Origin of the sequence: Endoryza foliicola (assembly GCF_050589245.1) — a bacterium.
GTDB lineage: Bacteria > Bacteroidota > Bacteroidia > Chitinophagales > Chitinophagaceae > Endoryza > Endoryza foliicola.
Genome location: NZ_JBOBEW010000002.1, coordinates 288,358 through 344,181, shown reverse-complemented (window position 1 = coordinate 344,181; position 55,824 = coordinate 288,358). Strand labels below are relative to the sequence as shown.

Below are 55,824 nucleotides of genomic sequence, written 5' to 3'. Positions count from 1 at the left end.
GATGTAATAAGCACCGATATTAAAAACTTTCACAGTTCCAAACGTTACGATCTCATTTTCTCAAACCCTCCTTTTTTCGAAAATGATTTGCACTCTCCTGATCTAAACTCCAATTTAGCAAAACATAGCACCGCATTAAGTTTGGATGAATTGTTTATTTCAGCAGACCGACTTATGCACCCCAAGGGCGCTTTTGCAATATTACTGCCATTTCATCGAAAAGACGAATTGCTGCAGCTTGCAGAGAAACGAGGATTTTATCCTCATGCCATTTTAGATGTAAAGCAAACTCCCAACCATTCCTATTTCAGAACAATGGTGTATTTTAAGAAAGAAAGAGCATCCATTGTAGAACATGAAATGCTGTCTATTCAAGAAGGTGCCACCTATAGTGCCGCCTTCAAAACATTGATGAAAGATGTTTATTTCAAGTCACTCGACTAATACTACATCCTACCGACCAAGAAAATACAAGGGGGTCGAGGTTTTGCAACACCGCGTACATTGGAGAGCCCTAAAACTTCAGTAGTCATTTGAAATACAGGCGGAGGGGTTGGTCCGGTTCCGAACACTGTTCCTTCTCGGTCTTTCAAAAGTTGAATAAGATCAGCGTCAATATCAGCTGAAGTATTGTAATAGTACAATTTAACTTTTAAACTATTGAGATTTTTGTTGCTACCATCATTGATTCGGTACCTTAATTCCACTTCCTTTCTTACTCCGTTCGTTGGTGTTATACCGAAAACACCGTTTCGAACGCAGGCAGCCAAATTGATCCTACCATTGGAAGCATCTACTTCTACCCCTTCCAATTTGCAGCCATTTCCCTCATCAAAAATACTATTGGCCGGCACGTTTCGGTTAAGGGATGCATTGTAAAGCGGCTTCGCAGTGGTATCGTCTTTTGATAAATCGTAGATTTGATCGTAATAATTGATTCCGCCGATTAATATGATCGCATTGCTAGTATCTCCATTAACCGCGGTGTAAGTAATTCGATAGCGCAAACCCGTTTCACTTTTGTTTACTCGTATCGCTCCCGTTAAATTATCAATGTCAATTCCTTCGGGAAAGCCTGTGTAGCTGCCTCCTGTGGGCGCACCAACCGGAGTAATGGTATAATCTACGCTTGGATTGATGTAAAATATAGAATCACCGTAGGTCAGTTTGTAGTTTCCATCTGAGCCACCGGTGTTGTCGTCTTTGGTACAGGACTGTATGCTCCAAATAGAGAGTAATAATAGTCCTATGGGAAATAGTTTCTTCATATCAAAACAGCTGCTTATCTTATAGTACGAGCAAACAAGGGTGTTGTAACCTCAAAACTTGCTTTTTTTTCAAAGAATAGCAAAAATCGGACTAAATAAACTGGAAATCTGAAACTTACAGGTAAAATTTTGTGATTACAACTATGTTTGTGACCTTTGTAAAGCTTGCATAAAACCATTGATTTTCAAATAGCTATATGAAAAAAATAGGCCTTATCAGAGAAGGGAAAATTCCGGCAGACAATAGAGTGGCATTAACCCCAGCTCAGTGTAAATGGATTCAAAAGAATCGGCCCGACATTGAAGTTATTGTGCAATCTTCTCCCGATAGATGTTTTTCCGATCGAGAATACAGCAGTGCAGGTGTTAAAGTGCAATCAGACGTTACAGAGTGTGATATTTTGCTTGGCATCAAAGAAGTTCCCATTGATCAATTGATTCCTAACAAAACCTATTTGTTTTTTTCTCACACTAAGAAAAAACAGGCTTTCAATAGAAAACTGCTTCAAACCATTCTCAAAAAGAATATCACCCTTATTGACTACGAATGTTTGGAACATGATGATGGGCAAAGAATCATTGGATTCGGCTTTTTTGCGGGAGTGGTAGGCGCTCATAATGGCATTATGGCCTATGGTAATAGAACCGGTTTGTATCAGTTGAACCGAGTGTACAAACAACGAAGTTTTCGCGAATTGATCCATACTTATTTCGGCTTGAAACTGCCTAATGTAAAGATCGCAGTTACAGGAAGTGGTCGCGTAGCGCACGGGGTATTGGAAGTAATGAACCTTATGGGAATACATGAAGTTGAACCGGACGATTATTTGAAAAGAAGGTTTGCATACCCTGTGTATACACAATTGAAAGGTGCTGATCTTTACCGGCACAAAGACACGGGCACCTACAGCAGATCGCATTTCCATGAACACCCGGAAGAATACAAATGCATTTTCGCGCCTTATACTGAACAAACCGATATTCTTATGAATGGAATTTATTGGGACAAATCGATGCCACGTTTGTTTGAAAAGGAAGCCATTCAAAAAGATGAATATTTGATTCGAACCATCGCTGATATTACCGATGATGCGGGAGGTTCTGTACCCATTAATTTGGGAGATCAAACCATCCAAGATCCGGTATATGGCGTAGACCGAACCAGTTTTGAAAAAACAGCCCCCTACCTTGAACATTCAATAGATGTGATGGCTGTTGGAAACCTACCAAACGAACTACCGAGAGATGCAAGCAGGTATTTTGGAGAACAACTATTAAAATTTGTACTGGAAGACATTGTTGGCGGAGGCTCCGAATTAATTACAAGGGCGACCATGACACACGAAGGAGCCTTAACAAAAGACTACGAGTATTTACAAGATTACGTGAACGAACAACCGCTTTAATGCATGAAGAAACTGATTCTCATACTGCTGTTGGCTGGAATATTTGTAATATTGGCACAAACTCCATCCAGTAATTATTTAAGTTGGTATGAGAAAGCAGAGAAAAATTACAATGCTGAAAATCCAACTGAAACCACCGATAGCATTGCGCTTGCTCACTATATAAAAATTATCGGTGTATTAAAAGGACAACACCTATCAGATTCAATTCTTTGGGACGCTAGCGTAAAAGCAGGTATTTTGTTACAAACGCAACGTAAAAATTCGGAAGCCATTCGGTATTTTGAAACGAGTATTGAAACCCAATATTCGTCAAAACTTCCCGACTCCATTTCCTTCCTACCGCTACTTTATACAGGAAATGCCTTTTATTTTGAACAAAGGTTCGATAGTGCTGTGTACTTTTTCGAGAAAGCAGAAACACTGCTTTCGAAGTATCCGGGAATCAAGGGAAGAGAAAGACTTTACAATGCACTAGGCGTGCTGAACTATGAAACAGGGAACTACAAACAGAGCAAGAATTATTTTGAAAAAGCTCTTCAAACCATAGAACAAGTGAAAGGTGCAGACCCGAGTCTTTCGATCAGTTATCGAAACAATATTGCCTTTTGCTTGAAAAAATTACAACAAAATAGAGAGGCTCTAGAAGTCTATCTCAGCTTGTTGAAATACAATTTTAATATTGAGGAACTGAATTTGAATATAGCATCTGTTTACACAAGTTTAAATGAATTTACCGAAGCAATAGCGTACCTAAAAAAAATAAAGACCCCTACTCCGGTTTCGTTAAACTTGTACGCTAAAGTTTACCTTTCGTTGCAAATGCCCGATAGCGCTGCCTCTTATTTAAATCAAGCGCTTTCGATGGAAAACTTTACAACAGGCACCAATCCCGGAACCACCTTTCGTTTGCTTGGAGACATGTATGCTCAAAAAGCACAATTCGAGCTCGCCTTGAAGAACTATCAAATATCCATCAATGCCCTCCACCCAAGTTTTAATGATTCGGATGCTAGTAAGAACCCAAAGGATTTCAAAGGAGTTATAACGACCATTGATTTGTATGAAAGCTTACTTGCTAAAGCCTTGCTGCTAGAAAAATGGCATAAGGCTAGCGGCTATCCTGTTTATGCAGAAATGTCAATTGCAAGCTTCCGTGCGCTTTATAGCCTTTCTAATTACATGAGTTCGGGCTATGAGACTGATGAAGCGAAACTCTTCTTGAATGAAAAAAAATACATATCGCATGACATCCCGATACAATTAGCATTCACATTGTATCAAAAAACGCATGAAAGAAAGTACTTGGAAGAACTGTTTTTTTTCGATGAAGAGAATAAAGCCAGTGTGCTTTCAGAAGAACTAAATTTATCGGCATTGAAAAACCAAGTAGGCATTCCCGATTCCTTGATTGCATTGGAAGGTAATGCTAAAAAGCTTTTGAATCAGCTAGGCGTTCAGCGTTCCCAAGCTACCGACAGTTCAGTAATAGCGGCCATCACAGCCCGAATCGCGGAAACCGAACTCGAAATTGAGAACATTCAAAAACAATACAAATCGAATTCCAACTATCAGCAATTAGCGAGTATTTCATCTATTACCGATCTCAGTAATGCTCGAGGAAAATTAACATCTAATGATTTAATTCTGAGTTATCACCTTTCCTCTAATTCTGTTATCTGTACGTTTATTAGTAAAGACAGCGTTAATGTATTCGAAATAAAGAATAAAGAGGTATTGGTCGCAAATCTTCAAACCTTAACAAAGCTTACTACAGAAGTAGGTAAACATAGTAGAGAGGAATACAACAGCATTATAGATAGATTATCGGAAACCTTGATTCTACCCTATTATTCACAACTATCTAAATATTCGAATTGGTATATTATTCCCGACGACGAATTGTCGTATCTACCATTTGAACTACTGTCCATTGGAGAAGGGAAAAAAGTAGTTACAGCCCATATTATTAGTTATAACAGCTCTTGTTCATTACTAACACATGGCGAGCAAAACAAGAACAAAGAGACCATACTGGCATTTGCGCCATTTGCGCATAGCAGCAAACCTGGCTTTGCGCAACTTTCAAAATCGGCGAGTGAATTGGACAATCTTAAAGGCACTATTTATTTGGATGGATTGGCAACAAAAGATCAATTTTTAAATCAGGCTAAAGAGTTTGGAGTATTGCATTTGGCAACGCATGCTTTATCAAATGAATCGGACCCGCAGCAGTCTTATATCGCATTTGCATCAAAGGATTCAAACAAAGTTTCTCTACTATATCTACCTGAAATCTATTCTTTAGACTTACGAGAAACAAATCTAACGATTTTAAGTGCCTGTGAAACCGGTACGGGGCAGTTGATCAAAGGTGAAGGATTGATCAGTTTCTCTAGAGCGTTTGCCTATGCAGGTTGTGAAAACACGATCGCCTCTCAATGGAAAGCTTCTGATGAAAGTACCGCTTATATTATGCAACGATTCCATCAATACTATGGCAAATCGCAAAATGCTGCAGAAGCATTAACCTTGGCCAAGCGAGATTATTTAAACGATAATAACATTGAAGTACGCTTTAAAACGCCCGATTTCTGGGCTAATCTTCGGCTGAATGGAGTAGTTGAAAAGCCAACATCCCTTTCGAAATGGTGGTGGTTACTGCTTTTGCCGACAATTGTTTTAATCATTAGATTACTTAAAAATAAAAAGAGCAGCGTTGCCTAGCAACGCCGCTCCGGTATTTCATGGAAATCTTAGTTTTTTAGGGTTATTGTTGGGAGTTTGGTATCCTCATTGGTTCTTACTACCACACCGGTAATCACAGTATCGCGGTAATTTCCGGCGGTAGCGTGAAACTTTACTTCATAAGTACCGGCCTTCAACCCTACCACTTTAAACTCACCTTCACGTTCCGGTTTTGCTGAAGCGCTATCAGTACCATTTGTCACTACTACCAAAGCTTGGGCTGCAGCCGGTAATACTCGTCCTTCTATTTCACCTGATTTTGCTTTTGAGAAGATTCGGATGTTACTACGGAGCTCAAAGCTGGTATTTTGACCAGAATTACTAGATTTAACCTGAATTGAATGACCCGCATCAAAATCAATCCAGAAATGGATTTGATCGTTTCCGATCAATTCAACATTGCTTGCATCTAGTTTTGCTTCTACTTGATTGTCGTTATCCTTCACTACCAAAGGCTTACTAACACCAGCAACAACTATTGAGTTGTTATTGCCAAGTGTTAATCGAACTTTCTGCAAAGTTACACCGGCTGGAATGGTACCAACCGCTACAATGGTATCAATACCATTTCGGAATTGCAGAATATCATACACCCCCGGCACTATTGCAACTGAATGCCATCCGCTAAGGCTGTCTATTCCATTGTCTTCGAATTTGAGTTCCACTTTCTGAATGTCTAATAGTACTTTGTCAAATACAACACTTGGATCATCAGTTAAGTGAATCGAGATCTTAGAACGTGTTGTTGTAGACACCGGATTGTTGTTGACTCCGGAACCGGCTTCTTTTGAGCAAGATTCCATATAAAATACAGTACCTAAAAGAAGGGCTAGAGCGAGGTTGGTTTTCATTTTTACGCTTTTCATGACTTGATTTTTTGTTTACCTACAATCCTTAGTAAACAATCAACCTTGCTTTGTAACTTTTAAAAACAAAAAAGTTCCAAAAATTTGGAACTCTTTTGATCTCAGTGACTTAACCAATTCACGAGTTAGGATTTGGATCGAGCAATTTTAATTTTTTGTATCAACCAGTTGCTTACTTTATTATGATATCCGTGTTCCGGATTGGCGTTGATAGCCTCCAACAGCTGTAATGATTTCTCGAATTCTTTGTTTTTCAAATAGCTTAATGCTAAGTAATATTCTGCTGCATCCTTCTCTACTGATGAACCTTTGGTGAGCGGTTCAAGCGATTCAATGGATGCATTTGTGTTGCCAAGATTCAGGAGCGATATACCTGCCATTAATTGATTTTCGGTAGTTTTATTTTCAATGGCTTGATATGCCGATAAATAACCCTTGTAGTCGCGGTTTGAGAATAAGGTCATCAATTTATCTTGTGCTTCTCCTCTTGTTACCACAGTTTTATATTCAAGATTCGCGTCCTGAAAAATGGAATTTTCGTTGATTGACGCATATTGATATCCCACTCCTGAAACAAGCAAAATCATGGCAGCAATAGAAACCCATTTCAAATAAGATTTACGTGACTGCATGGTTACCACCGGAGCTGCTGCCTTTTCTTTGGCCACTGCTTGTTGAATTTGGTATTTGAGGCCGGTTAATTTTACCGCTTGTTGTGTTGCCTTAATTCTACTCAATTCTTGCCGGGCAGCTTCATTGCTATTCAGCAACTCTTTAGCGGCCGCAATTTCAGCCGGCTCCAATTCACCGTCCAAATAGCGGGTCAACAATTCGGTTTGTGTATAATTATGACTCATATTGTAATACTGTTTTGAGTTGGTTTGCCAGATTCGGATTCTGATGTAATAATTGCTCAAGGTTTTTAAGACATTTATATTTTTTATTGCGGACTACTTGTTCTGAATCGTAGTCGGTGAGTTCTAGTATTTCTCTCATCGATAAGTTTTCATAGTAGTAAGCAAGTAAAATTTTCTTACAGTCGGGCCCTAGTTGTTCTACCACGTCAATGATTTGTTTTCTACTTTCCAACTGACTAATGGTTTCTTGTGCATCTGCTACTTCTTGATCTTGCCATTTTTCATACTTAAGTTCTCGAACTTTTGACCGATCCCTTTTCTTCATTTCATTGAACCAAAGGTTTCGGTTAATGGAGTAGAGAAAGGTTTTGATTGCGGCGTCTCCTCTGAACTTGTTTTCTCGAACGCTGGAGATGAATTGAAGCAGCACGTCTTGAAACAAGTCGTCTGCATCCTGTTCGTTTCCTCCATTTTCTTGAACATAGATTGCTAGAAACGAGGCATAATTGCGATAGAGAAAGCCTATTACAGCATCTACATCCCGATTTGTGCCCGTTTTGAGGATCTCTAGGATCTCAAAATCTTTAAAATGACCGTCCAAATGCATTCTTATACCTTTATTTGTAAACTTAAGTCCTAATTTTGTAACCCAAACTTCGGAATATTTTAAAAATTGTTGTTATGAGTGAGCAAAGGAATTATTTTGAGCTGTTTGATATTCCGGTGCAATTCAAACCCGATCGGTCGCTTCTTCAACGGACCTACCGGAAATTGAGCAGGCAATATCATCCGGATTATTTTGCCCAATCCTCGGAATCGGAGCAGGCCTACGCGCTGCAACAAACAGCATTGTTGAATAAAGCATGGACTATTTTTCAGGACGAAGACGCTACCATTCAATATGTACTTATCTTAAACGGAGTATTAGAACCTGAAGAAAAATACAGTTTATCGGCCGATTTTTTAATGGAAGTGATGGATTTGAACGAGCGGGTGATGGAATGGGAATTTGAGAAGACGGCCTCAGAAGGAGAAGCAATTTTGGCTGAAGTAAATCGACTAAAAAAGGAAAATTATGAAGAAGTGGCAAGCATTCTGGAAGAAACTGCTGCGGTTTCTCCGTCCAAAGAAGCGTTGTTGCGAGTAAAAGAGTACTACTATCGCAATAATTACCTGAAAAGACTGGAAAAGCAGTTAAAATCCTAGATTTTTCTTTCAAAATCCTTTTGTGGGTTTACACAAAGTTCGTAATATTGCACCCCGATCAATGAGCCCAGATGGCGGAACTGGTAGACGCGTCAGACTCAAAATCTGGTATCAGCAATGATGTGCAGGTTCGATTCCTGTTCTGGGCACTGATTACAAAACGAAAAGCCCGTCTGAACTACATTTCAGACGGGCTTTTTTCTTTCTACTGACACACACACTGCCAGACTCCTAATTATTTGTCAGTAGTTAATCTGCATACTTAATCAGTTTGTGAACTATAAAGCTTAAAACTGTGAGTGTTTTGATTCGAAAAAGCATTCGAAAAAATATTTTTGCAACATTATTGCATTAAAATTATCTATATAATTCTATATCAAATATTTATAATTAATTTTTATAACTTATGCATTAACTGTCCTTTGTTTTCTGATTGAAATTCCTTAGTCGGTACTTGATAATCAACAACTACTGATTAATATTGCAATAACAACTGAAGTATTTTGACAGATAATGTGAAATATTTTGCAATAATTTAAGTTGTTAGTGGACACTATTTTGAGGGTTAGTACGTCTTATTAGTAGAATGTATTTGTGAATTAGACCCAAGCAAAGCCATGGTATTACCTATCGACCTTTCTCGCGTATATGAATCCGAAAAAAGAGAAGTTTCGGAAGCAACCTCTTATTTCAAAAGTTGGTATGGGAAATTTATTTCCTTTATTTTCTCTGACACTCACAATAAAATTTATGACATGGTAACATTCATAAGTGTAGTGTCTCAAGGGCTCAATGATACCTTAAGAGAAGAGCTATTAAAAGTAGATGGTCAAATTAATCTTAGGAAAGACATCGAAGAAATACAAGACATCATCTTTCTTCTATCAAAATTGCACACATATTTGGAACAAGCTGTTCAGAAGAGTTCAGACGAAGAAATTGGTAAAAGATATGTTGAATGTGTGAAAGTAATCGAATCTGTTATTTCACAATTTTATTCGTCACTTACTATACTAAAGAAAAAGAATATCAAAGTTAGACGAGAACATCCTACAGATGAAGCTCTTTTAGCTGTAAGTATATCAACCAAAACCTTATCAGAAGTTGCACAGTGTTAATCAGAGAGATGTCTACTTAATAAATCCTACAAATTCGAATTTAGACGTTGACTCCCAGCATCTATTTATAGTACTTTCAAGTAATGAGTCCTTTCAAAATGAAGGGACTTTTATTGGCGTAATGATTTCATCAAGTGAAAAAACTATAGACGATCATTCTTTTCATTTGAGTGATGAAATGTTTGATCGCCCACTCGATCGAAAAAACTCTCATGTAAGATGTCATTTAGTTACTCTTTTTAGAGATAGGCATCTAGTAGGACAACAAAAAATGAATGTAATGAAACCATTTCATTTTAGGAGACTAATGACTTTTTTGGGGGAAATGATTTTCAATTATGACTTTAGACCTTTAAGTTGAGATATATCTCATGTTAAGTTAAGTTAAAAGCCCCCGTAGAAACAGGGGCCGTTTTCCAAAACTTACTGCTATGAGAATGTAGCTATATTTCAATCATGTCAACCGTCTTACCGGCTAGATCATGAGTGCAATCTTCACAATACTCGATCTTTCCATTTCGAACAAACAAATGACATCTTCCAGACCAACCACCCTTTGGTGCTTTGGTATTGATTACATCTGAATCATGCCAATTCGGATCAGCTTCTTTTCCCCATCGATTTAGTAACGAAGGTGAAAATGTAGGATTTTCAAAATCGCCATTGAACTGCCATTGGCCGCCCTGATAACCGTGTGCAGCATTTTCTTCATTAGTATAATAGATGTGAAAACTATCACATCCTGGGCAACGAAATCGATACACTCCGGGATGATCCTTAATTATTTTACTCATAAAATGAACTTTAAGACAGGTGAGCAATAGCTATTTTGTGATTTTATCAATGACTTCAAAGTCGGTTGGAGGCTCGGTACCGTCTTTTGATGGATGTGGATCATGTACAAGTTGGCCATTTTTATAAATGCAAGAATGAAGTACACCTCTTGGAGACATTCCATATCCCATATAATATGTATCGTTTAATTCTTGTCTCGCCTTAATCGCTTCTTGAGAAAAGTCGTTTTTTAGTTTATGATAGTAGTTATAACGAGAATCAGTTATAATTTCATAACCTTTTCCTCTTAGAAATTTGTCCATGACGTGAGACCAAAATCCATCATTTCTGTCGAAAAACACTTCTACATTTGGAACTTGGTTTATCTCAACCTCAAGAAGGCTGGCTATACAAGCAGCCCAGCAATTTCCATGTACAACTATATCTCCATTCGAGTTTCTAACCACAACTTTGGTTTGAGTAACTGGGATCATACAATGAACCTTAAAGATTTTTTAAATAGCCGACTGTAAAAACAGCCGGCCTAACCAAAAACAACTGCTTGCTTATCAGCTATTTTAAAATTACATTATACGAAAGGCGATCATCAATCAATACCCTTACAGTTCCGCGCGCGTAACCAATTACACTAATTGAAGTTGTTCCAACCTTTAGTGTTCCGGACTTTCTCAATACTCCTTTTGTATTGTACAACTTCCATGAATAAGGCTTATTGCTGATTACTCTTATTGAAGTTGTTGCAGTAGGAGAAACGGCTATCGTATCTTTCACGACAGGGGGCGTAACCACTGGTGGAACGGTTGGCGGAACTACTACCGGAGGAACCACAACAGGCGGTGTTATCACTGTGCTTGTATCAACATACAACTGACTTTGGGGCACATATTCGGGTTTCTGTGATGCAGAGGACCAAACTAAATTTGCTGATCCTGCTTGATCACTATTGAAAATCTCAATCTTAATAGGATACTTTACACCCGCAAGTAAACTCACAGGAGAAGAGGACCAATTATCATCTTTGTAAGGCTCGCTCCATTTATTGATCACTTGCTGACCATTGATCCAAAGTCTTACTCCGATTCCCGATCCAACTGTAAAAGTATAAGCCTCTGAATATTGTGGTTGGATAAATCCTTCCCAACGCATTGAATAAGAGTTGCCGGTGATTCTATAATCTACTTCGTCAAAAATAGTTTCACCTTGACCGACCGGCCACTCTGAGAAACTAAGATTGTTATCTATGCGCTGAAAAGCTATTGAGTTGAAGTTAGAACCATTGTAATAAGATCCTCTCAAACCTGTTCCATTGCCCCAAACACTTGGCGCAAAAGTAGGAATAGAGGTTGTGCCGCTCTTTGTAATCTTTGTTGCTAATGTAGCACCTGCAGGTTGAATGCGAATGGTTTCACCGGTTGCTGCTGAAGGATCCAGTCTAATTTCTCCTGTTATGTTACAGTGAACTAAATCTACAGAGTGCACTTCCGGTGCGTTGTTATCCAAAACAGCATAATTACGTCCCCCTTTTATTGTCGTATTTACTACAAGAATTGGCACTTCGCCCGGTAATGGACTATGAATAAATTCCAATGGGTGCGATATCAGACCTCCCCCATCCAAAACACTGTTTTCAATTCGAACTCTTGAAGAGTTTACTGATGCAGCTTTCACGGTGAAAACATTCGCATATAAGTTTACATTTCTATAGGTGTAACTATTGGCATATGCACCATGGAATATTCCAACGGTATTATTGGCAGCGTAAAAATCTTCAATGATGTGATTTCGTGTTGAGTTTTGCCAAATGCGAATACCGGCACCTTGGTTATTGAACGCTTCGTTGTTTTTAAACACCCAAACACCTTCGATTAAAGTAGCTTCCCAATTGAAGCCACCACCATCAGCAACGTCACCCAAAGCAGACGCCACTACTACATTGTTAGTCGCGACGTTTTGAAAGCCTCTTGAAAAAAGAAATCCAGAACTTGAAAAGGTCGGTGCATCTTCTGCATTTGGATTAAGAGCTCCAGGCACCCACGTATTTCCAAGAACAATATTATGATTCCAATATGCTCCATTGGTTTGCTCTCCTGGGTCCCACCAGAAAGCAATTTCTTTTGATTTGTAAGCGATATCGTCAATGAAAGAAACTCCATCAGAAACGTGCGGAACAAATTGATGAGAACCACCGTCACGAGCAATGCAACCTTCAACGATTGAACCAATACTTCCTTTCATACAATGGTGAAAATGCCATGAGTATCTTCCGGAAACAAACTCTTTGGCCGAACTTCCACCCCTATCTTTTCTCGGTCCCATGTATCGAGTGCCAACGTGCTTAATAATCTGAGGTTTTGTAGATCGAATAAATACGTGTGATTGGCCTGTAACAGTACCCTGAACATTAATTGATCTCGTAAGATTTAATATTTTGGCAGGCTTCAATACAACTGGATGAGGCCGAGACAAAGGAGAATTCAGCGTAATTTGATTACCATTCACGGCAGAAATTACTCTTTCCTCTGGGGCAAAATCATTGGCATTGGTTGGAGAAATTGAAACTTCATCCCCTACTTTCCAATTGCGAGCACTGTCAACAAAAATTACTGACTGGCCCACTAACAAATCTCCTTTAACATTGCACCATGAAGTTTTACTTTCTCCCTGAAAATCCAATTGTCCTGAGCCCATTACCCAAAGACCAATATCTGTTGGCAATACATCCATACCGCCGCCAACAAAGTTGTTTTCATTGATGCCAACAAACTCAATGTTTTTTGATCTGTTGGTAAGAATGCCGGTAACAACGATATTCTTTGATGTCTTGAAATTAATGTCCAATACAACTGAGTGTGCTATATTAATTGCAGCCGATCCATCGGGCACTAGTCCAGTATTCCAAATTGTGGGATCGCTAAAACTGCCGCTTTTAACAGTGGTAATTTCTGCTTGATAAACGGGTGGAGCGCAAGAAACAATTTCCGGATCCGGTCGTTTCTTCGGCAAAGCGTAACTTGCTACAATAAAGGCTGATGCTAATAAGGCTAAAAGAAGAAGAGTCTTTTTCATACACTTGTTTTAAAATTAATGATTTAGTTGTTCACTCTCACAGGTAGATTAATTAGGAATCAATATGTATGCGATTTCGGTTTGTTCGTATTCATCCATCAGCTCGTAAGCTTTCTTCTGGAACTCATCCCACTGATCAGGATAAATAGTTTGACAGGCTTCACTTGACGTTGAATTGTAGCCTCCCTTGTGAATATTTGGGGCGACAATTTTCACAATGCCCGACTGGCCATCTCTTGTTCCGGGTAACGTTTCGTCTTTCGTTGCCGGCCTAAATGCATCGTAAGGCACATACGGCTTTGGACGTGAAATTCCGTGCTTGCCCTTTTTGTAATAATGGACACCAAAAGCAAGTGTTCCAATGCCAGGTTTATATTTTGATGGATCAGTGTTTGCATTGAAACTTTTGTAATAATTAGGAGCTACCAAAAACATAGCATCGTCATATATGCCGCGATCGTTTTGACCATGCTTTCCCATCGTGTCCTCGTAATAGCCGCGAATACCAACTATAAACACTTTACCTCTAAACTCAATCCCTTGAATTTTCTCTATCAAATTGGCTTCAATAAGCTTCGGACGTGAGGCGGGTATAATATTTGACATAAGTAAAATTTTAAAATCCGTATAATTCAAAACACAAGTCTTGAGTGGTTACCGCTGACCAGACAGAAGAAACAAGTGTACTGTTATTTCCGTCATCAATAGGAGAACTTGCATCTACTACAATCCCAACGTTATTAGAAATATCTCCGCCACTGTACTCGATTGATAAAGCATAGTTGGTACCATTCACGGTTTGAAATTGATTGGCACCAGAAAAGTTAAAACTGTAGTTTTGATTGACTCCAGACGCTATAGTAGAAACATCAATTGCATCTGATGTGGCCAGAGCTGATCCTGTGGGTATTGCACTAGAACCAGAGGTCCCTGTAATTGCATATATTTTGGCGAAAATATTACCGGTGATTGTTCCAAATGCGCGCATGTTCACTACGCATCTAGTAATTTTTGCACCATTGCCAGTGAACGATTGGGCAATTCCTTGATTATCGCCGGAGCTTAGTCGAATATTCTGATCACCATTTGCAAGTGCAAAAGTGTCAATCAATGACTCTCCTGCAACCGATTGAATGGCAGCCCTTGAAAAGTTTCCATATAGTAGCCCGATCATCATGCAATTCTTCTGTATTCAACAAATGATTGAGGTTGAACTGTGATGGCACTTGAAGCGATTTCAGATGCAAATCGCGCCGTCACATTACCGTTGGCACTAGGTTGAATAATGCCTTCAATTGTCGCAATATTACCTGTTGTTAAGGCTGAAGCGTTTGAAGCCGCAGGCGTGTCATACGCCGTTAAGCCATCATTAAATGTTCTTGACGTAGCTGTCAGCGTGTAGTCTGATCTAAAATTCAAAAGAGTTGGTGTTGCCGGTCCCGTAATTGAAAACCTTGCCCCTGTTGTTGTAGCTGCTGAATTGTATCGGATGAAAAATCTAAACCAATACAAAAGACCTGACGTCACTGGAAACGCAAGACCCGTGATATCAGCGATCGTATTCGCAGTGGCATTATTATTGACTACTGTTCCTGTTATTCTTACGCGCTGAATCTGAAATGGATCTAATGTTGCCCCAAATATGTACCAGTTGTTCGCTGATTTCTTCACAAGTGTGACGGCTGAATACTGCCCTACTAATTGTGTTCCTCCATTATTTGAAAGCAGTGTGACTCCGGTATCCGGTGTAATAGTAACCGAACCGGTACCATCTTGCAGCACTGTTATTTCAGCACCAATAGGCAAGTTCACCGAAGCATCGGCCATTACTGTGAAGTTTTGAGCCGATGAACCGGTGAATTGAATGATTCCGTTTAAATCGGTAAGCTGACTTGACCCACTTACCGAAAGAGATCTTGTTATGTAGGGAGCTAACGCCTTCCTATTCATGAGCTATTAGATATTGTACAAGAATGAAACCTGATCTGTTGCAGCCAATTGGTAACCTGCAATAGAACCGTTCCAATAAAGTTTATCACCTGAAACCACTGCACCGAATGCACGAGCGGTCGCACCGCCGTCTCCAGAGAAGTAACAGGCTTTTGTCTTTACTCCATTTCCGACTTCCACAAACAACTCACTTACAACAACTCCAACAAAACTGCTACCTGCAGGTGTTGCAGCCATGGCCGTTGCACATGCTTCGTTACCATCTGCTGTAGTTACAGAGGCTGTCATGAATTTGTTTGCAGTGCTTGGAGCTGATCCTGCAATACTAGCAAATGCAGCAAATGTTAATGAAGTCGTTCCAAGTGTGATTGCGCCAGTTGTGGTCAATCTGAACAGTTTTCCATTATCCGTTCCCTCTTCAACCAAACAAGCTGCCATTGGAGTAACTTCGCTTGCCCCATCAGCATCAGTTGAACGAGTCATTGCGGCTGCTGAACCGTTGAAGACATAGAACCCATTCTGTGAACCAGTAGTCTGACCGTACAATAAAACACGATCACCATTGTTCATTGTAACACCACCAATCGTTGTACCGGGTGATGCAATGTTTATGTTTGTGCCTGAGGCTGTTCGAACAGAAGCTTTCCAGTCAAGGTTGTTAATCGATTGCTGAATCGAATTATCAACATACAATTTTGAAGCAGGCGCATTTGGACCACTAGGGGTAGATGGAAGTGACGCAATTTTATCCTCGGTTATGGTACCGGCTTTAATTACTTTACCGTCTATCATGTTATGTATATTTGAATATTAAATAATCTGTAGTTGAAAGCTGATATCCATTATTCAGCCATCTTAAGTGCTTGTTTGCGCCGGATGTTACAAAGTCGTAGTCAATACCAAAATAATGCTCAACACCATTGACATAGAGAAACGATTGAGTCGGAAAACTCACAATGTTGAACTCAGTCTGACCATTAGCAACAACACTCAACTGGACTGCATTTAACCCGCTAGCTGGTCCTTGTGGTCCGGGTACAGGCAACGATACTAGTACCGTTTTTACAGGATTATCAATAGAAGGATTGCCAACAAGATTTACCTTGTTAATCGTTGGAACTACATTAACTGATAATCTGATTGGAGCCATCTTAGTTAACTATTTTGTATTCTCCTTTTGCAAACACTCTTTTAGACGAACCGGCAGGTGTTTGATATGCTTTATAATAAAAACTACCAAGACCTATTGCGGCCAATGGTCCAAGAAGAAACTTAACTTGATTTGTTGTTGATTGAACGGTACCGGAAACATTAGCAATACTTACAATGTCCTTAGAAGTCTTAAAAACATTAATTTGAAAGACGCCACCGGTCACAGGCGTTGCATTTCCATTCACATCAAAAAACTCAAACAAAACTTCATCGTTGTTCTCACGATCAACAACAACATCAATCTCCGCAGCATCATTGAGGTTAAGCTTAACTACCATACTGAGAAAAAATTAAAATTGTGATTGTTAAAGCACTTCCTGCCAAATACCATTCTACTTGTTTTCTTCCACCATCTTTACCGAAAATCCATATCTCAATTCTATCCCAAATAGCTTTTGGAGGATTCGCCGTTGAAACATAAAAAGTACTTAGGCCTCTTCGCCAATTGAGCGGAATATCAAATGTGATTTGACGAATGAAAAATGAGAACAAACAAAAAGATATTGATCGGGCGGCATTGTATTCAAGTAGGTGGATAAGAATCCAAACCAAAATAGCGTATGCCGAAAAGTTAATTGCGTGCCGAATCTCTCGGTGAAGCACAGTTATTTTGTATGCATCGATGAAAGCATTGCACACGTTAAACCCGATCAATATCAATATGGATAGTTCCAAGTTCATTATTTCAGTTGCACTTTTTTGAACTTCGATGCATCAACACCGGCATTTGCTTTGGTATCATAGACTTTAATCCATGGAATAACCAATAAAGCCAAGAATAGAGCAATTAAAAATGATGTGAGCGATCTACTACCAGAAAGCTTTTTGCCAAGTTTGCCGCCACCATCTTCATTCTTGATCGCTAGATACAGGGCAACAAAAGCAAGAGGATTTAAAATAAATACCCAAATCCAAAATGAAGTTCCTTGTAACTTGATAGCTTCAATACCGGTAATTGCCGGAAAATCACCTAAGGGGCTACCTTCTGTAAAAAGAAAAAACAGGATTCCAATAATACAGATCAGTGTAAACCCACCAATCGCGCCGATAGCGTCAAAGTCTTTTTTTTGTGACATAAAACAGTTGATTTATTGATTAAAAAATTGTGTAAGTAAATCCAAAGCCACCGTTCGGACCCAATCTAATTCCACCCAAATTGTTATAACTAGGACCGTAACCCAAGTATGCTGATAAATGAAATTTCTTTCCAAGTTTTCGCTGCAGTTGCTTGTTCTTCTTACCAACCAAAGTCAATTGATTAGAAAGAAACTCGTTGCTTTGGGTAGTTATGCCTAGTGCTGATTTTAGGCGATCAATCTGAGCAATCAAACTCTGCTCAATTGAATCATTTCGAGCTTTTAACTCGCTTTCAAATTCAAGATGATCCGAAATCACAGCCTCTTGCTTGATCACTACCTCTTGCAATGAATCACAGGCTTCAATAATTAGAGTGGTGTCCTTGGCTTTTTTTGCAAACTCTAGTGCTAAAGCATAGCGTGTCGCTTTACGGCTTGATTCCTGAACCTTTTTCAAAGACAGGTTGTACAAACCTTGTATTGAGTCGCGCTCGGCTGTAATGCGCTTATTTTGCTTTTCAAGGCTATCAATCGCTCGCGTGTCAATCTTCGGAACGAAAGTTTTTACTTCCGGAGCCGTTGGACGTTTCCCACATACCCAGTTTAACAGCACAATCACTACAATCAAAACAACCAATACGATTGCCCATTGTCTTACAGTAAGTTTGCTTAGTATCATTTGTTTGGTTTTAAATCTTCAATCTTGTCAATGTTTCTCTGAATCCATTTCGCAGACGTACCCAAGAAGGAATAAATCAACCAGTGGCCTGCAAAACCAGAAACGAGGATAAATACATACTTACCCCATGAATCAAACCAGATTGGAAGCTTGATTTTATAGTGCTGAATGATTACTATTCCCAGTAGGGACAAAATCATAACCAATCCGGAAACTATTAGCGTATCCCAGTCCTGCTTTAAGAATATTCCAAACACTTGACGAAAGCCAAAGTCAGGAAACTTCTTTCTTATATCTCGTACAACAAACATGATGTACAAAAGCATCCCAATGATAAATAGCAAAGAGGCAAAAACCAGGTCAATAATTAAATTCATTTTTACTATTTGAATATGTGAAAGAAAATGTTCACTAACAGATTGAGTACTGTAATCAGAATACCAATAAACCACATTTGCTTCTTGCTTCTCTTCGCATCGATTGAGTCTTTAACATTCTGGTCATTCACGTACTTTTCTATGCTTTGTAGCCTTTCTTTTACTGTCTCCAATTCCTCTTTAGTATCTTTCTTATGTTGATCAAATGATTTATCCATTTGTTGAACTTTCTGATACAACATGATCAGAATATCACGATCTGTTAGGTTATTGATTTGAAGTCCTTCCATTAGCATAAACTTTTAAGGGTTCAATCCTAAATCGTTCTTCACTTTTGCAACAAAATCAACCGTTACAGCAGCCTGTTGTTGTTTTAATGCTGTTAGCCTTGTGGCTAGTTCAATCCAGTCCTGATTACCTGATTGAACTCCAGCTTGCATCTGCGGAGCCAACATCGTATCCATTTCAGTGTTGACAGTCTTGTAAGCACCTGATGGAAGATTGGTCATAATATTATACGACTGCCACAGCTTTTCCCATTCGATTTGGATTTGAACGTCGTCATTATCCTGTTTGCCGGTACACACAGAAATAATTCTATTTGCTGTTGACATTGATTCGCGCAAAGTCGTATCAAGTTGGTGACCTAATACCAACAAAAGATGTCTGCGTTTTAAAGTAACTGTGATCATTGTACTATCGAATTATGTATGTAAATTTTAAATTTATTAGATTGGAACCGGTGTTGGCGTTGTAATTAACCAGTACTCTGTCAGCCGAAATGTTTTGAGAGCAGTTACCACCAAACCCGTTTGTCGAATTAATTGCTAAACCTTGAGCGTCTCCAATACTCGTAAAGTCAGAAGCTATTGGTATTGTGACGTTGAAATCTGCTGCACCAGTAGACGTTGACGAAGCACTTACGGTACCTGTGACCTCGACCAAATTTCCAGTTCGCACATAATAAAAAACCCCACCCCCTGAACTGCTCACTGATGTGGTGTTTGTGCCTGTAAAAAATGTTGGTGTATATGTTCCAGATGTAGTTGTATTTGAGAATGCAACCCATGCCGTTCCGCTCCAATAATAAAAACCAGGAGCTGGAAAGGTGCCGTTTGTGGTTGATACATAAATATACATACCAGCCTCACCGGTTCCTAAGCTCAAAGCTGATGCTTGAGCGGCTGTCATTCTTGTTGGTAGTATCCCGCGAGTCGTATCTGAAAACTCTGCAATTGCTTTATTGTTTGGCGTAAGTGTACCGAAACCGTGATTCGCACCCGGTGCAGAAATAAAAGCCCTATTGTTCGCCAGAGCAACACTACCTGTGATGTTTGGCCTCCACACATATCCTTCAAGCGTTTTATTAGGTTGATCAACAAACACATTTATTCTTCCATCGACGACTGTATATTTTTGAACAGCACTAGTATTACCCATTGCTAAGACCCCACTATTCGACCAATGCTCTAGAGCCAAAAGATAGCCACTCGTTAATACACCCGCTGTTTGTGTGCCTCCTATCGACAAACCAGAAAAAGTGCCCCCAGATCCATTAGGAACAATGATAAAAGGTCCCGCCAAAGAAGTATGGTTAGATGTTCCGGCTGTTCCTGTCCATTGAGTGATACCAAAAGTGTTGACTTGACTTCCAAGCAATATTGAGGATGTGTTTTGTCCCAGAGTACCGATCACTCCAGTATTTGCAGCTACAGTGTTTGTTCCACCGTTTGATATATTCCAAATCCCAAAGTTGTTTATGGCAGCAATCGGAGTAGTATTCCCGTTCAAAGTAAATTCAAGAATATTTGTTCCGTATCCAATTGGACCATTCAACCTAATTAGTTGCCCTCTTATAGAGCCCCCAACATCAAGTTTATAGCCTCCATCAGTTGTGGAAACAGGATTGCTTCCGATGTAAGTATTTCCTGTACTTGAAAACGTTCGAATAGGTCCGATCAAGTTTTGAAGTGGCCAGGACCTTATTCCGTAGTTCAATACCCCTGTAAAAGACAACGCATTAAATATCGGATTGACTTCTACACCTACAAGTGTATCATTGTTGGCTGTTGCAAAATGGTTTCCAAGCGCAGCGATGTTATATGAAAGTTTCGCACTCGGAGTGTAAGTACCTGTTAAAAGTTTCGATCCACCGATTTGCTGCCTTGCGGCAGTTATCAATCCACGTGCAGCCGTATCAGCGTTTGGGATATTAAAAATATGTGTAGAACTTGAACTAGAAATATTAAAATCATTGCCGCTAGTACCAGTAGAAAATCCTTGACTTGACCCAGTTAAGCCGTTTATATTCACAACTCTACTTCCACCTTTCAATATTCTTGAAAATGAAATACCATTTATTCTAAACCCAATTGTGCTATCATTTATAACAAATATCGTATCTACCTTACGGAAATTAAAAGTATCAATGCTAACTGTAGACGTTCCTTGTAAACCATATCCGGGAGTGAAAGAGCCCCCGCCGCTGCCAGCTCCGCTACTCAATTTCCAATAATAACCTGTCCACACGTAGATGTTTCCTCGATATACCGAAATAGCATTGGAATCTTTAACGGCCAACTTAGTTGTATCTAAACCAAACAGTTTAAACATGCCTCTTACCTGCATATTCTTGTACGAATAGCCATAGGCATTGTTATCCTGCAGCACTTTCGTTGAATCATATACTTGAGCCTTCAACTGAAAAGAGAGTGCGCAAATAGGAATAAGAAAAATCAACTTCTTCATATCAAAATATTCTATAACTGTTTACATTTCTGTTTTTAGGACGTGTTTCGCTTCCACCAGTAGAACCAGAATTAAAATCATTGGGATTAACTTGGCCTCTGCCCGTTCTTCCTGAAGCACCGGTACCGGTGAAAGAGTTACCTTGAGGTATCAAGTGACTGTGGCTTTTAATTAAATCGTCTTGATTGTTTCCTGGCTTGTTGTTAGTAGTTCCACGATCTGTATCAATGTTTCCATCAACATCAGTATTTCTATCAAAGTAGCCTCCTGAATCTGGCAACCAGAACTTTTGATTTACTGAATCAATGATCCATTTTGTTCTATTTGCAGCATCTGGAATTGTAGGAGAAACACCGGTACCAAGAATTGAACTATCAAGAGTACTTACATACCAATAAAACAAACGAGGATATTCATTAAAGCCAAGCCATCCTCCCGACTCTGAAATTCCATTAGAAGGGGCCATGTCGCTTTTAACTATCTCCCCAACTCTATTCACATCTCCGGTCCATGAAAGAATGTAGAAAAAGCCGTCCTTCTTGAAAGCAATAAGCTCTTCGTTTTTGCCAATCCAAATAATGTTTCTTTGCTGCCCTTTGTGTACAAAGTAAGATCCTGATGGTAGCTGAATGGCAACATAACGTTGTGTTCCTTTGTGAGTATTGAAGCAAATTCTAGTTTGATTTGGAACAGTCAACATATCTGTAACGGTCAATGTGACTATCGTTGCACTTCCATTTACTTCAACTATGTTATTCCAGTGAGTAGAACCAAGTGTAGCATTGGCAGTTACTGGAATTACATCTTTAGGAAATAATGTATTGCTTGAAGCCGAAACTGTTGTTGTGTAAGAAATTTCAATAATGGCAGTTTCCCCATCCTCAAGTGTAATACCACCTAGATAAGTAACTGTACTTCCAGAAAATGAATACTCAGAACCATATTTCAGGTATCGGAATCCTTCTTTGAATACACCAACAATGTTCTTTCCAGCCAAATAAGAATCCACTATCGTAGTACCCGGAACAGGATCGACGGGTCCACCGCCATTTACTGTGTAGAATCTGCGCTCAAACAGAGTTGTGTTGCTCTTTGCATCAATTACATATTGAGCAATCAATACGCCTAAAGCAGATCCATCAGGACTTTCACGAAAATCAAAATAGTGAGTAGTTGGATTTAAACCAGTAAATACAATATTCCTAGTGGCAGGATGTATTGGGGCAAATGTCAAAGATGCAGCAACAACCGAAGGATTGTCAACTTCCCGAGCGATCACTAACAAGTGTCCAGTGATTCCGACTAACCCTATTGATAAAGGAACATTTGCCATATAATGAAAAAAGGTCAGTCACTCTTGCGAGTGCTGACCTTCTTTTAGAGGTTCTAAATTTTTTATTCGTTGCTTAAAATCTGAATGACGTTTGAACCAGGGTTCGCAGTGTCACCAAATAGGCTTGAATCAATATTGTGAACTACAACAAGTTTCTTCGACACGTCTGCATCACTACTGAAATACATTGCCCCTCTATTCAATCCTTCTTTCACAATCATTGTAATTCCTCGCATAGGGTAGTTGTCTTGACTCTTCAAATCTAACTTTGTTTCGCTAGACTTCGAAAACGATTTTCCATCAATTCTGACATTGTTACAAGTCCAAATCGCATTTATCTTTTGAATCATCCAGTCCGGAAGTCCTTTTGATCCGCCCATGTATAATTCAAAGGATGTTGATGCAGTACTCTTTAGTAAATACGATGTTCTTTCATCATCCTCGTAAACCACATCATCGGTATTGGGGACTAGCCGTCCAATCCGTCCTTCAATTCTTGTCTTGAAAACAATTCCTGTTTCAAAGAAAACATTCCCATGATATCTACTGTTCGAATATTCATAATACAAAGTATTGGGCCAATTGGCCTTTAATGAAATCGGTTCACTTATAAGGTTCTTAAGACCAGATCCGGCATTTACAGTAACCCAATAGCAGCCTTCAGAAAGAGTGCTCCAATTGATACTAGCCTCATAAATAAAGAACGTTGGCTGATACTTATTCTGCCTAACCTTAGTTGCCGGCAATGAAATTCTAGGGATTCCATATCGATCAACTACCTCAACCACTATAGGATCAAAATTACTCTCAAATTGATAAACAGTAATATCGCTCGTTTGCTTTTTTTGAAAATATTTGACCTTAGACTGCCAACTAGGTATCTGCTCTGCAAATTGGTATAAATCAAAATGCTTGCTAAGATATTGCGGTAATATTGTAGGGTTAATGTCGTAAAACCTAGTGTCGTTTAGGTCCGATATTTTAAGAATGTTACTCATAGAATTCAATCAATTGTGTTAAATCGTTATCTGGATGAGAAAGCAGTTGAATATTTTGAGCATTGTTCATTATACTTTCTTGAGAAACCTTCATTGAAATTCCTTTGTATTGAATTCCTTTAGTTGTGAAAGTAAAAACAATGCCTGAATTTCCGATTAACAATTGTGTTAAGTTGAATGGGACAACTGCCTTCATTTCAAATAGAATAGGATGGAATATTCTGCCGTCAAGGTCTCCAATCAATACGTCTTCCCTTTCAAAAACAGCTTTTTCAAATGGAGGATTAACGACAAGAGGATTTTGCTTATTAGCTGTAAGAAAAGTGAGTTTCCTTTGTTCCATTCTATAAAAGCAACTAGCTAAATACGATGCATTCCGCAAAAGATTTCTCTTAGGTGTTAAAAATAGGTTATATACAGTCTGCGTATCAAGTATTCCAGACGCATAAGAGTTTAGCGAACGATCTATTTTGAACGACTCTCCTTGCACCGAATCAAGATATGGATCTCTTTCCTTCTTAATAACAAATACATCATTATCAGAACTGGTATCAGACGACTCTTTATACAGGCCTTCAATTCTTAAGAATTCAATACCGTAGCAATCAGCACGATATGGAGATAAAAGGCTAAGTGACGATACTACCTTTTTTATTGGATTTGAATATTCTTGCTTTATATTAAACTCATTCTTACCATTAACTTCATCATAAGTTACTTCAGGATAGCCAATCTTGAGATTATTAAAAATAGAAGTGGTATCAACTTTAACTTTCAAATCAGAAATCTCTCCAAGGTCTACAATTGAAGTATTATCAATGAAAAACGATTTGCTTTCAAGCCTTACTTTCCCTTCCTTTATACCTAGACCAACTCCAAATGTCGAATTAGCCCAATCAAAAAACTGACTTAGTGAAGTTTTTATCTTTGCACCTTGAACTCTTCTTATTGAATCACCAGATGTGATCACAATGTCTTTATAACTGTCCAATAAATCACTCTTTGCTACATTTGCTTTATCTGTAATCTTTTCAATTATCTTAGAGAAAAGAGTCGAAGCATATACACAATTACAGAAAGTAGTATCATACATTTCTGCAACAGTAAGTCTCATCGTAGTATCGTCATTGTAGTTCCAAAAACCATTGTTATTAAATGTAGTTGACATTCTATAAAGAAAGACTCTATGTCCTCTTAGGACATTGAAAGTTTTCTTAATTGAAAAAGGATAAGAAATCAAAGGAAGTGTTTCCATTTCTATGATTCCAATTGACTCTGTAACTACTGGCAATGAATCAGAAGAACCAGTTGAAATAAACCACTGGTTACCAGCTCTTCCAGTTGTACCAGATATTGAGCCTTTTATTTCAATAGTAACTTCAGAATCGGCTGCCGCAGTAAACAAATATTTTTCACTTGTATTTAAGTTCTCGGTAGTTATGGTATTCTGTGCGTAATCTACCAAATCACCAATTGTAGGCTTAATGACTATGTTATTCAAGAATCCCTCACTTCCTATTTGATCGAAAGGTATAATCTGCTTTTGTGGGATTGATTGAGCTGGAAAACTTCTTGAAATTTTGTATGTAGAATTTGAAAAAAGCTTGACTGGATCAAGTCTAACCTTTATCGGGTCCAATTGATCGATATCAAACTCATATACATTTGCTTCTTTAGCTTTTATATCAGCTACAAATCCTCCTTCTACAACATTTACTTGAACAATGTGAGACTCATGGCTGAAGGTCGAAAAATCAACATCCCATTCTGCTAACTTAGAATAGTAAAAACCATAATTAGCAGGATCAAAATAAAGTTCCTTTTTCATTATCACCAGTACACAATCAGCCTCAATTCCGTATTCGTAAAAGAGCTTCTTCAAAATAAATGCGCCATCTTCTACAAAAGATAGTGAAACGCTCAATGATCGATCTAGTCCAAAGTACTTTCTATTTCGAACGTTCAAAATGTTTATATCCTTCCACCCAATTGGTGGATATTTTAGAAAATTAGGAACAGATGACTGTTCAAGGTTTACAAAGTCATTTGTGTAATAACAAGTATTCGTTGCCTTGCTCAATAAAAAAAACTTCAACTCTGATTCCATTCTATTGAGTGTTATCGTTTATGTATTTAGTAATACTTTGACCATTTTCCCAACTTACTGTAAATCCGGCAAATGTGTTATTAATCTTTGCTATTGGACGGCTCTTCATTGTAGCGTTCAAATCATTTAACTTATAGATCATTTCACGCATCATTACCTGATTAATTTGAGCTTCTGAAAAAGAAGGGTAAGATGTTGTGTTATTAAACTCATTCATTACTGAAGGTCCAATTTCATTGATTACTTGACTAGCATCAGGATAAACACGGTCACCTTTTTCAAACTTTGTAAGCAAGTTCCTTTCAGTAGGAAACTCGTACTTTTTCTTTTTCTCTCTCCAAATCGCTTCCAACGTTGTACCATCGTTAACAATACCTGGTCCTTCGTAATCTTCAAACAAACCATGCTTAAATTTTGGTATTGGTTGTGCAACAATTGATGCAATTTGTAAAGCTCCCATAGTTGCAATAATTGCTTGTAAAGCAAAATTTGGAAATGCTTTTACAATTTGAATTGCGGTTTCCTGAACTACTCTAGCTATCGAAGCAGCTCTTTCAAACTTTGCTCTTTGAATATCAATTTGCCTTTGCCTTCTCTCTAATGCTTCTTTTTGAGCTTGAGCACGGGCATTAATTACAGAAATAGCAGCAGCCTTTTCTTGTTCATTCAGTATTGTAGCGTTTGCATTTTCAATATCTTTTTGCTTCTTTATATCAACAGCGTTTATTTCATCTTGAATTTGATTTTTCCTTCTATCAAATGATGCTGTAATTAAAGACTCAATTGTATTAATTGCCTGACTTTGAAGGGCGACAATGGCGTTTCTTACATCTTCTTCGTTCTTAATTCTCTGATCTGCAATATCTTTTTCATTTTGAAGATCAATTTCATTGAGCTCTTTCCGAATCCTAGAAAGTTCTTTCCTTGCATTTATTCGCTCGGACTCGGTAAAATCATCTGACTGAAGTACTTTCTCATAATAATCAAGCTCCGCATTCAACTGTTCTTTCTGAGAATCAATCTGAATCCTACTGATGTTCTTTTGATACTGTTCATAGGTTATCAATCCGCTCTGTAGGGCCTGTGCTTGCTTTGAAAGCCGGTCATTTAATCCTGTCTCTATGATTGCAGCCTCATCGGTTGCCGACTGAGAAAGGGCGTCTAATCGCTTCTGCTTGGCTTCCAGTTCCGCAGCTTTCTGGGCTTCGCCAGACTCACGTATCAAATCAGCGATCGCTTTTGAATTCTCTCTCTCAATATCAAGCCTTTTCGTAATAAACTGCTTGAGAACAACTAACTTTTCAGCCTCGGTTTTACCTTCAACTTGAAGCTCTGCATTTTTCTCTGCTTGAATAATTTGCTCCTTTAAAGAAGAGATTCGAGACCGGGCATCGAGTCTTTCATTCAAAGACTTCTTTTCATTGGATGCAATGTCTTCCTGTACTTTAATCTGAGACTCTAACTCAAGCCTCAACAACTCAAGATTTGCACGGCGATCGCGCTCAGCAAGATCCTTTTTTCGTTTCAAAGCATCTTCTTGGCTTTTGATCTGTTTTTTGCGCTCCTCGTCTTCTTCTTTTCTGGTATCACGAAGATCATTCAACCGGAGAATGTTGACTTCTCGTTGAGTTTTAAAGAACTCAGATTCCTTTTTATTGAAATTCTCAATGAACTTGGTCAACTCTTCGAGCCTTGTTTCATCAAGATCAATCTCTCCTTTTGCCATTTTATCGCGCTCAATGAGTGCCTTCTGTGCATAATCGGTGTTCTTATCAACAAACTCCTGAAGCTTTTTCAACTCATCCTCTCTTAGCTGAATTCTCTTTTCTCTAATCTCCTTTTCGGTAGCACCCTGGGCTTCAAGATCAGCTATGATCACATCACCGGCATTTCGAATTGATTGCAGAGACTGATCAACAGCCTTGGCCCCTGCTTCGAATGTTGAATTGAGCTCTTCATAATTGATCTGAGCTTGATTTGTAGCGGTTGTAAAACTCGATAAGGTCGCTGTGAGTAAAACCAATGCTCCCACTACTAACAGTATTGGATTGGCAGACATAACCGCGTTTAACAGCTTTTGTGCAGCTATGGCGGCATATTTAACCACAATATTCTTGCTCTCTGCGGCTGTAAGAAGATTCAATTGAAAAAGTTCTACCTTTTGAAGGCCTATTTGAACAGCCTGAGCTACAGCATTTTCCTTTTTGAATACAGCACGAATAGCCTCAATTGACTGAAGGGCTGTCTCAGCAGCCTGCAATTTCAGAAGCGTTTGAGCAACCGCTTCATTGTCTACTCCAAATGCAGTGGCTGCACTTTGAGCCAAACCGTAAATACCAATAAGTCCTTTTGCTGCATCACTTGCTGCATTGAAAGCTACATCGTCCGGAGCCGCGTTGTTCAATGCCGTCTTAAGATCGGCTGTCTCATCTTTCAATTCAGCAGTGGCGGCAAACAATTTATTGTAGGCTTCTGTACCTTCAAGGCCGGCCGCGGCCAATTGCTGAAGTGCTTTCGTATTCTCACGAACTTCCTGAGCAGCAGCCGTGAAACCGGTGGCTTGATTGTTCAATAATTTGGTAAGCAATTCTTGCTCTTGCCGAAGAGCGGAAAGTACATCCTCGTTTTTGTTCGCCTCTTTGGTGTATTCTTCTAATTGCTTTTTTAGGGAAGCGAGCACTTCCTCACTCTTATTACCTGAGCGACTAAACTCTTCAATTTCTTTTGTAATACGCGCAATTGCATCGTCGGTACCAGATGACTTCTTTGTAAACTGATCTATTTTACCACCAACATCATTCAATGATTTCTCAAGAATCTTTAATGCGCCGGAGTAGTTACCTACATTCTTCCCAAATCTACCAGTAGTTCCCTCGAGGCTTTTTACCTCGGCATCCAGTTTCTGTATTGAATCAAGCAGGGCCTTACCGTCGTCTGCATTTCTTTGAGCTTCTGACAGTGCATCATAAGAACGTTGCAAACGCTTTAATTCAATGTTCTTCTTTGTCAGAGAACCTTCGGCAGCGTTGTTAAGTTGAATCTCTTCCTTTAAATTACGATTCACCTCGGCTAACTGTAATTTGTTCTGAGCAAGAATTTTGGCTTGTTCAGACTCCATTAAATTGAGTTTTGCCTGTGAGCTTGCAATCTGAGCCATTAAGCGATCGTATTCTTTCTGAGCTGCTGTAATCTCAGAAATACCCTTGACAATCTTTTTCGTGGTGTCAGCACCTTCCAATTGCAGTTTTATTGGCTTTACTGCATCAATCTTATCAGCAAACTGATCAACCAAAGATTCAACCTGTTTCTTTTGCTGATTGATTGCTTCAATATCGAATAACTCGGTTATTTTACCCCTAGTACTCATCTTTTACAATTGGCTGTTTGGGTTTACTATTTTTGGTGAATTCCTTTATCATTCTAACAAACTTTGAAACGGTTACTGTCTTTTCGTCAATCATAAAACCAAAGTATTTTGACAATCTAATAACCATGGAGTCAAAGAACTCCATATCCATTTCTTTGTTCATTTGCTGTTCAACATATCCTTTCAACTCTTTCAAATCTTGCTCAAGCTGAAATCTCTTTGAGGCCAAAGACTGTTCTACCGCTTTTAAACTTTCCATGTATTGCTCTGGATTAACAATATCGAACTCATTATAGTAACCATGATCTCTTAGCTTATTAATCAGTTTCGGATATGGTTTGAATGAAAGACAAAAAAGAATACTTTCGATTTCCTCAATCTCTATACTGGCAATGTTTATTCTCCTTCTAAGCTCCATCACATACTCTGTCTCACCGGTAGACATCAAGTCTACAAACTCCAAATAGATATCATTCCAAACGGAAGAAAGCGTATTCAAATCGGCATTACCCTCAATAACCAAAACTGATAAATCGCCTCCCTTGAAACAGTGTATAAATCGATCAAGCGTTAATTGGTCGCAGGTAAGAAACAACTTGCATGGGAATGATTCCAATATGTCTTGCTGCCGCTTCTTCCATGAAAACAATCTCTTGAAACTCGTTCTTATAGATGTAAACATTCTTTTGATTCTGATACGCATATTCCTGTGCCTCTTTTACTACTGAAGAAATCACTTGCTGAATCTGTTTTTGGGTACCAAAGCACCCGGGGCATCCCTCACTCATATTTACTTTTTTACATATTGAGCAATGTATCTTACAACCTCAACCATTCCACCTTTTACATAACGCCTCTTCAATCTTCGATAATGATTCATCTCAATTATCAATGGCGTTGGCAGTTCATAGACTGCGCCTGGCTCCAACTTTTGTTTCACAGCATATGGAGTTAACATCAGCTCCTCCGCTGAAATCTTTTCAATGGTTGTTATTTCATAGGTGTCGGCAGGTAAAGACTTTGCAGCTTCCCGTAACTTTTTCTCAATGTCTTTTGTAAGTTTTGGCATCACTTAGTAAGTTTAAATGGAGTCAATTTCTCAACATTCTCTTTCCATGACTTGTACAATGGTCCTGAAACTAAAGTCTCTTTGCTGTCATCGCTCAAACCATAAATCTTTCCGTACTTCTTTTGGAGCTTTTCCGACTTTAAATCTTTGCTTCCCATCTCGTATTCAGAGCCTTTAATTTCTGCGTATAGTTTCTTGTAGTGCTCTCCTGTTTCATAAAGTGTTACGCGATCGGTGATTCCGGAAAGTCCTGGTCTGCCTTGCTTCAATTCAATGGTCAGATCAGAATAAGTGGGTGTAATCTCAGAGTTATCCGGCCTTAGTCCTCGGGCCATTTGCTCAGCGTTCAGATCGGCCATTACACTTTCATTCTCAATCAATGACAATTCAGCTAGATGCTCTACATCTATACTTGACAAGTCGGATAATATCTGAAGTACGTCACTCATGAAATGGAGAAAAGGCTACTATTCAGTAGCCTTTTTTGTTGCTTCTAATATCAATTCGTGAGCTTTCACCAGTAACTCCTTTTGTTCCTTCTCGCCATATTCGGAAAAGATTTGACTTGTTTTACACTCATCAATAAATTCCTTTTGCTTGAAGTTGCTGAAGTGTGTGGCATTGAAGCTAACGCCTTGAAACGTTACCTCTATCATTGTTTTTGATTTAAGAGTGAATCACTATGGCTTAGTGTACACGAAGGAAACACCTTCAATTCCAGACACACCCGCAGTGTTCAAAGTGGCTGGGTCAACTAACCCAATTTCAACTTTCGTCGCACTTGGCAACGCAGTATGCTGAGTTGAATCCAACGTAAAAGTGAAAGATTCAAGCGCATCATCACCAGAAACTGAAGTGATTGTTAAAGCAGCTCCAGTATCCAAACGTTTAGCATACCAACGAGCGATGTTACCTAAGCCTGCTTTATACGCAGAATAGATGTTAACGCCGGTGCATGCCACCAAACCTTGAATTTTGAGAACGTTGGCAACTGCTGCTTGTTTTTCAGAAAGAACCACATCAACTGTATTGGTCAATTTGGTTACATCAAAATCCAACTTCAATGCTCCGATACCGCCTTTAAATTCATCAACTGCACCAAACACTAAGCGTGTGTTTACAGTTGCAACGTTTGCAGTGTTACCGAAACGGGGAGCCGGAGTGAAAAGGCTTCCTACTGAAAAGCCGGTTCCTGACTTATCAGCGTTTTCAATGTACCACAAGATGTTATTCTTGTCGATAATGAACACTTTGTCTGCCCAACCATTGAACTTACACATTGCTTGTTGCAAGCACACACCAACAACAGATTGAAGCGTGTAACCTGGCGCGGTTTCGTTCAACAACTCTTCGTATCCATCGCTTAAGTTGCCAAAAGTTGGATCAGCAGTGTTATCTTCTACTACGCGAGCTTTAGGAAATAAAAACACTTTCGAACTGCTTGTTCTGATTGCAAGCATGGCAATCAACAAAGCAGCTTTAAAAGCATCAGAAGAGGCCAAATCTGCGCCAGAAAATGTCTTTCCCTTTGTTGGCATGATGAACGCAGGGGCGGCCATTCTCACATCACATTGACCTTTACCAGTATTACCACCGAGGGTGGCACAAACATTAATACCAGACATGGTTATAATTTGATTTGTGATTAATTAATTAGTTACAATACTCTCGACAAACATTCAGTCTCATGTTTCTTATATGAACAACGTCCACATATGAATTAAAGAGATTGGACAGATATTTGCCGTTTTGATCCTTTACCCCGGCGAACGGCCGGTCAGTTCTCATATGATAGATATCATCTCTATGCTGCTCTTCAAAAAAGCCAGAAGCAGCAATTTCGATTAACAACTGCTCATATATAGGATAGAGAACAGGTATGTAATTTTGATCTATGCGCTTTACTGAATTAGAATTCGGATCAGTTGAATTTGCAATGAGAATTTGAATATTCGTCAATACGGGCTTCCCGATCGCAGATGAATCAAACAATTCATCTTGTTCAGTTACAAGCCAAATAAGCGGGAACTTCTGGTCCTTCAAAGTAGTACTGTTACCAAAATCTTGAATTTCCTTCGTCGTCTCTTGATACGTACCAAAGGAGTAACGAACTGATAAATCAATTCCGTTACCCTCAAAGCTGGTATTGAGATTTTGAACGATCCTCTTAAAAAGGTCTGAAAGCACTATCATATTCCGAAGGAGTTTGTTTTCCTATACCGAGAAAGCGACATACTGTATTGAGCAGTGTCCCACTCTGGATATACGCTCTGATTCATAAACAAAAACTCATTCAACTGACAAACAAACTCAGCTAACTGGTTTGAAATTTCAACAATCTTCAGTCGCGGCGTAGTCACATCACCATTTATTGTGGATGGTACACTTTCCCCTATCGGAGTAGTCTGTGAATACCGATCAAGCATCCAATTGATGTAAACCCAATGAGCAATCATACTGACTTTTGTATTATTGGTATTGTTTCTAGAACCTGCCTCCAATACATTGCCACCGGAATTGCCAACCACTGCATTGATCGAATCAGAATCTTTCAAAGTAAGGAGGTTATCTACTTCAGGAACAATCCCAATCCAGAAATCCGGAAGGGATCTTCGGTTTGTAAACTCACATCCTTTCAAAAGATTCTTCCAACGAGTATCTACATTAGATTGAGTAATACCGGTAACGAAAGCCTTATAAAGCCGATACCCCATAACATCAACAAGAAATTCACGTTCGTAACGCTCAATAAACCAGTTTAACCTTTCGAGCGTTGCGGCTTGATCGGTATCTGGGATATTCAATTGACCTACGAAATATGACTCATTGATAAGTGGCATGAGGCTTTATTGTTAATTGCTTATTGAACGCTATAGCTATTTTGTTTCTTCCTTCTTCTTTGTTGTCTTCTCTTTTTCTTCAACCAGTGTTCCAATACCCAAGTCAACATATTGTTTCGCGAGCTCTTCACTCATCGGAACAATATCATCATCGGCATGAAACTTTGTACCTTCAAACTTTTCGGGATACTTGATCTTTACTTTTTTAAGTTTAGGATCATCTACCACTACCGGCTTGTGGGTTGAAAGAATTTCTACATTAACACCAAGATTTGTTTCCATTTTATTCAAAATGTGCCATGGGCAAAAGCCCATGGCGGTTAGAAAATTGTTGTTTGGGGTCTGTTTTCTAACTAACTATTAGGTAGTAATAGCAGTCTTAACGGTAGCGAAGTCAGGACCTTTCACGATTGCAGGCACTCTTAATGCACTGATATAATCGTAATAGTACTGTTCAATTACAGTGCTGAACATGTTTTGAGCGAAGTCGGTACCATTGTAACCTACTCTTACAATCAATCCACCACGGAGAATGGCATTGTATTGCTTGAAATCACCAACAATCAACTGATCTGCTGTCAAATCAGGGTTACCAACAAACGCAAGATTGTCCAATACAGAAGGACGATCAATGTATTCACCGGTAGTTGATTTAGTGATACCCATTCTGTACTTTTTGAAAGTACTCATTACCGCAGTATTGGCAATTGCACCAAATGTATTTGAATCCACTTGAGCGGCCAATGCAGCAATAGCATCAAAGTCGTTACCGTTCGGAACTACAACACCTTGTTTAAAAGCAACTGCAGAGTTGAATGCCTGAGCGTTGGTAATCACGTTCGCCAAGATAGCAGAGTTGATTCTGTTTACTAAGTCAACGCGGCCTTTACCCAAGATATCATCTTGAAGACGGGCAAAGTCAAGAGAAAACTCTTCACTAAAACCAATCAACATAGCTTCCTTCTTGTATGTAGCAGTTTTCAAAGTGTAAGCGTACTGAACCTGTGGTTTTGTTGCACCTTCAGCTACAGTTGAACTAGAACCTTGTTTAGCCTGCTCTTCATACCACATAGCAAATGGAAGATCAAAACCTGCATTCTGCAAATTGATCAAATCCAAAATCCATGGAGTATTCCGGTATTGTGATACGATTGGAGACTGAGCACCCAAACGAAGCAAAGTAGCTGCATCAATTGACTGAGCAATAGATGAAGTGTTACCTGCACCACCAACGTTTGCGGTTGTTGAATGCGGTCCGGCAGCCTTTTGTGTAGGATCAAATGGGGTCATTTTAAACTTACCATCAGTTCCTACATTGATCATGAAATACTTCACACCGCTTCGATTGTTGTAAATCTGCTTCAACTCATCCTCACTGTACTTTAAACAATCTGCAATGCTCTTTTCTTTCGTTCCTTTAGTGCTCATGCTAGCGAGAATCTCATTGATTGAGGTTCCTTGCTTTTCACAGATCTCGTTGATCTTTTTCAAGCCTTCTTCCTGAGCTTTCTTAAGTCCTTCGAAATCTTCTTTCGAAATAGTTTCTTTTGAAACGGATTCTTTGATTTTAGTAGAAGCCGTCTCCATTTCTTTAGCGACCACTTTCGCCGCCTCGGTTCCAAGTTTGGCAACAATTGCCTCAAACTGTTCTTTTGTTAATTCCATTTTGATTTAGATTACTTTAATGAATGTTGTTTCTTCAATGGCTTTCATAACATCAAATGCACTTTCTGATTCCTTTTCAGTGCCTGCCGGCGGCTGAAATTGAGTAGACTCATCTTCGATGCCTTTATTTGAATTGCCTATTTCCAATGTTGGGGTGAGCATGTTGCTGCCGAAAAGAACAGCACTATTCTCAATCAATTTGTATTCTGGTACCACCCAGAAATAACCGCGCTCAATACATACCTCGGGATTAATTACTTGCTCTATGTATTTATTCCAGAAATCAAACTCTTTCTCTGAATCCGGATCATTGATAGCAAGCTCAAGCTTCATGTATTGAAGACCAATAGAGTGTTGTTTTACTCTACCTTGTAAGTACTTGTAATAAATCTTTTCATCACAAGACTTCAATATGTTGGTTTCGAAAATCAAACACTGAGCAGAACCAGGTTTATTAACTCCTAAGTCTCTCAATGCAATGTCTTCGTAGTATATGCTCTTCACATCACCTAACTCAGATTCAAGAGTATAGTCGTGATTCTTAAGATGAGGAATTAAACCTTTGCGCTCTTTCATTGATTTCTTCGCTGAATCGCGCAACAAAACGTCCATATGGCTATCACACCACAAAGAAGTATTTGCAACAACCTTCACCATGACTTCACCGGTATCCTCAATAGTTTTTGGCGTATTGAAGTTTGCCTTTACAACAATGCCTTCTTTAGTCACTAATGAATTGTCATAAAAAACAGCATCGGAATGCTTGATAATGGACTTCTTGCGTTTTATCAAACTTTCCTTATTTGATTTCAGGTAACTAAACAGTTCCTTCCCTTTCAAATTCTGCAACTGATTCATTTCTTTACTATTTGATTGGTCTTAATAGCAGTTTCCTTTTCCTTCATAGACTCCTGCAACATGGCTTTGTCTACCACTTGAGGTACTTGAGGAACAGAAGTACTACTGCTGCTGTTGTTGTTGCTGTTGTTGGTTTCCATCTTGTGAACTTTGATTATTGTTACCAGCAGCCATTCGAGCTGCATTTTCAGGAGTTAAACCGAAAATGATCTCTAAGGCCGCTTGACGTGATTCATTTGACATACCTTGCGCGGTGAGTACTTGAATAAGACTTTGAACACCACCTACTCCAATGATAACGGCAAGTGGGACATTTGAAGGCTTTGGATCAGTAGAGCGAATATCTCCGATTGGTCCAATGGCCGGTTCTCCCAATTTCAAAAGCCACTGATTCAGTGTTATTAATCCGGCATCCCATTCAAACTTCAATGCTTCATTCAAAGTCTTTCTAGATTCAGCTTCTTCCTTCTTGTTGTTCTGTAAAACAGTCAACTTGGAATAATCCTTTGTAAGAACTAAACCGAATTGATCTAACTGAAAGAACTCTGATAATTGCTGATAGAGGCTTTTGGCCTCTGGTATAATTGCATCCTGATAAACCTGCTGCTTAAACTCTTTTGTATTGCTTACTGAAGGTCCTTGAGCGGAATTGATTAAAGGGGATGGGAAATTGTACTGATCACAAATTCTCATGATATCATCCTCAATTTCCTCAAACAGCATTAGATCCTTTGTAGGATAACCCATCTGCTGCCATTTCAAACTAGCATCGGTAAGAATTACCTGCCACTGAGAACGTTTTAAACCGTAACGGCTAAAGTCTTTCTGAAGCTCTTCTTTCTGAGTACTAGTGATCGCCATGGCCGCGTATTGACTTTTACCGGGATCATGGGATAAGATTCCCAATGCACCTCGGAAGTTGATCAATACATTGCGTGATTCATACGCGCCAATAATATTATTTATCGGAAACTCTAATGACTGGATTCTTGATCCGGGCAAAAGAGAACTGTTGAAATTCAGAACACTATCTCTTACAATAAAAACCTGATCAGGATTAAGAGGAACCTGAAAGTTTCCAATATTCAACTTCACGGACTTTATGAGATTCAACTTCTTGTCGTTGAACTTAGAAAGATCAATATCAGTCTTCTCTTCAATCTCTAATCTGTGTGGGGAAATTACCCAAATGTGCTTTGCATCTATATTATCGAAACCATATGGAACTACAGGAAGTAAAAGACACCATCCAAACAATTGAGTGTAGGCGTACATTTGAGCTTCAAACTCAGGCCACGTTTGAATTGGGTTTGGCCTTCTCATCAAAGCTTTCAGCTTTTCAACGTTAGGCCCTTTGGCTTCGTTCCCTTTTGAATCGGTGATAGAAATATCCCCGTTTACATAAGCCTGAACCTTCTTGTTTATGATTGCCGTAAGAGGCGGACACTTACTGTAAGCCTCTCTAATGCTCATGGTGCCGGTAAAACTGAAATGAACATCATTCAGTCCATCGGGCGAAAAGTACCAACTTGCATTTGACATTCCTCTATATGAGGCGGGAACTAAAGGCTCGTTGACAAACAAAGATTTAAAAGCAGATCCTACTGCTTTAAATCGATCAATCAATGGTGGTTTGTTGTTTGCCATAAAAACAAAAAGGCCAGTCATTCTTTCGAATGCTGACCTTCAAGAGGCTCTTTATTGGTAAATGATGTGATTACTTGCTAGCGAGTGACTTGTTCTGTCCTATGGTATTGATGACCGAGCATCTGCATTTAATCTCAACTACTCCTTGTTCAATCTTTGCCATGCATATCTTCTTGCCACAATTAATGCAACGATACTCCTTCAACACCGGTTTTACTACTTTTTCATTGCCTTGAATTTTATTGTGAACGACTGTCATAACCAAAATTATCGCTTCAATTCACTTTTGACGAAATTCAATTGATTTTTTTTACTAAAAACTACATTCGTTAATGCAGAATTATTGCACAGTTATTTTCAAGTGCTTTCAATCTTACCTTCTTGCAAATAAACCAAGTAGTGTCTTTGGGCAACGATGAGAGCTGAAATCAATTTCTGTTCAGGTTCTGGATACAATACAATCTCATCCATCATGAGCTCTATCACTATCAAAAGCTCTTTGATATCAGATTCTGTGATAAGTTGATGAATCTGCTGAAGTGTGTATAGTGGTGCTTTAGGCAATGTCAATGAAAACTAATTTACGACTATCCTCGCATTGTCTGAGCAAAATTACCGTAACGTGCTCCATCCCATGCGTGGTTATGTTCGTCTTTTGGTTGATTGGTTATGATTGTTCCGTATGTAATCCACTGATACTTTTTTCGCTCAGCCAACATATTGACTGAACGTCGAGTCACATGAATTGTGCGCTCTTTCATTTTTAAGATTCCGGCTCCTACACTTCCAGGTCCCTTCATTGCCGGCACCGCAAATATTCCCAATTGTCGGAGCTCAACAATGTGCGCTTCGACGTGATCGCAGAATACAGGCTCTCCCGACTGATAGCCATTGGCCAAAAGAACTTTTGCAATCTCTGTCATTGGTGTTCCCGGGTGGTAATGGCATTCATCAAAGTAAGAGTTCTTTTCATCGTGGGCGCATTTTATCAATGCAGTAGGATCGTTTGTAAATCCAAAATCCAAGCCCCAATACTTAAACTCAACTTTGGGAAACTCTTCAATGACCACTACATGAGGATAAATCAAAATCTCTTCATTCGGCTGAGGGTCTTGTTGATAGAGAGAATTGAACGTTGTTTTGTTGGTCTTAGAAATCTTTATGATACGCTCTTTAGAGTGCTTTTCCGGCCACAAAGCTTCACCTGTTTCGCGTTTGTCATATGGTACCTGATCTTCAGTCTTGATCGCGGGAAAGATAATCTGTTCCCAATCTGAAGGCTCTTGTTTTAGTATTCGGCCAACAAGATCGTTTTCATCCCAGCGGGTATTCATAATCAATTGTTGGGAATCATTATGTAAACGGGTTAGGAATACATCATTGTAATTGGTCCATATCTTTTCTGATACTGCCTCTGAGGTTGCCTCTTCCCGGTTCTTGTACAAGTCATCAATGATCAAAATATCAATTGGCAAACCGGTTATTTGGCCGTCACGTCCAACAGTTATCAAGCTACCCTTCTTGTCTACAATCTCAAACGTGTGGTTGTTGCGTGCATAGTTCGCAGCATGAACACCTGTAATCTTTGAGCCATTCAGCTTAGTTTCCGGAAACAAGCGAAGGTACTTTTCGCTATCCATGTAGCGTTGTATCTGACGGTTGAACTTCTGAGCAAATGTATCATTGTACGTAACGTGGCCTATCCTCCTATCCGGATTCTTGCCAAGCAAATAGGGAGGAAAGATACGGGAGGCAATCTGAGACTTACCGTGTTGAACCGGTAACAAGATCATCATCTTTTTGATTTCCCCCGCTTCAAATGCCTGCAATCGCTCAATGATGTACTTGTGGAAGTCCTTCATGGTATAATCCGGCATGATGTACTTCACAAATAATTTAAAACTATCGCGCTTCTTTCGAAGGGACAGTTCTTCAGCAACACGAAGCTGAGCAATCAAACTCTCTCTTTCACTAATCTTCGTCATCGATCTCAGCTTGCTTTTGCTTTAACAATGCTTTCAATTCATCATCGGACATATCCTTGAACGGATCAGCGATCGATACTTTATTCGGGGCATAGCTGCCATATCGCTTGTAATACTTATCAATGGCACTCAATATATCGTTGTGCTCCGGTCCAACTTTTATTTTGATTGGTTGGTTTCGAATGATGAAAACCCTTTCTACTTGATGCTTACCGGTAATGATTTGGGAAAGTACCTTATCAACTTCTAACTCAGAAATCACTGAACCCTTCGCAGCTTCAATGATCTCCTTATCCCTGACTTCATTTACTAAAGTCTTCTTTCTGTTTCTTGATTCTGAAATTACTTTCTGGATAGCTGCAACATTCAATAATCTTTTTCCACGGGTTGCCGCCAATTTACGATCGGAGCCAGGATAGGCTTTCTGATAGGCTCCAATATGATCATCACTTGCAAGGTATTCATTCACAAAGACTTGCCACTCAACCTTGATCCTATTCGACATCGTTCTATTTTTGAATATAAAAATAGTCGACAAGGTCGATTTTTCGACTTTGAGAATTACAAATAATTGATTTACAGAATATTAAAGATTTTCCACTGTATTTAATTAACGCTAACAATAATCACACTTTCCTTTTGTAATCATATCGCAATAAATAAATATTAAGACAAGCTAACAAAATGTGGAAAAGTCATACCGTTCAACAATTCTACAAATCAGTATTTTCGTTCCGTTACTTTATTTTATCTCTTCCCCATCATTTAGATATCGCTGAAGTAACGGGGTACATCTTTCGCCTGCTAAGACATTCAATGTTTAAAGAAGGAGGACTTAGGTATTCGAGTCAGCGGAAAAAATAAACTTCACACACCAAAATCTTTGTGGCTACGTACAACTTTTGCCGAAAGGCAAAGGGTATTACTGTATGAAACAAAATGACATGAAACACAAAATCACAAGTATTCCACTATTTGATGGTATTTACATTGACGGTGGAATTGATATAGTAACTTTACCGAAACAAAAAAGCCATCTCATTACTGAGATGACTTAAACAAAATTAGTTCCCGTGGTCTAATGGAAAAGACTCCGGCCTGCTAAGTTGGGAATGTCAGTTCGAATCTGACCGGGAACATTTTAGAGAGCGTGACCGAGGGGTCAGGTACCTTCTTTGCACGGGGGGCAACACGGGTTCGAATCCCGTCGCTCTCTCTTTTTCGAAGCACAATGTAATGAGAATTCGTATTTAAAGTACAAATGGACTCTTAAAATTACATGAGCGTTACAATTCGGGGTAAAAATTGGGGAAAATAACACGATTTGGCGGGGTTTTTCCCATTTTGAGGCCAATAGAGTGCTGTATTTTTGGTGCAAGATAATTATCACATCGTGAACGATGGGCCCTCAGGATCACCCCTGAGGGTTTCTTATGCTATCAAACCACTCCCACTCTTCTTTGGTGCCATACCCCCAATCATGAGATAGCACCTTAGGTATGTGGCCCAAATTGATCAGTAGAACAACAACATTCAAAACAAATCCTTCAGCATATTTGCCACTAATCCCAAAAGAGCCGGCAACTCTAAGGTAGCCGTGTCCCTCCAAAAAGAAATCGCAAGCCATCTCTCCATGAAGTCCGTTCTTGTTGAACTTTGAAAGGTTGGTTATCACGTACCGGAAATCGTCCAGACTTATTGGCTTTGTTTTGCTTGCTATGTAAAATGAATATCCCATATTGATTTTTTTTGAGGATGCGGGGAGATAGCTTTAGTGTACAATTATAGCTACTTTGTGCGGCTGTGGTTTAAAAATAATTTGATGCTAGCAATCTGTAAAGGATGAAGTCCAGTTGACTTTTCATTCAAAATCTCAACGAATCTGCCGATCGAGATTTCTTCTTTCAATAAGCTGTTAATCAATGGTCTTACTTCATCAATGTAGAAAAGTCTATTTCTGTACTTCTCAGGACCTAACTCTTCTAGTCTAGTTTGATTCACATCCGATGCAGGCATTTGCACGTATGCTCTTATTTGTTCGGGGGTTCTTTTGTTCATGAGTAAATCCAGTTACGATCCGCCAACGTATTAATGTGCGAGGCCGGGTTAATTATTTTGGGCGTTCGTCTTTTGCTGTTTTAAGAATTTTTATAAACTCATTAAGACTGTCATAGTCTAGATTAATGGTATCATTTCCTTGTTCAAGTAATATTGAATCACTTAATACATTGATAAGAATCGCCTGATTTGGTATTCCATCTTCTTGGTCTTGCCAAAAAACATATGCTTTTTTTGCTGCTACTGTTGTTGCCATATCTAAAAGCGGTTACGACCGCTAACGTTTTGAAGTAATTTTATTTACAACCGATCGAGCTATTATAGACACAAGTTGCTTATCAGCTTCTGTCATACATTCAAACAGCTCTGGCTCATTTTTTTTCAAGCATGTTGGACACATCCAACCCGGATCTTCACTTTTGAATTGATTCGTCCGGTGAAGAACTATACTTGGCTTCTTGCAGCTAATGCACACTATGTCTTGGCTCATTGCTCTTTCGTTTTTTTAATAGTCTTTTCTAAGTAATCAACCATATCCCCTGAAGCCTTTTTGTAGCCTTGTCGATAGGCATCAGACTCAAGTAGAATCACTCCAATAAAGATTAAAACAAATGCCAAACCTCTTAATGGTTGTTTGACTTCTACACTTATTGGCTTCAAGTGAAGAGTAGTACTCGAAACAAACAGAAAAAGTACTGTTAGTAAAACCGCATAATAAATGATAGAGTACATCTTCATACAATTTAATTTAGTTCAAATGAATGATCCTTTTCCTGAAGAAAGCCACATGGAAGCAGAAAGAAAACATCTTCTTCCGGAATCTCCTTTCCCAATAATTCCATCTCTTTAATGTCTTCTACTGACAACGATGGATCAGTTCCCATCTGGCCTACTCCACTATCTTGATTACATGGAGAATAAAATCTTCCATCGAACTCCTGGCCCATGGGAATAATTACTTTCATGTTGGGATCAACATTTTTCAGCTTTTCAATTAACTGTCCTACGTTCATATTACATCTATTTTTATTTTATTTGATCAATTGGTATAAGAAGCTATTTCTTGCGTTAGCTGTTCTGACAACTGAATTACCTCTCCTTTGTACTGAATCATATCATACTCATTGCGGTGAATTATAAGAGTCTTCTCGCCATCTTTTTTACCGTACCCACTCCCGCAATACTGCAAAACATAGTAAATTCCTTCTTCAGTAACCTCTATTCGGTATGAATGACCGAAACTTCTCCGATGCTTGCTTAAATCGTACTCTTCACCGTTTGGCATTAAAATGACATACTCACCACTATTCCAGTATGAATGTGCATCAGGCAATTGAAGTGTTAATGTTCGTATTTGATTTAAATTGACGTGTCTCATACCTTACTGGAATTAAGAATTAAACAAGCTTCCTGAAAAGTGAATCCCATGGCCACTAAATAAACTCTGCGCTCTCTTTTTTCAATCACTCTCTTCGCAGCTTCGCTCCTTTCCCCGAGATCCATTGATGCTATTGCTATTAGCCGAGGAACACTACTTTTAGGACCGTACCTATCTAATATTGATTCTAAAGTGATTATCAAGCTGTCAATTTTTGATTTTGAAACAAAGCGATCGAGAAAACCTCTATCCACACTTTTGGAACAGTTGGCTCAACCGAATTACCAATAAATTTCTTTTTTTGAGTTTCATTGCCGGCCAACTTATAATCATCCCCAAAACCCTGAATCCTTAACAACTCTGGTACTCGAAGCATTCGCATCTTAATATCACTCAAACCATAATATGCCATAAAGTGCTTGATCTTCACGACAATCTCGGAATCACTATCATACACAGGAATATGGGCGGCATCTCCCAAAATGCTGATCAAATAAAGAGGGGACTTATCTTGTCTGGCAATGATAACAGGACAAGGATTTTCTACAGAACTGGTATGACCTCCATGAGACGGATTTAGAATGTAATGGTGCCGTCTACTTGCCAAAAGTGTTGGTGAGGGTTCGTTAATAGAAGACGGCTTATTTCCGTAAGATGTGGGCATTATGAACGGTTCCACTTGCACCAATCGATGCTTATCAGTAGGCAACAATGTACCTGCAGGTTCATCTACACTCTGATTTTGTGATTTGCTGCCAAAATGCTTATCAATAAAAAATTGAGGCTGTACAAGACTGCACCTATCTTTTGTCGTCAATGTCGGGCTCGGTTCACTCACTGATGAATTGTAGCCGTTCCCGTAATACTGACTCAAAAACTCTGGCTGTACTAAGCCTAAACGGGCTTGAGCAGCAATAACAGGAGCTGGCTGATCAATGCCCGGAGGAATATGAACACCCTTCTTTGACTTTGAATTATACTTCAATAAAAACTTAGTTTGAACAAGAGCTTGCCCATCTATAGTTTTAATGGTACCGGCGGGACCATCTACAGAGATATTTTTACCTGAAGGCTTGCCACTGTAATACTTGGTTATAAATGATTTGTCTCCCTTAGCAACAAACTTTTCAAGGCCTGCATATATTCTTTCGAATGTAGCATTAACCAACGGCTTTTTCCGATTGAAAATACTTTCGCCTTCATCAGTAAAATCAAGCACTTCTTTGACAGCTTTCCATGGTTTCAAGTTATTTGTGAATAAATCGGTTCTACCAACATTCTTTGCATGAGTAGCAGCCGGCCAAACAATTGGAAGACCATGCTTCGCAAAACAACCAAACAAACGGTTTCTTGACGTGTAAGAACCAAAATTAGCACTGTTCAACTGCTTCCATTCATCTTGAAAACCTATCTTTTTTACAGTGTTACACCATCTAACCCAATCTTTGCCATTGTCACGAGATTCTGGAATTCCTTTGAAGCATGGCTTAAGCAGTAAATCAAACTTGCAAGTTCCATCTTCATTTAAAATATATAACCCGTCATCATCAATCATTGCTACTTCAGTTTCTTTTAACTCAAAATTGCAGCATTGATAACCATCATTTGTCTTTTCAACAAATGCACTCATTGGTCCCCAGCTCATAAACTCAACTACATTTTCAATTTGAATAAAGTCTGGTTCTAATGAATGAATATATTTAAAAAGATGTAGTGCTAAAGTTCGACTATCAGCATCCCGCGGCTGTCCTCCTTTGGCCTTGCTGAAATTTGTGCACTCTAATGACGCCCACAAAATCAACTTTGCATTAGGGTACAATTTTCTATACATGTTAACGATATCAACCAATGGCTGTAGTTTCAGTGTACGGATGTCCTCTTCAAAGTGAATTACATCGGGATGGTTCTCCCAGTGGCTTTTAATAGCAATCGGGTCATGATTAACACAGGCAATCACTTTTACAATCTTCTTTCCATTGACCCTGGCTCTCTCAAAACCAGTCGTTGTGCCACCGGCACCACAAAACAGATCCACTACTAAAAACTGTATATCCTCGTTGACGTTTAACATGAAATAAGTTTTAATCTACGTATCCAATAATTTTTGATTCTCTGATAGTTTTCTCATGCAGCTCAGGCCTTTGCACCAATGTCAGGGGCTTTCTATTCTTAATCACATGGTTATTATTCTCATCAATCAGATGCAAAAGAAAAAATCCTTTTGAAGTAAGCTCTTGGTGATGGTACCTGATTGCTTTTCTTCCATCCTTAAGTTTATAAATAACACCGCTTCCCATCATTCATGATTTATGCTTCAACTAAATCAAATAGAGTAGGAATGTTTACCTCTGCCTCCGCAGCTCTGCAATAACTTGCTCCGTCCAAGAAGTAAGAGGGATTCAACTCAAAAGCTACTCCATATCGATTCTGCTTGATCGCTCGCACAGGGACCGTCATTAGACCGCCAAATGGATCCAATACAATGTCTCCCGGATTACTCATTTGCTCAATTACTCGATCAACGATATCAAATTGAAACGGGCACAAATGCATCTCTTTACCTTTACTCCATTGAGATCCGTTCAAAGTCAACATTCTTGTAATGTCTGACCATACTTCTTCAGACCATGAAGCGGGCTGAAGTAGCATGAAAGAAGTAGGGAGTTTACCATGCAACTCAAGTGTTTCGGCTATTTTAACATGATGCTCAAAATCATATACATCATTCAGTGTGTAGTCTCTGAACACTTTGAATATCTGATCGTGATCAAGTGATGCAATCTCTTCCGGATTCAAGTAACGATTCCCATTTGATCGGGCGAAAGCATGAGCATCAATTTGCCATCGAGATCTTGTGTATCTTTCCTTTGACTTTACAACGGGGATATCTGCATATGAATTTGAAGTGTCAGTAGGCGGCTTTCTAAATAATAGCAAGTATTCGGGCATTCCTACACCCATTTTTGAACCGTCTTTACATTGCTCAGTCCAACCCAATCTATACGTTTGATTGTTTTCCCTTACTACATCGGTAACAATAGTTTTCATTCCCATGTAACCAAAACCGTGCTTAATGTAATGCTGAATAGTATGTAAGTGAAAGGGGTACACAGTTTGAAAGCCCAATCCTGTCATTCCACCGGGAACAATTCTATCCTTAACATGAACTGCACAGATTCTACCCGGCATCAGCGATCGGAAAAGCTCAGGAGTCAAATAATCCATTTGCTCAAAGAATTCATCATTGTTTTCCGTATGCCCAAAGTCTGCATAGTTAGGAGAATATTCATATTGAGTTGAAAATGGAATTGAGGTAAGAATTAATCCTACGGAATTTGTTGCTAGGTTCTTACATTCAATAACAGTATCATTATTAACAATGTGATACATTTTACCTTTCACCTCTACTCTCTCAACTCCCATTTTGCGCGTTAAATGTTGGGCCATTGCTGCATGGCTTAGGCCGTACTTCTTAATAATCTCAGTCATGATTTTTTCTTGTTGATTGTGTTGTGTCCACTTTCTTTCTAGCTGCCTTCTTATCTCTCTTTCAGCCTCAGTGTAAATAATATCAATTCGACAACGATTCTTTTGTAAGAATCTGAGTATTCTATGAATGGATTGAATAAAGTCATTGAATTTGAATCCAATTCCTAAATAAATAGCCCACGAACAGTGACGCTGAAAGTTGCAACCAGATCCTGCAATTACCGGCTTGGCTGCTAGTTCTTTGAACTTGCCATATGAAAAGTCAGTAATGGCTTGCTCTCTCTCTTCTAAATCCTGAGAACCATAAATACTAACAACCTCTGGCAAAGCTCTTTCTATAGCTATACGCTCTGCTTCTAAGTCATGCCATATGATACGGTGAGCATCGGGATCTTCGTTTCTTATTTCAAGCATCTTATTGATTCTAGCTTTAAGGCTCTCTCGTTTTTCTTTTGGAGCATCGGAAATTCCGATCGCTAAGTTTTTGAAGAGCCGAGCCTGGCCGCTTTTCTCTACACCTGCAGTGCTATGATCAATTGGCAGTTCGTGCCAACGAAGATCAAGCGGCGGAAGATCGTAACCAATGTCATCTTCCTCATTTCCGGTCAGATCAGAAGGTTTTGAAACAAATAAAGCCCAAGATGCTACCCATAACCAAAACTCTTCTTCTTTGTGCTTGTGAATCGTTAGCTTATCTGCTTGTGTGCTGTCTCTCTTAAAGAATCTGGTTTTTGCTTGTGAGACATCCATAATTCCTAAAAAATCAGCGTAAGCAAGTAACTCTATATAATCGTTGGGAGATGGAGTAGCGGTTGCAACGAATCGATATGGAACACAATCTGTGCCTCTGCGATCGCCTAAAGGACCAGCATCACCGGTGAAGAGGCGCATGAATTCCCGAAATGTTTTTGTACCTCCGAATCCTCTAAGGACTGAAGCCTCATCAAGTGAAGCAACACTAAACAATCGGGGATCAAGTTTTCCATCACGAACGGTTTCATAGTTTGTGATGTATATTCCAGTATCAGATGCTTCTTCAATTCTTCGAATAAACTTAGGGCCTTCTTTCCACTTCAATATATTTACTGCATCTTGAGCAAATTCTTGTCTAACAGATAAAGGAGCAATGATCAAAGCCCTTCCTCCAATCTTACTAAGTACTATTCGAAGCGTTTCAAGCTGTGTAACTGTTTTGTGAAGTCCAAACTTTGCAAAGCAAGCTCTTCTACCTCCTTCAACTAGCCATTTAACCATTAATCGGTTATGTGGCTTCAACAGTGGACTTATTTCATCAATGTCAACACTTAATCCCGTTGACTGTGCGAGTCTGACTTTGCGTTTCAAAAAATTATTGTAGTCAATTGTCCCCATTGTAATTAACTTGTCTTTAGTTATAAAAGGATTGCTTCTCTATGAATTCAACGAGTGTATCTTCAAAGTCTTTATCAACTCCCCACTGAATTCCCCAATTCTGAATAACAAATTGATCTGTCAATTCTTTACTGGCAGCCAAAACAGCTCCTTCTCCTTCATGGCCTCCCCATGTAAAAGAACCGTTAGCCACGTAAGTATTTTGTAACTCAACACAAATTTTGTGATGATTTTCAGCCCATTCAATCATAGAGTCTGAATCAAAAGGGATGTAGTCAATTTGTCGAGAAATACTATTGATAATATTGCTGAGAGAGGTGTAGGCTGTTTCTTCATCCATTACAAAGCCCATATCAATCAGGGTTTTGCCATAGTCACTCTCAACTTTTACTGCATCAAATCCAAAGAATCCAACCTCAACTTCTGTTAGCAAATCACAAAGTGATTCGTAGTTTCGTTGAGAATATTTTAATGGCCCATGGTTATTGATCGATGAAGACATTAGGTTAGTGGCAACTTTATACAGATTCCCAACCCTACCATCTTTTAAATTTTCAGCCTTAATGCTATTAAGTTCTGCCTTAAATTCATCTTCATTTGATAATGTAGTATCAGGCTGCAAAGGACCTCTTAATCTACTTTGAATTTCTTCGTCTTGTTCGTGAATATAAATTTTCACGTCCTTAATATCAGAGGTTATTGACTGTACAACCCCTCCTGAAATATGTAACAAAATGTTTGACATCGAATTAATTTTTTAAACGTTTACATTCTAGATAATACAACAACCGGTTTTTACCATGCTGATTTAAATCAAATGCGGATCTATCTGGGAAGTGTCTACGGCGTATTTCTCTCAATCGATTGTAATCGTCTTGAATTTGTGATAGTAGAAAAGCATGCTCAGACTCTGTTAGCTTGCCTTTTATCTTCATCATTTTTAAGATGAATAAAACGTCTGTTGGCGGACACTTCTTTACTGCATTGATCAATCTATCAAATAGAATCCGGCCATTTGATTGTTTAATAACTACCATAGTACTGCGATTATATACCATTCATTGAGAGAGTATTGTCTTTTCCTATTCAAGGAGAATAAAGCGATTGGAGCATTAAAAATTCTATCACTTGATTTCTTGAATACAATAAAGCATTCGATTACATGTGCAATCTGGCCGTGAGATTTTTTTACGATTAAAGCTTTGGTTTTAACCGTATCAAAGTACCAGGGATGGGCAGAGCTATCAACAAATACTTGAGTGAATGATAATTGAGATAATAATAGAAAAGTAAGTAGGAAAATATACTTCATATATCGAGTTTTTAAAACACGATACATGATTCGGTTTGTTGTGGGTTTTGATGGGACGGATAATTGACTATGCAGTCACAGAAGAAAATGAGTTCTTGAGTGCAAGATAATCCATATTTACTTCATCTTCTGAAAGCCACAAAGATTTTGGTTTGAACTCAAGTAAATCTTTTTTAATATAGAAACTCTTGTTGTACTGGCGCATAATGGTTACACTATCAACCAGAAACTTAGTCCAATCAAATTTTTCTTCATGCTTTTTGAAGTGATTGAGCTTTCCGATTTTGTAAGCATCAACGTACTCATTTGTAATATGCATGATTTCAAGGGATTGATCAGGGTAAATAACGGGTTCCATTGATGCCCAAGTACGGATACCGTTATCATGCAAAATTTTCAAAGCATCAAAACGCTCCGATGGAAGTGAAGCACCTTTTTCCCATTTTCTGCTATCGTCTGGGTTAGTGAAAGTCAGGGATCCACCCACCTGAATATTAGGGCCAAACTTTTTAATAACATCCAAATCTTCAAGAACTCGATACCCTCCTTTGCTTAAAATGCTTACCGGAATTTTGTAATTAAGGAGTATTTCAAGCACTCTTCTTGTTAGTTGGGTTTTTTGATTGAACGAGCTGTAAGGATCGGTAGTGAATGAAAGAAATACTTGCTTCTCTGAATTTGCAAACTTCTTGGCACTAGATTCAACTTCTTTCAAAAGCTTCTTTTCTTCTTTGATGTAAACATCTGAGTGCACATAATCTTTATTGAATCGTTTCATCATGATTGGAACGTAGCAGTAAACACAACCATGATCACAACCTTTTATGTAGTTGAGTGCAAGCGGTGAATATTCACGGGCGGCACCCTTTGGTTCATATATAGCGGACATATTTTTTTTATTAAAGTTTAAAAGATGCCCCTCCCGTAGGAGGGGCGTTTGATCTATACAAGGGACATTGCTACATCAAAAGCGGTTTCAATTCTTTTTGCACCATTTTTGAAATACAGGTCCGTCATTTTTTCTTCTTGTGATTTGTAAGGTTTCACCCATCCGAGATATCCAGAGATTGCATTGTAGGCTCCCCATACTGTGCCATTGGCTGCATCAGTCAATTGCGTTGGATGGCTTTTTGCAAAATCCATGATCTCATCAACAGTTTTCACAAAACGATTTGAATAACCGTTTTCCAATTCTTCTTTAGTAATTACTTGAGAAGCTGGTCTCATCACTGTCTCAATGTACTCTCTCAATTTTTTATCTGTGATTTTTACAGATGCCATTTTATTGAAAGATTCGGTTAATTCAGTGGTATATGATGAAGTCATTCCCATGATTTGTGAAGCTGTTTGCAACTTTGCCTTTGCATTAGAAAAGTGAAGGATCGTGATTTTGTTGCTTAAATTTCTAAGTGCTGCCTGAAGTGTGTTGTTACATACTACGCGGATAGCTGAAAAACCGATCTGAATAGCACCTCCTTTCTTTCCGTGGTGACCAGAGGTCAAAATCAAATACTGTTCAACTTGTTCGCCATTTACCAAAATGTCTTTTGGTAGTTTGGCTGTGATGAAAATTTGTTCTCCTTTTCCGAGGGCACCGGCAGTTTGGAAAATTGCTTCGCCTTGATCAATAATTGAGTCAAAGAAAGAGAAAGCATCACGGTTCTGAACAACGTGGTAAGCTTCTGAAACAATACCAAGAGGCACGTTGTTGTCTGTTCTAACGGTTGCAAAATAACCTGGAATGATAGCACCGCCGGCAACTGTGATTTTCTTCTTTTTTACTTCATAATCTAGGCCGCCTAATTCGATGGCTTGTTCGGCTGTCATAGCTGATTCAACATACTGGCCGAGTCCGTGCCAAGCTTTTTCGCCTACTGCTGCAAAGCTTACTTTTCCTGTTTTTTCGTTGGTGTGCAAATTGTGTCCCATTGTATCTATTTTTTAGTTTAAAAATTATGAGCTTCATTGCTCATATATCGTTTTGAATACATACACAATATACTCACTTTCAACGTTTTAGCCAAATATTTAACCGCTTTTTTTTCGAAAAAATGAAAAATAATTTTTGCGATTTTGGGAGTAAAATTTGACCTTTTTTACCCCTTTTTTGGCTAAATAAGCCTTCATTTTCTCAAATCCGTTCGTTGAAAAAAGGGAAGGGCACTTTTCGATCATTTTGCGGCTATATCCGAGTTCAATTAATAGCTGTTTATTTAGCCCTCCTTGCATGGTTTGAATAAATGTACACACTACAGGCCCTTGATAATTTGAGGCGAAAACAAGCTCTAATTGATTGTATGGTGAGCCGTATGCATCAAGATCAATTAAATCAAATTTGGTTAGGTCCATCTTGCCCATAAATTTGGTGTTATCTCCTTTGAGATACACACCAACCTTATCTGGCTTTTGATCAATTCGAAGTACTTTGATTTTCTTATCTGGGTTTCTTCTTTTAATCTCCCCCCAAATTGCACCGTCTCCCGCAAAAGCCTCTAGCACTCTAACCTCTTTCATGTCTTTGATCAGATCCTGTCTAAGATCAATTTTAACCTCAAACATTTGAGCATCATTGTCGGTCTGTTTCTTCTTGGCCATATCTACTAGTTTGAAGCTTGTTCAAATTCAATACCGGGTACCGCTTTAATTTTCTCCAAATACTCTTCAATCTCAACGAGCAGCTCGGGAGGAAAAGAAATCAAAACATGAGTTTGATCATAAGGGCGAAGTGCTTCCTCTTTAATTTTTTTCTTTTGTCCATCTTGTTCAATATCGATTCCCCATTCGTTAGTGTCGATATCATATGCCTCTGCTTCTACTCTTAACACATCCTCATCTAGAACATAGTTCAATGCTTGAGTTTGGTTGTCCGCCAAAGCCATTTCTCTGCCTTCTGCTGAATTCAAATCAATATCGGGCCTTTTGACTGCAACCAACGTATCGGCATCGGCTTCCACAATCAATACTTTTTCAAACCCTGCCTCTTTAAATGCCTCTGCGGATTTGTTTCCTGCTATGGTTTGATTGTTTTTATCAATTAAAATGCTTCTACCGGCTCCAAATTTTTGAAAGGACCTGTTAAGTGCTTTTTTACCTACTTCACTACCTTTATTAAAATTCTTGTCATCTGGTACGATGTCGGCTATTTTAGCAGCTAAGATTTTCTTTTTCATTATTGTTCATTTAGTGTTACATGAATCTCTTCACCTTTCAAAAGGTTTTCAAGAACTACTTCCATAAAATTTCTTTGATCAGGTGTCAATAGACTTAATTTAGAATTCAATTCAGCAATAGCCAGTACATCAGATTGCATTTCATCTTTAAACTTCATCCTTGTTCGATCAGGTATCGAAGGATCAGTGATGATATGCTTTATAATCCAATCTACTTTTTTGGAGTAGATAGAAAACATACTTGCACCTTTCGATCGCGGATCACTTCTTATAAAGTCCATCATGTACTCATGTGAGATTTTTAAATGATGAAAGGCGGCCATTGCTGAAGGATTCATTTATATGAGTTTAAAGTGAATACTGAAAACATATATTGGGAGCTCCATTACTTCTTTTGAATATTTACTAATCGATGCATAAAGACTCAAATAAGAAGTTTGAGGAGAGCTTGTTGCAACTTCAGAATTATCGTATGTTTTCCAAAGCCACGGACCTACCCTTTCAATACCTTCAGCGATCGCATCGTCCTCAGATATTGAATGAAGTTCTTCTAGCTTTACATCAGTGATCTGTAACCAAAGCCGAGCATCTGTTCTTTTCATAAACAAAGGGCTTACCCATTTTACACTTTTGGGATCATCTTGAAAGTTTGCTCGGTAGTGTTTTGTTTTCCCATCAAAGTGAATCGCTTCTTTAACATACAACTTGTCGCCAGGGTTGCCATACTTACAAGTAACTATCTGATCAGGACGTGAGTTAATCTTTAAAAGCCATTGGCCTTTATCAACCTCTATCACTTGCTTTATTTCTCTATTCCTATCAACAAGAAACTCTCTTCTCGTGTTTGTTTTGGTTCTTGATTGAATTGATCTGATCATGTGATCCTTAAACAGAATTCCTTTTTCCATTGTTAACACTTGCTTTTTTGATTTGAATGAAAAAAACAATCGGCCAACTTATTGCAGCCAATAAAGCAATCCGATACGGATGCTTAAAAAACTTATTATAGTCTTCACGGTAAACATTAATCTTCACAATTCCGATAACCAATTGAATTATGAGTCCTGACAAATAGAGCAATAAAAATGTCTTCATATGAATAAGCGGTTAGTTTTTAATTCATGATTTGACGTAGATATTCAAAAAGCCATTTTGTAAACAGTCTGCAAAAAATGCATGCAAATCATTGCTGTCTGGATGAATCAATTTATCATAGACCAGTATCTCTTTAAAATAATCAGGAAGATCATCGGGAGGAATAATGCCACGTCTGCATCTCTGATAGAATGCTTCAACATTCGCTCTGTAATCATTTCTGATTTCTTCTTCAGAATAAATCCTTTGTGTTGGATTATCTTTCATGCGCTCTTCTTGCATACTTAACTGTTTTCTCTCTTCCGAGTATTGTGCTAAAACCTGAACAATCAATTCCAAATTCATGTTCTTACCCCAGTCCTTCACCCCTATCCCATTCTTTCTAAAAGCATATACAACCTCTTGAAAATTTAAATTCGGGAACCCTTCTACCAGCTTTAAGGAAAACTCTTCTATCAAAATCTTGGTGTATATTTTATCATCCGGAACACTCCAACCTGTAATGACGTGAATTCTCTGAATTGCCTCGGCTGCTTTTGTAAGCACTTGCGGTCTGCTTAATTGGCCGATAACCGTTTCTGCATACTTTTTCTCAAGAATCGTGACTTCCTCCCTCGTTAAGGCTGCCAAGGGCTTCTGAAATGATTGCGAAACCTCCAGACTTCTTTCCGATTGTGTTTTTTGTAACAGATTGTTGATCGAGTTCATTGGGCTGCTTTTTTAACCAGTTTCGAAAATGCACTAACTGCTTTGATCGGGAATTGTAAAACTCATCCTTCGAAATAATCAAAAACGATTTCCAATACTCATTGACTCGATCGGTGGAAAGGTTTCGTCTCATGGTGAGGAAAACAAACTCTTTGGTTGCGCCAATTTCTACATCGGTCAAAGGCAAATCTCTTTCCCCCTGCACCCCCTTTAATACACTTTTATTTTCATTATCAATTTCAATTTCCATATGTGAATCATATGATTCAGATATGTGTTTCATATCTTCCCTTTTTTTCGAGGTCCTATTATTACGCCTAGATTCACTATAAGCCTTTCGTTTTGAAATACTTGCAACAACCCACTCGATAAAAAAACCGGATTCATTTTCGCTCAAAACTGTTCTTAGCTCTTTTTTCTCTTCCTTAGAAAGCTTCTTTGTAAAGAAATTGTACTGTGCGTGTGAAATACATATGTTTCTCATATGTTCACACATGATTCTGTCATAGGCTACCTGAACTTTTTCAGACAGGCACTGAGTATCCCTCAAGTAATCTCCGGGATAAAAAATGAAACCTGGATCTTTGCTACTCATTTAAGTCTAGTTAGTTCTACTTATAAATTCTGTTACCTGCATGCAACTCATCAGCAATACCAAAAGGGGTTCTCAAGTTCGTGTATATGGGTTCCGGCCGCTTTAAGGGAAGTTTTGGTTCAGGAATAGATTCTGAAACAAACACCTTCTTAAATGACTTCTTTAGGCCTAATTCCTTGATCCTGCTCCTTACCCGATACTTAGGCATGTTTACTCTCGCACAAAACAACTCAAACTCCATAGACTCAGACCAACGCAACGGGAAGGATGGAAACTCTTTGATCAACTCCATATCAATATCAATAGGGCTATCCTTTGTTCTAATTCTCCTCACATCCTCTTTCGACAATCTACCCAATACAACATCATAGGTAGAAGTAAAACTCAAACAAAGTGCATCTGCAACCTCTCTAATACTCATCCCCGACTGATACATACTTCGTGCTTTCAAAACTGTTTCTTGATCAAACTGCTTGAGTCCTTTTCGTATCATGCTATTAATGACTTATAGATTTTAACGGCTTCTTTCAATGGATTTAGTAAATAATACCGGCAAACATTGTACTTCACTCCTTTCTCCTTATTCTCATAAGATTCAACCTTTGCATGGATTGAAACACCATAGTACCTTTTCAATTGGTGAATCCTCGCCGGTGGATAGGATGAATTGGTAAGTTCGCGAAGCTCAATAGATGTAATACTCCTTTTTTGAATCAACCAATATAAGGTTGAAGAAAGCTGTGATTCTGGTATTGGTATAGCGACTTTCATAGAATCCTAAAATTTATGATAAGCTAAAATCAAGAGTAGATTCTTCTTCACTTATGAGTGTCTCCATTATTCCTACATATCCTTTTGCTTGACCTGATGGAAACAAAACCATCATGCTTTTATCTTGATAAAATCTACAAATCAAGGATTCTGAAGGAAACAACTTTGCAGCAATCATTATCCATCTCGGATTAAATGCCACCATAGACCTCTTATCGAAAAGCTGATTAGCTATTTCTTTAACAAGAGAATCGACATCAGGAAATTTCAAATCAGTATCTACACTTACTGTAGCCTTCACACCGCCATTCTCGTAATAAATTGAGTTGTCTTGATCATTCACCTCGATCAAAGTGGCCTCCATTAATTCTTTCCAGAGATCTTTATGAATTAACATCCCACTCATTTTTTTAATTGCCTCTTCAGGAAGGGATGAATATTCTCTCAAATTCATCTGGGCGACTAAATGAGCATTGGTTGCAGTTGCAATCCCATCCAAAACTCTCACACAATTGAGTGCCGGTCTCAATCCGTCATCCGAACACGCCAAATGTATTGGAGGTAGTGTTTTACGCATTTTTCGTTTTTTTATGTTTAGAAATTATGAAACCCTTTTTTTCAGCCCATGAGACATTA

68 protein-coding genes and 3 tRNA genes (2 of these 71 cut by a window edge) are annotated in these 55,824 nt (G+C 38.7%); 8 read left to right on the top strand and 63 right to left on the bottom strand.

The window, feature by feature from the left end; translation table 11 throughout:
* Positions 1-444, top strand: partial view of a tRNA1(Val) (adenine(37)-N6)-methyltransferase gene (locus tag ACQ2HE_RS05600; protein ID WP_430897571.1) — the 3' portion only. The gene continues 273 nt to the left of window position 1, outside the view; 444 of the gene's 717 nt are visible here — the last part of the coding sequence; its start codon lies off the left edge, out of view; its stop codon occupies positions 442-444.
* Positions 445-446: 2 nt separating this feature from the next.
* On the opposite strand, the gene ACQ2HE_RS05595 is transcribed toward ACQ2HE_RS05600, so the two are convergent.
* The gene (locus ACQ2HE_RS05595) at positions 447-1,268 is read right to left on the bottom strand and encodes a hypothetical protein (protein WP_430897573.1); all 822 of its coding nucleotides are present in this window, start codon (positions 1,266-1,268) and stop codon (positions 447-449) included.
* A gap of 197 nt (positions 1,269-1,465) precedes the next feature.
* On the opposite strand from ACQ2HE_RS05595, the gene ACQ2HE_RS05590 reads away from it, so the two are divergent.
* Both ACQ2HE_RS05590 and ACQ2HE_RS05585 read left to right on the top strand, forming a co-directional pair.
* A complete protein-coding gene (locus ACQ2HE_RS05590; protein WP_430897575.1) occupies positions 1,466-2,674 on the top strand; it encodes an NAD(P)-dependent oxidoreductase in 1,209 nt (402 codons plus the stop codon).
* Between the two features lie 3 nt (positions 2,675-2,677).
* Positions 2,678-5,401, top strand: coding sequence for a CHAT domain-containing protein (locus ACQ2HE_RS05585; RefSeq protein WP_430897577.1), 2,724 nt, complete (start codon positions 2,678-2,680; stop codon positions 5,399-5,401).
* A 29-nt stretch (positions 5,402-5,430) separates the two neighbouring features.
* Here ACQ2HE_RS05585 and ACQ2HE_RS05580 read toward each other — a convergent pair whose 3' ends face one another.
* The 3 genes from ACQ2HE_RS05580 to ACQ2HE_RS05570 all read right to left on the bottom strand — a co-directional run bounded on the left by ACQ2HE_RS05580 (position 5,431) and on the right by ACQ2HE_RS05570 (position 7,752).
* The gene (locus tag ACQ2HE_RS05580) at positions 5,431-6,288 is read right to left on the bottom strand and encodes a DUF4382 domain-containing protein (RefSeq protein ID WP_430897579.1); all 858 of its coding nucleotides are present in this window, start codon (positions 6,286-6,288) and stop codon (positions 5,431-5,433) included.
* Between the two features lie 125 nt (positions 6,289-6,413).
* Entirely contained in the window at positions 6,414-7,145 is a 732-nt protein-coding gene (locus ACQ2HE_RS05575; protein ID WP_430897581.1) for a hypothetical protein, read from the bottom strand.
* Complete coding sequence (locus ACQ2HE_RS05570) at positions 7,135-7,752, bottom strand: RNA polymerase sigma factor (protein ID WP_430897583.1); 618 nt, start codon at positions 7,750-7,752, stop codon at positions 7,135-7,137. Before ACQ2HE_RS05570 ends, ACQ2HE_RS05575 begins: the two co-directional genes overlap by 11 nt.
* A gap of 74 nt (positions 7,753-7,826) precedes the next feature.
* Between ACQ2HE_RS05570 and hscB the strand changes: the two genes are divergently transcribed.
* The 3 genes from hscB to ACQ2HE_RS05555 all read left to right on the top strand — a co-directional run bounded on the left by hscB (position 7,827) and on the right by ACQ2HE_RS05555 (position 9,469).
* Positions 7,827-8,351, top strand: coding sequence for a Fe-S protein assembly co-chaperone HscB (hscB, locus tag ACQ2HE_RS05565; protein WP_430897585.1), 525 nt, complete (start codon positions 7,827-7,829; stop codon positions 8,349-8,351).
* Between the two features lie 65 nt (positions 8,352-8,416).
* Positions 8,417-8,500: transfer RNA gene (locus ACQ2HE_RS05560), tRNA-Leu, on the top strand.
* Positions 8,501-8,968: 468 nt separating this feature from the next.
* A complete protein-coding gene (locus ACQ2HE_RS05555; RefSeq protein ID WP_430897587.1) occupies positions 8,969-9,469 on the top strand; it encodes a hypothetical protein in 501 nt (166 codons plus the stop codon).
* A 443-nt stretch (positions 9,470-9,912) separates the two neighbouring features.
* Here the strand turns inward: ACQ2HE_RS05555 and ACQ2HE_RS05550 are convergent, their stop codons facing one another.
* The 37 genes from ACQ2HE_RS05550 to ACQ2HE_RS05370 all read right to left on the bottom strand — a co-directional run bounded on the left by ACQ2HE_RS05550 (position 9,913) and on the right by ACQ2HE_RS05370 (position 39,746).
* Entirely contained in the window at positions 9,913-10,263 is a 351-nt protein-coding gene (locus tag ACQ2HE_RS05550; protein ID WP_430897589.1) for a ubiquitination-like system serine protease family protein, read from the bottom strand.
* A gap of 30 nt (positions 10,264-10,293) precedes the next feature.
* On the bottom strand, positions 10,294-10,737 hold the full coding sequence (locus tag ACQ2HE_RS05545) for a hypothetical protein (RefSeq protein WP_430897591.1): 444 nt from the start codon (positions 10,735-10,737) through the stop codon (positions 10,294-10,296).
* 79 nt (positions 10,738-10,816) lie between these two features.
* The gene (locus ACQ2HE_RS05540; protein ID WP_430897593.1) at positions 10,817-13,330 is read right to left on the bottom strand and encodes a PA14 domain-containing protein; all 2,514 of its coding nucleotides are present in this window, start codon (positions 13,328-13,330) and stop codon (positions 10,817-10,819) included.
* Between the two features lie 48 nt (positions 13,331-13,378).
* Entirely contained in the window at positions 13,379-13,936 is a 558-nt protein-coding gene (locus ACQ2HE_RS05535) for a hypothetical protein (protein WP_430897595.1), read from the bottom strand.
* 10 nt (positions 13,937-13,946) lie between these two features.
* A complete protein-coding gene (locus ACQ2HE_RS05530) occupies positions 13,947-14,507 on the bottom strand; it encodes a hypothetical protein (protein WP_430897597.1) in 561 nt (186 codons plus the stop codon).
* Positions 14,504-15,280 carry a hypothetical protein gene (locus ACQ2HE_RS05525; protein WP_430897598.1) on the bottom strand — a complete coding sequence of 259 codons (777 nt, stop codon included), beginning with the start codon at positions 15,278-15,280 and terminating at the stop codon, positions 14,504-14,506. The genes ACQ2HE_RS05530 and ACQ2HE_RS05525 overlap by 4 nt, the downstream gene beginning before the upstream one ends.
* A gap of 6 nt (positions 15,281-15,286) precedes the next feature.
* Entirely contained in the window at positions 15,287-16,072 is a 786-nt protein-coding gene (locus ACQ2HE_RS05520; protein WP_430897600.1) for a hypothetical protein, read from the bottom strand.
* Position 16,073: 1 nt separating this feature from the next.
* Entirely contained in the window at positions 16,074-16,430 is a 357-nt protein-coding gene (locus ACQ2HE_RS05515; protein ID WP_430897602.1) for a hypothetical protein, read from the bottom strand.
* Position 16,431: 1 nt separating this feature from the next.
* Entirely contained in the window at positions 16,432-16,770 is a 339-nt protein-coding gene (locus ACQ2HE_RS05510; RefSeq protein ID WP_430897604.1) for a hypothetical protein, read from the bottom strand.
* Positions 16,760-17,173, bottom strand: coding sequence for a hypothetical protein (locus tag ACQ2HE_RS05505; RefSeq protein WP_430897606.1), 414 nt, complete (start codon positions 17,171-17,173; stop codon positions 16,760-16,762). Before ACQ2HE_RS05505 ends, ACQ2HE_RS05510 begins: the two co-directional genes overlap by 11 nt.
* Positions 17,173-17,568 (bottom strand): hypothetical protein, encoded by a 396-nt coding sequence (locus ACQ2HE_RS05500; RefSeq protein WP_430897608.1) that lies wholly within the window; start codon positions 17,566-17,568, stop codon positions 17,173-17,175. The genes ACQ2HE_RS05505 and ACQ2HE_RS05500 overlap by 1 nt, the downstream gene beginning before the upstream one ends.
* A gap of 19 nt (positions 17,569-17,587) precedes the next feature.
* A complete protein-coding gene (locus ACQ2HE_RS05495) occupies positions 17,588-18,247 on the bottom strand; it encodes a hypothetical protein (RefSeq protein WP_430897610.1) in 660 nt (219 codons plus the stop codon).
* Positions 18,244-18,624 (bottom strand): hypothetical protein, encoded by a 381-nt coding sequence (locus ACQ2HE_RS05490; protein ID WP_430897612.1) that lies wholly within the window; start codon positions 18,622-18,624, stop codon positions 18,244-18,246. Before ACQ2HE_RS05490 ends, ACQ2HE_RS05495 begins: the two co-directional genes overlap by 4 nt.
* Positions 18,625-18,629: 5 nt before the next feature.
* Positions 18,630-18,914, bottom strand: a complete 285-nt coding sequence (locus ACQ2HE_RS05485; protein WP_430897614.1) for a hypothetical protein — start codon at positions 18,912-18,914, stop codon at positions 18,630-18,632.
* A 12-nt stretch (positions 18,915-18,926) separates the two neighbouring features.
* Positions 18,927-19,316 carry a hypothetical protein gene (locus ACQ2HE_RS05480; RefSeq protein ID WP_430897615.1) on the bottom strand — a complete coding sequence of 130 codons (390 nt, stop codon included), beginning with the start codon at positions 19,314-19,316 and terminating at the stop codon, positions 18,927-18,929.
* Between the two features lie 4 nt (positions 19,317-19,320).
* Positions 19,321-21,372 carry a hypothetical protein gene (locus tag ACQ2HE_RS05475; protein ID WP_430897617.1) on the bottom strand — a complete coding sequence of 684 codons (2,052 nt, stop codon included), beginning with the start codon at positions 21,370-21,372 and terminating at the stop codon, positions 19,321-19,323.
* Between the two features lies 1 nt (position 21,373).
* Positions 21,374-22,705, bottom strand: coding sequence for a hypothetical protein (locus tag ACQ2HE_RS05470; protein ID WP_430897619.1), 1,332 nt, complete (start codon positions 22,703-22,705; stop codon positions 21,374-21,376).
* 62 nt (positions 22,706-22,767) lie between these two features.
* On the bottom strand, positions 22,768-23,703 hold the full coding sequence (locus ACQ2HE_RS05465) for a hypothetical protein (protein WP_430897621.1): 936 nt from the start codon (positions 23,701-23,703) through the stop codon (positions 22,768-22,770).
* Positions 23,696-25,810: a hypothetical protein gene (locus ACQ2HE_RS05460; RefSeq protein WP_430897623.1), complete on the bottom strand. Its 2,115-nt coding sequence runs from the start codon at positions 25,808-25,810 to the stop codon at positions 23,696-23,698. Before ACQ2HE_RS05460 ends, ACQ2HE_RS05465 begins: the two co-directional genes overlap by 8 nt.
* 1 nt (position 25,811) lies before the next feature.
* Complete coding sequence (locus ACQ2HE_RS05455) at positions 25,812-29,177, bottom strand: coiled-coil domain-containing protein (protein ID WP_430897625.1); 3,366 nt, start codon at positions 29,175-29,177, stop codon at positions 25,812-25,814.
* Positions 29,167-29,700 carry a hypothetical protein gene (locus ACQ2HE_RS05450; protein ID WP_430897627.1) on the bottom strand — a complete coding sequence of 178 codons (534 nt, stop codon included), beginning with the start codon at positions 29,698-29,700 and terminating at the stop codon, positions 29,167-29,169. The genes ACQ2HE_RS05455 and ACQ2HE_RS05450 overlap by 11 nt, the downstream gene beginning before the upstream one ends.
* Before the next feature lie 40 nt (positions 29,701-29,740).
* Positions 29,741-29,965 (bottom strand): hypothetical protein, encoded by a 225-nt coding sequence (locus tag ACQ2HE_RS05445; RefSeq protein ID WP_430897629.1) that lies wholly within the window; start codon positions 29,963-29,965, stop codon positions 29,741-29,743.
* Positions 29,966-29,967: 2 nt separating this feature from the next.
* Positions 29,968-30,246 (bottom strand): hypothetical protein, encoded by a 279-nt coding sequence (locus tag ACQ2HE_RS05440; protein WP_430897631.1) that lies wholly within the window; start codon positions 30,244-30,246, stop codon positions 29,968-29,970.
* Entirely contained in the window at positions 30,246-30,695 is a 450-nt protein-coding gene (locus ACQ2HE_RS05435; RefSeq protein WP_430897633.1) for a hypothetical protein, read from the bottom strand. The genes ACQ2HE_RS05440 and ACQ2HE_RS05435 overlap by 1 nt, the downstream gene beginning before the upstream one ends.
* Positions 30,696-30,713: 18 nt before the next feature.
* Positions 30,714-30,902 (bottom strand): hypothetical protein, encoded by a 189-nt coding sequence (locus tag ACQ2HE_RS05430; RefSeq protein WP_430897635.1) that lies wholly within the window; start codon positions 30,900-30,902, stop codon positions 30,714-30,716.
* Positions 30,903-30,926: 24 nt separating this feature from the next.
* The gene (locus ACQ2HE_RS05425) at positions 30,927-31,871 is read right to left on the bottom strand and encodes a hypothetical protein (RefSeq protein ID WP_430897636.1); all 945 of its coding nucleotides are present in this window, start codon (positions 31,869-31,871) and stop codon (positions 30,927-30,929) included.
* 28 nt (positions 31,872-31,899) lie between these two features.
* Positions 31,900-32,439, bottom strand: a complete 540-nt coding sequence (locus ACQ2HE_RS05420; RefSeq protein WP_430897638.1) for a hypothetical protein — start codon at positions 32,437-32,439, stop codon at positions 31,900-31,902.
* Positions 32,436-33,086: a hypothetical protein gene (locus tag ACQ2HE_RS05415; RefSeq protein WP_430897639.1), complete on the bottom strand. Its 651-nt coding sequence runs from the start codon at positions 33,084-33,086 to the stop codon at positions 32,436-32,438. The genes ACQ2HE_RS05420 and ACQ2HE_RS05415 overlap by 4 nt, the downstream gene beginning before the upstream one ends.
* Positions 33,087-33,122: 36 nt before the next feature.
* Entirely contained in the window at positions 33,123-33,368 is a 246-nt protein-coding gene (locus ACQ2HE_RS05410) for a hypothetical protein (RefSeq protein ID WP_430897641.1), read from the bottom strand.
* A gap of 78 nt (positions 33,369-33,446) precedes the next feature.
* Entirely contained in the window at positions 33,447-34,751 is a 1,305-nt protein-coding gene (locus ACQ2HE_RS05405) for a hypothetical protein (RefSeq protein ID WP_430897643.1), read from the bottom strand.
* A gap of 6 nt (positions 34,752-34,757) precedes the next feature.
* Positions 34,758-35,609 (bottom strand): hypothetical protein, encoded by an 852-nt coding sequence (locus ACQ2HE_RS05400; RefSeq protein WP_430897645.1) that lies wholly within the window; start codon positions 35,607-35,609, stop codon positions 34,758-34,760.
* Positions 35,606-35,749, bottom strand: a complete 144-nt coding sequence (locus tag ACQ2HE_RS05395; protein WP_430897647.1) for a hypothetical protein — start codon at positions 35,747-35,749, stop codon at positions 35,606-35,608. Before ACQ2HE_RS05395 ends, ACQ2HE_RS05400 begins: the two co-directional genes overlap by 4 nt.
* Positions 35,712-37,256: a phage portal protein gene (locus ACQ2HE_RS05390; RefSeq protein ID WP_430897649.1), complete on the bottom strand. Its 1,545-nt coding sequence runs from the start codon at positions 37,254-37,256 to the stop codon at positions 35,712-35,714. Before ACQ2HE_RS05390 ends, ACQ2HE_RS05395 begins: the two co-directional genes overlap by 38 nt.
* Positions 37,257-37,326: 70 nt before the next feature.
* Positions 37,327-37,515: a hypothetical protein gene (locus ACQ2HE_RS05385; protein ID WP_430897651.1), complete on the bottom strand. Its 189-nt coding sequence runs from the start codon at positions 37,513-37,515 to the stop codon at positions 37,327-37,329.
* A gap of 98 nt (positions 37,516-37,613) precedes the next feature.
* Positions 37,614-37,826: a hypothetical protein gene (locus tag ACQ2HE_RS05380; protein ID WP_430897653.1), complete on the bottom strand. Its 213-nt coding sequence runs from the start codon at positions 37,824-37,826 to the stop codon at positions 37,614-37,616.
* Positions 37,827-37,843: 17 nt separating this feature from the next.
* Complete coding sequence (locus ACQ2HE_RS05375) at positions 37,844-39,241, bottom strand: terminase large subunit domain-containing protein (protein ID WP_430897655.1); 1,398 nt, start codon at positions 39,239-39,241, stop codon at positions 37,844-37,846.
* Positions 39,228-39,746, bottom strand: coding sequence for a terminase small subunit (locus ACQ2HE_RS05370; protein WP_430897656.1), 519 nt, complete (start codon positions 39,744-39,746; stop codon positions 39,228-39,230). The genes ACQ2HE_RS05375 and ACQ2HE_RS05370 overlap by 14 nt, the downstream gene beginning before the upstream one ends.
* Before the next feature lie 562 nt (positions 39,747-40,308).
* On the opposite strand from ACQ2HE_RS05370, the gene ACQ2HE_RS05365 reads away from it, so the two are divergent.
* Positions 40,309-40,380: transfer RNA gene (locus tag ACQ2HE_RS05365), tRNA-Ser, on the top strand.
* Between the two features lie 5 nt (positions 40,381-40,385).
* Positions 40,386-40,457 (top strand) — tRNA-Ala (locus tag ACQ2HE_RS05360).
* A 198-nt stretch (positions 40,458-40,655) separates the two neighbouring features.
* Here the strand turns inward: ACQ2HE_RS05360 and ACQ2HE_RS05355 are convergent.
* The 22 genes from ACQ2HE_RS05355 to ACQ2HE_RS05250 all read right to left on the bottom strand — a co-directional run.
* Positions 40,656-40,979: a hypothetical protein gene (locus ACQ2HE_RS05355; RefSeq protein WP_430897658.1), complete on the bottom strand. Its 324-nt coding sequence runs from the start codon at positions 40,977-40,979 to the stop codon at positions 40,656-40,658.
* 50 nt (positions 40,980-41,029) lie between these two features.
* Positions 41,030-41,299 carry a hypothetical protein gene (locus tag ACQ2HE_RS05350; RefSeq protein ID WP_430897660.1) on the bottom strand — a complete coding sequence of 90 codons (270 nt, stop codon included), beginning with the start codon at positions 41,297-41,299 and terminating at the stop codon, positions 41,030-41,032.
* 52 nt (positions 41,300-41,351) lie between these two features.
* Entirely contained in the window at positions 41,352-41,555 is a 204-nt protein-coding gene (locus ACQ2HE_RS05345; protein ID WP_430897662.1) for a hypothetical protein, read from the bottom strand.
* Between the two features lie 230 nt (positions 41,556-41,785).
* Positions 41,786-42,037, bottom strand: coding sequence for a hypothetical protein (locus ACQ2HE_RS05340; protein ID WP_430897664.1), 252 nt, complete (start codon positions 42,035-42,037; stop codon positions 41,786-41,788).
* Positions 42,038-42,042: 5 nt separating this feature from the next.
* Positions 42,043-42,312 (bottom strand): hypothetical protein, encoded by a 270-nt coding sequence (locus tag ACQ2HE_RS05335; protein WP_430897666.1) that lies wholly within the window; start codon positions 42,310-42,312, stop codon positions 42,043-42,045.
* A 26-nt stretch (positions 42,313-42,338) separates the two neighbouring features.
* Positions 42,339-42,677: a hypothetical protein gene (locus ACQ2HE_RS05330; RefSeq protein WP_430897668.1), complete on the bottom strand. Its 339-nt coding sequence runs from the start codon at positions 42,675-42,677 to the stop codon at positions 42,339-42,341.
* Between the two features lie 199 nt (positions 42,678-42,876).
* Entirely contained in the window at positions 42,877-44,748 is a 1,872-nt protein-coding gene (locus ACQ2HE_RS05325) for a DNA cytosine methyltransferase (protein WP_430897670.1), read from the bottom strand.
* Positions 44,749-44,984: 236 nt separating this feature from the next.
* The gene (locus tag ACQ2HE_RS05320; protein ID WP_430897672.1) at positions 44,985-47,510 is read right to left on the bottom strand and encodes a DNA methyltransferase; all 2,526 of its coding nucleotides are present in this window, start codon (positions 47,508-47,510) and stop codon (positions 44,985-44,987) included.
* Positions 47,511-47,553: 43 nt separating this feature from the next.
* Positions 47,554-48,282 (bottom strand): UBA domain-containing protein, encoded by a 729-nt coding sequence (locus tag ACQ2HE_RS05315; RefSeq protein ID WP_430897674.1) that lies wholly within the window; start codon positions 48,280-48,282, stop codon positions 47,554-47,556.
* A gap of 634 nt (positions 48,283-48,916) precedes the next feature.
* On the bottom strand, positions 48,917-49,738 hold the full coding sequence (locus ACQ2HE_RS05310) for an SPL family radical SAM protein (protein WP_430897675.1): 822 nt from the start codon (positions 49,736-49,738) through the stop codon (positions 48,917-48,919).
* Between the two features lie 53 nt (positions 49,739-49,791).
* Entirely contained in the window at positions 49,792-50,778 is a 987-nt protein-coding gene (locus ACQ2HE_RS05305; RefSeq protein ID WP_430897677.1) for a DUF932 domain-containing protein, read from the bottom strand.
* 99 nt (positions 50,779-50,877) lie between these two features.
* Complete coding sequence (locus tag ACQ2HE_RS05300) at positions 50,878-51,444, bottom strand: hypothetical protein (RefSeq protein ID WP_430897679.1); 567 nt, start codon at positions 51,442-51,444, stop codon at positions 50,878-50,880.
* 5 nt (positions 51,445-51,449) lie between these two features.
* Positions 51,450-52,019 carry a ParB N-terminal domain-containing protein gene (locus tag ACQ2HE_RS05295; protein WP_430897681.1) on the bottom strand — a complete coding sequence of 190 codons (570 nt, stop codon included), beginning with the start codon at positions 52,017-52,019 and terminating at the stop codon, positions 51,450-51,452.
* Positions 52,019-52,357 carry a hypothetical protein gene (locus tag ACQ2HE_RS05290; RefSeq protein WP_430897682.1) on the bottom strand — a complete coding sequence of 113 codons (339 nt, stop codon included), beginning with the start codon at positions 52,355-52,357 and terminating at the stop codon, positions 52,019-52,021. Before ACQ2HE_RS05290 ends, ACQ2HE_RS05295 begins: the two co-directional genes overlap by 1 nt.
* Positions 52,358-52,897, bottom strand: coding sequence for a hypothetical protein (locus tag ACQ2HE_RS05285; protein ID WP_430902425.1), 540 nt, complete (start codon positions 52,895-52,897; stop codon positions 52,358-52,360).
* Between the two features lie 7 nt (positions 52,898-52,904).
* Positions 52,905-53,114 carry a hypothetical protein gene (locus ACQ2HE_RS05280; RefSeq protein WP_430897686.1) on the bottom strand — a complete coding sequence of 70 codons (210 nt, stop codon included), beginning with the start codon at positions 53,112-53,114 and terminating at the stop codon, positions 52,905-52,907.
* A 24-nt stretch (positions 53,115-53,138) separates the two neighbouring features.
* Entirely contained in the window at positions 53,139-53,744 is a 606-nt protein-coding gene (locus tag ACQ2HE_RS05275; RefSeq protein ID WP_430897688.1) for a hypothetical protein, read from the bottom strand.
* The gene (locus tag ACQ2HE_RS05270; RefSeq protein WP_430897689.1) at positions 53,707-54,417 is read right to left on the bottom strand and encodes a hypothetical protein; all 711 of its coding nucleotides are present in this window, start codon (positions 54,415-54,417) and stop codon (positions 53,707-53,709) included. Before ACQ2HE_RS05270 ends, ACQ2HE_RS05275 begins: the two co-directional genes overlap by 38 nt.
* Positions 54,418-54,433: 16 nt before the next feature.
* Positions 54,434-54,910, bottom strand: coding sequence for a hypothetical protein (locus tag ACQ2HE_RS05265; RefSeq protein ID WP_430897691.1), 477 nt, complete (start codon positions 54,908-54,910; stop codon positions 54,434-54,436).
* A complete protein-coding gene (locus ACQ2HE_RS05260; protein WP_430897693.1) occupies positions 54,907-55,188 on the bottom strand; it encodes a helix-turn-helix domain-containing protein in 282 nt (93 codons plus the stop codon). The genes ACQ2HE_RS05265 and ACQ2HE_RS05260 overlap by 4 nt, the downstream gene beginning before the upstream one ends.
* 13 nt (positions 55,189-55,201) lie before the next feature.
* A complete protein-coding gene (locus ACQ2HE_RS05255; protein ID WP_430897695.1) occupies positions 55,202-55,765 on the bottom strand; it encodes a hypothetical protein in 564 nt (187 codons plus the stop codon).
* Positions 55,758-55,824, bottom strand: the final stretch of a protein-coding gene (locus ACQ2HE_RS05250; protein ID WP_430897697.1) for a hypothetical protein. Its footprint extends 359 nt past the window's final position; 67 of the gene's 426 nt are visible here — the last part of the coding sequence; its start codon lies beyond the right edge, outside the window — the gene reads right to left on this strand; its stop codon occupies positions 55,758-55,760. The genes ACQ2HE_RS05255 and ACQ2HE_RS05250 overlap by 8 nt, the downstream gene beginning before the upstream one ends.

Excerpts from the sequence above, each read along its gene's own strand:
- ACQ2HE_RS05595 (WP_430897573.1), bottom strand. The coding sequence starts at position 1,268 with ATGAAGAAACTATTTCCCATAGGACTATTATTACTCTCTATTTGGAGC.
- ACQ2HE_RS05590 (WP_430897575.1), top strand. The coding sequence starts at position 1,466 with ATGAAAAAAATAGGCCTTATCAGAGAAGGGAAAATTCCGGCAGACAAT.
- ACQ2HE_RS05585 (WP_430897577.1), top strand. The coding sequence starts at position 2,678 with ATGAAGAAACTGATTCTCATACTGCTGTTGGCTGGAATATTTGTAATA.
- ACQ2HE_RS05580 (WP_430897579.1), bottom strand. The coding sequence starts at position 6,288 with ATGAAAAGCGTAAAAATGAAAACCAACCTCGCTCTAGCCCTTCTTTTA.
- ACQ2HE_RS05575 (WP_430897581.1), bottom strand. The coding sequence starts at position 7,145 with ATGAGTCATAATTATACACAAACCGAATTGTTGACCCGCTATTTGGAC.
- ACQ2HE_RS05570 (WP_430897583.1), bottom strand. The coding sequence starts at position 7,752 with ATGCATTTGGACGGTCATTTTAAAGATTTTGAGATCCTAGAGATCCTC.
- hscB (WP_430897585.1), top strand. The coding sequence starts at position 7,827 with ATGAGTGAGCAAAGGAATTATTTTGAGCTGTTTGATATTCCGGTGCAA.
- ACQ2HE_RS05555 (WP_430897587.1), top strand. The coding sequence starts at position 8,969 with ATGGTATTACCTATCGACCTTTCTCGCGTATATGAATCCGAAAAAAGA.
- ACQ2HE_RS05550 (WP_430897589.1), bottom strand. The coding sequence starts at position 10,263 with ATGAGTAAAATAATTAAGGATCATCCCGGAGTGTATCGATTTCGTTGC.
- ACQ2HE_RS05545 (WP_430897591.1), bottom strand. The coding sequence starts at position 10,737 with ATGATCCCAGTTACTCAAACCAAAGTTGTGGTTAGAAACTCGAATGGA.
- ACQ2HE_RS05540 (WP_430897593.1), bottom strand. The coding sequence starts at position 13,330 with ATGAAAAAGACTCTTCTTCTTTTAGCCTTATTAGCATCAGCCTTTATT.
- ACQ2HE_RS05535 (WP_430897595.1), bottom strand. The coding sequence starts at position 13,936 with ATGTCAAATATTATACCCGCCTCACGTCCGAAGCTTATTGAAGCCAAT.
- ACQ2HE_RS05530 (WP_430897597.1), bottom strand. The coding sequence starts at position 14,507 with ATGATGATCGGGCTACTATATGGAAACTTTTCAAGGGCTGCCATTCAA.
- ACQ2HE_RS05525 (WP_430897598.1), bottom strand. The coding sequence starts at position 15,280 with ATGAATAGGAAGGCGTTAGCTCCCTACATAACAAGATCTCTTTCGGTA.
- ACQ2HE_RS05520 (WP_430897600.1), bottom strand. The coding sequence starts at position 16,072 with ATGATAGACGGTAAAGTAATTAAAGCCGGTACCATAACCGAGGATAAA.
- ACQ2HE_RS05515 (WP_430897602.1), bottom strand. The coding sequence starts at position 16,430 with ATGGCTCCAATCAGATTATCAGTTAATGTAGTTCCAACGATTAACAAG.
- ACQ2HE_RS05510 (WP_430897604.1), bottom strand. The coding sequence starts at position 16,770 with ATGGTAGTTAAGCTTAACCTCAATGATGCTGCGGAGATTGATGTTGTT.
- ACQ2HE_RS05505 (WP_430897606.1), bottom strand. The coding sequence starts at position 17,173 with ATGAACTTGGAACTATCCATATTGATATTGATCGGGTTTAACGTGTGC.
- ACQ2HE_RS05500 (WP_430897608.1), bottom strand. The coding sequence starts at position 17,568 with ATGTCACAAAAAAAAGACTTTGACGCTATCGGCGCGATTGGTGGGTTT.
- ACQ2HE_RS05495 (WP_430897610.1), bottom strand. The coding sequence starts at position 18,247 with ATGATACTAAGCAAACTTACTGTAAGACAATGGGCAATCGTATTGGTT.
- ACQ2HE_RS05490 (WP_430897612.1), bottom strand. The coding sequence starts at position 18,624 with ATGAATTTAATTATTGACCTGGTTTTTGCCTCTTTGCTATTTATCATT.
- ACQ2HE_RS05485 (WP_430897614.1), bottom strand. The coding sequence starts at position 18,914 with ATGGAAGGACTTCAAATCAATAACCTAACAGATCGTGATATTCTGATC.
- ACQ2HE_RS05480 (WP_430897615.1), bottom strand. The coding sequence starts at position 19,316 with ATGATCACAGTTACTTTAAAACGCAGACATCTTTTGTTGGTATTAGGT.
- ACQ2HE_RS05475 (WP_430897617.1), bottom strand. The coding sequence starts at position 21,372 with ATGAAGAAGTTGATTTTTCTTATTCCTATTTGCGCACTCTCTTTTCAG.
- ACQ2HE_RS05470 (WP_430897619.1), bottom strand. The coding sequence starts at position 22,705 with ATGGCAAATGTTCCTTTATCAATAGGGTTAGTCGGAATCACTGGACAC.
- ACQ2HE_RS05465 (WP_430897621.1), bottom strand. The coding sequence starts at position 23,703 with ATGAGTAACATTCTTAAAATATCGGACCTAAACGACACTAGGTTTTAC.
- ACQ2HE_RS05460 (WP_430897623.1), bottom strand. The coding sequence starts at position 25,810 with ATGGAATCAGAGTTGAAGTTTTTTTTATTGAGCAAGGCAACGAATACT.
- ACQ2HE_RS05455 (WP_430897625.1), bottom strand. The coding sequence starts at position 29,177 with ATGAGTACTAGGGGTAAAATAACCGAGTTATTCGATATTGAAGCAATC.
- ACQ2HE_RS05445 (WP_430897629.1), bottom strand. The coding sequence starts at position 29,965 with ATGAGTGAGGGATGCCCCGGGTGCTTTGGTACCCAAAAACAGATTCAG.
- ACQ2HE_RS05440 (WP_430897631.1), bottom strand. The coding sequence starts at position 30,246 with ATGCCAAAACTTACAAAAGACATTGAGAAAAAGTTACGGGAAGCTGCA.
- ACQ2HE_RS05435 (WP_430897633.1), bottom strand. The coding sequence starts at position 30,695 with ATGAGTGACGTACTTCAGATATTATCCGACTTGTCAAGTATAGATGTA.
- ACQ2HE_RS05430 (WP_430897635.1), bottom strand. The coding sequence starts at position 30,902 with ATGATAGAGGTAACGTTTCAAGGCGTTAGCTTCAATGCCACACACTTC.
- ACQ2HE_RS05425 (WP_430897636.1), bottom strand. The coding sequence starts at position 31,871 with ATGTCTGGTATTAATGTTTGTGCCACCCTCGGTGGTAATACTGGTAAA.
- ACQ2HE_RS05420 (WP_430897638.1), bottom strand. The coding sequence starts at position 32,439 with ATGATAGTGCTTTCAGACCTTTTTAAGAGGATCGTTCAAAATCTCAAT.
- ACQ2HE_RS05415 (WP_430897639.1), bottom strand. The coding sequence starts at position 33,086 with ATGCCACTTATCAATGAGTCATATTTCGTAGGTCAATTGAATATCCCA.
- ACQ2HE_RS05410 (WP_430897641.1), bottom strand. The coding sequence starts at position 33,368 with ATGGAAACAAATCTTGGTGTTAATGTAGAAATTCTTTCAACCCACAAG.
- ACQ2HE_RS05405 (WP_430897643.1), bottom strand. The coding sequence starts at position 34,751 with ATGGAATTAACAAAAGAACAGTTTGAGGCAATTGTTGCCAAACTTGGA.
- ACQ2HE_RS05400 (WP_430897645.1), bottom strand. The coding sequence starts at position 35,609 with ATGAATCAGTTGCAGAATTTGAAAGGGAAGGAACTGTTTAGTTACCTG.
- ACQ2HE_RS05395 (WP_430897647.1), bottom strand. The coding sequence starts at position 35,749 with ATGGAAACCAACAACAGCAACAACAACAGCAGCAGTAGTACTTCTGTT.
- ACQ2HE_RS05390 (WP_430897649.1), bottom strand. The coding sequence starts at position 37,256 with ATGGCAAACAACAAACCACCATTGATTGATCGATTTAAAGCAGTAGGA.
- ACQ2HE_RS05385 (WP_430897651.1), bottom strand. The coding sequence starts at position 37,515 with ATGACAGTCGTTCACAATAAAATTCAAGGCAATGAAAAAGTAGTAAAA.
- ACQ2HE_RS05375 (WP_430897655.1), bottom strand. The coding sequence starts at position 39,241 with ATGACGAAGATTAGTGAAAGAGAGAGTTTGATTGCTCAGCTTCGTGTT.
- ACQ2HE_RS05370 (WP_430897656.1), bottom strand. The coding sequence starts at position 39,746 with ATGTCGAATAGGATCAAGGTTGAGTGGCAAGTCTTTGTGAATGAATAC.
- ACQ2HE_RS05355 (WP_430897658.1), bottom strand. The coding sequence starts at position 40,979 with ATGGGATATTCATTTTACATAGCAAGCAAAACAAAGCCAATAAGTCTG.
- ACQ2HE_RS05350 (WP_430897660.1), bottom strand. The coding sequence starts at position 41,299 with ATGAACAAAAGAACCCCCGAACAAATAAGAGCATACGTGCAAATGCCT.
- ACQ2HE_RS05345 (WP_430897662.1), bottom strand. The coding sequence starts at position 41,555 with ATGGCAACAACAGTAGCAGCAAAAAAAGCATATGTTTTTTGGCAAGAC.
- ACQ2HE_RS05340 (WP_430897664.1), bottom strand. The coding sequence starts at position 42,037 with ATGAAGATGTACTCTATCATTTATTATGCGGTTTTACTAACAGTACTT.
- ACQ2HE_RS05335 (WP_430897666.1), bottom strand. The coding sequence starts at position 42,312 with ATGAACGTAGGACAGTTAATTGAAAAGCTGAAAAATGTTGATCCCAAC.
- ACQ2HE_RS05330 (WP_430897668.1), bottom strand. The coding sequence starts at position 42,677 with ATGAGACACGTCAATTTAAATCAAATACGAACATTAACACTTCAATTG.
- ACQ2HE_RS05325 (WP_430897670.1), bottom strand. The coding sequence starts at position 44,748 with ATGTTAAACGTCAACGAGGATATACAGTTTTTAGTAGTGGATCTGTTT.
- ACQ2HE_RS05315 (WP_430897674.1), bottom strand. The coding sequence starts at position 48,282 with ATGTCAAACATTTTGTTACATATTTCAGGAGGGGTTGTACAGTCAATA.
- ACQ2HE_RS05310 (WP_430897675.1), bottom strand. The coding sequence starts at position 49,738 with ATGTCCGCTATATATGAACCAAAGGGTGCCGCCCGTGAATATTCACCG.
- ACQ2HE_RS05305 (WP_430897677.1), bottom strand. The coding sequence starts at position 50,778 with ATGGGACACAATTTGCACACCAACGAAAAAACAGGAAAAGTAAGCTTT.
- ACQ2HE_RS05300 (WP_430897679.1), bottom strand. The coding sequence starts at position 51,444 with ATGGCCAAGAAGAAACAGACCGACAATGATGCTCAAATGTTTGAGGTT.
- ACQ2HE_RS05295 (WP_430897681.1), bottom strand. The coding sequence starts at position 52,019 with ATGAAAAAGAAAATCTTAGCTGCTAAAATAGCCGACATCGTACCAGAT.
- ACQ2HE_RS05290 (WP_430897682.1), bottom strand. The coding sequence starts at position 52,357 with ATGAATCCTTCAGCAATGGCCGCCTTTCATCATTTAAAAATCTCACAT.
- ACQ2HE_RS05285 (WP_430902425.1), bottom strand. The coding sequence starts at position 52,897 with ATGATCAGATCAATTCAATCAAGAACCAAAACAAACACGAGAAGAGAG.
- ACQ2HE_RS05280 (WP_430897686.1), bottom strand. The coding sequence starts at position 53,114 with ATGAAGACATTTTTATTGCTCTATTTGTCAGGACTCATAATTCAATTG.
- ACQ2HE_RS05270 (WP_430897689.1), bottom strand. The coding sequence starts at position 54,417 with ATGAGTAGCAAAGATCCAGGTTTCATTTTTTATCCCGGAGATTACTTG.
- ACQ2HE_RS05265 (WP_430897691.1), bottom strand. The coding sequence starts at position 54,910 with ATGATACGAAAAGGACTCAAGCAGTTTGATCAAGAAACAGTTTTGAAA.
- ACQ2HE_RS05260 (WP_430897693.1), bottom strand. The coding sequence starts at position 55,188 with ATGAAAGTCGCTATACCAATACCAGAATCACAGCTTTCTTCAACCTTA.
- ACQ2HE_RS05255 (WP_430897695.1), bottom strand. The coding sequence starts at position 55,765 with ATGCGTAAAACACTACCTCCAATACATTTGGCGTGTTCGGATGACGGA.